Annotated in this window: 49 protein-coding genes and 1 tRNA gene (1 of these 50 running past the window's edge); 27 read left to right on the top strand and 23 right to left on the bottom strand. The window is 69.1% G+C overall.

Annotated elements, in window-relative coordinates:
* The 3 genes from K9D12_RS11485 to K9D12_RS11475 form a co-directional block, all read left to right on the top strand.
* Positions 1-3,477 carry the 3' portion of a multifunctional oxoglutarate decarboxylase/oxoglutarate dehydrogenase thiamine pyrophosphate-binding subunit/dihydrolipoyllysine-residue succinyltransferase subunit gene (locus K9D12_RS11485; protein WP_129662695.1) on the top strand. It extends 405 nt beyond the left edge of the window, so only the last 3,477 of its 3,882 coding nucleotides appear in the window; its start codon lies off the left edge, out of view; it ends in the stop codon at positions 3,475-3,477.
* Positions 3,478-3,595: 118 nt separating this feature from the next.
* Positions 3,596-3,775 carry a DUF6104 family protein gene (locus tag K9D12_RS11480; RefSeq protein WP_223060276.1) on the top strand — a complete coding sequence of 60 codons (180 nt, stop codon included), beginning with the start codon at positions 3,596-3,598 and terminating at the stop codon, positions 3,773-3,775.
* Positions 3,772-4,449 (top strand): GDSL-type esterase/lipase family protein, encoded by a 678-nt coding sequence (locus K9D12_RS11475; protein ID WP_225911206.1) that lies wholly within the window; start codon positions 3,772-3,774, stop codon positions 4,447-4,449. Before K9D12_RS11480 ends, K9D12_RS11475 begins: the two co-directional genes overlap by 4 nt.
* Positions 4,450-4,766: 317 nt before the next feature.
* Here the strand turns inward: K9D12_RS11475 and K9D12_RS11470 are convergent, their stop codons facing one another.
* Positions 4,767-6,230: a sugar transferase gene (locus tag K9D12_RS11470; RefSeq protein WP_223060275.1), complete on the bottom strand. Its 1,464-nt coding sequence runs from the start codon at positions 6,228-6,230 to the stop codon at positions 4,767-4,769.
* A 289-nt stretch (positions 6,231-6,519) separates the two neighbouring features.
* Between K9D12_RS11470 and K9D12_RS11465 the strand changes: the two genes are divergently transcribed.
* From K9D12_RS11465 to K9D12_RS15315, 6 genes are all read left to right on the top strand, one after another.
* Positions 6,520-7,443, top strand: a complete 924-nt coding sequence (locus K9D12_RS11465; RefSeq protein WP_223060274.1) for an ABC transporter substrate-binding protein — start codon at positions 6,520-6,522, stop codon at positions 7,441-7,443.
* Positions 7,444-7,452: 9 nt separating this feature from the next.
* Complete coding sequence (locus K9D12_RS11460) at positions 7,453-8,394, top strand: amino acid ABC transporter permease (RefSeq protein WP_223060273.1); 942 nt, start codon at positions 7,453-7,455, stop codon at positions 8,392-8,394.
* A gap of 22 nt (positions 8,395-8,416) precedes the next feature.
* Complete coding sequence (locus tag K9D12_RS11455; protein ID WP_047311028.1) at positions 8,417-9,226, top strand: amino acid ABC transporter ATP-binding protein; 810 nt, start codon at positions 8,417-8,419, stop codon at positions 9,224-9,226.
* Between the two features lie 50 nt (positions 9,227-9,276).
* Entirely contained in the window at positions 9,277-9,642 is a 366-nt protein-coding gene (locus K9D12_RS11450; protein ID WP_047310273.1) for a S26 family signal peptidase, read from the top strand.
* Positions 9,643-9,698: 56 nt separating this feature from the next.
* Positions 9,699-10,100: a superoxide dismutase, Ni gene (sodN, locus tag K9D12_RS11445; protein WP_047310274.1), complete on the top strand. Its 402-nt coding sequence runs from the start codon at positions 9,699-9,701 to the stop codon at positions 10,098-10,100.
* Positions 10,101-10,279: 179 nt separating this feature from the next.
* Positions 10,280-10,354 (top strand): 50S ribosomal protein bL37, encoded by a 75-nt coding sequence (locus K9D12_RS15315; RefSeq protein ID WP_369798754.1) that lies wholly within the window; start codon positions 10,280-10,282, stop codon positions 10,352-10,354.
* Between the two features lie 74 nt (positions 10,355-10,428).
* Here K9D12_RS15315 and rsrA read toward each other — a convergent pair whose 3' ends face one another.
* The 4 genes from rsrA to K9D12_RS11425 all read right to left on the bottom strand — a co-directional run bounded on the left by rsrA (position 10,429) and on the right by K9D12_RS11425 (position 13,094).
* Positions 10,429-10,683, bottom strand: a complete 255-nt coding sequence (gene rsrA, locus K9D12_RS11440) for a mycothiol system anti-sigma-R factor (RefSeq protein WP_047310275.1) — start codon at positions 10,681-10,683, stop codon at positions 10,429-10,431.
* Positions 10,680-11,333 (bottom strand): sigma-70 family RNA polymerase sigma factor, encoded by a 654-nt coding sequence (locus K9D12_RS11435; RefSeq protein WP_047310276.1) that lies wholly within the window; start codon positions 11,331-11,333, stop codon positions 10,680-10,682. The genes rsrA and K9D12_RS11435 overlap by 4 nt, the downstream gene beginning before the upstream one ends.
* A 256-nt stretch (positions 11,334-11,589) precedes the next feature.
* Positions 11,590-12,252, bottom strand: coding sequence for an alpha/beta family hydrolase (locus tag K9D12_RS11430; RefSeq protein ID WP_225911205.1), 663 nt, complete (start codon positions 12,250-12,252; stop codon positions 11,590-11,592).
* A gap of 2 nt (positions 12,253-12,254) precedes the next feature.
* Positions 12,255-13,094: an SOS response-associated peptidase gene (locus tag K9D12_RS11425; RefSeq protein WP_047310278.1), complete on the bottom strand. Its 840-nt coding sequence runs from the start codon at positions 13,092-13,094 to the stop codon at positions 12,255-12,257.
* A 111-nt stretch (positions 13,095-13,205) separates the two neighbouring features.
* On the opposite strand from K9D12_RS11425, the gene K9D12_RS11420 reads away from it, so the two are divergent.
* The 5 genes from K9D12_RS11420 to hisN are packed head-to-tail and all read left to right on the top strand — an operon-like array spanning position 13,206 to position 17,869.
* Entirely contained in the window at positions 13,206-13,733 is a 528-nt protein-coding gene (locus K9D12_RS11420; protein WP_223060272.1) for a hypothetical protein, read from the top strand.
* Positions 13,730-15,076: a 3-phosphoshikimate 1-carboxyvinyltransferase gene (gene aroA, locus K9D12_RS11415; RefSeq protein ID WP_223060271.1), complete on the top strand. Its 1,347-nt coding sequence runs from the start codon at positions 13,730-13,732 to the stop codon at positions 15,074-15,076. Before K9D12_RS11420 ends, aroA begins: the two co-directional genes overlap by 4 nt.
* Position 15,077: 1 nt before the next feature.
* The gene (gene rsgA / locus K9D12_RS11410; RefSeq protein ID WP_223060270.1) at positions 15,078-16,151 is read left to right on the top strand and encodes a ribosome small subunit-dependent GTPase A; all 1,074 of its coding nucleotides are present in this window, start codon (positions 15,078-15,080) and stop codon (positions 16,149-16,151) included.
* Positions 16,148-16,981: a phosphatase PAP2 family protein gene (locus K9D12_RS11405; protein WP_223060269.1), complete on the top strand. Its 834-nt coding sequence runs from the start codon at positions 16,148-16,150 to the stop codon at positions 16,979-16,981. Before rsgA ends, K9D12_RS11405 begins: the two co-directional genes overlap by 4 nt.
* Positions 16,982-17,041: 60 nt before the next feature.
* Positions 17,042-17,869, top strand: a complete 828-nt coding sequence (gene hisN / locus K9D12_RS11400) for a histidinol-phosphatase (RefSeq protein WP_223060286.1) — start codon at positions 17,042-17,044, stop codon at positions 17,867-17,869.
* 74 nt (positions 17,870-17,943) lie between these two features.
* Here hisN and K9D12_RS11395 read toward each other — a convergent pair whose 3' ends face one another.
* The gene (locus K9D12_RS11395; protein ID WP_223060268.1) at positions 17,944-19,383 is read right to left on the bottom strand and encodes an NAD(P)/FAD-dependent oxidoreductase; all 1,440 of its coding nucleotides are present in this window, start codon (positions 19,381-19,383) and stop codon (positions 17,944-17,946) included.
* A gap of 223 nt (positions 19,384-19,606) precedes the next feature.
* Here K9D12_RS11395 and K9D12_RS11390 point away from each other — a divergent pair, with 223 nt between their 5' ends.
* Both K9D12_RS11390 and K9D12_RS11385 read left to right on the top strand, forming a co-directional pair.
* Complete coding sequence (locus tag K9D12_RS11390) at positions 19,607-20,689, top strand: FHA domain-containing protein (RefSeq protein ID WP_223060267.1); 1,083 nt, start codon at positions 19,607-19,609, stop codon at positions 20,687-20,689.
* A 77-nt stretch (positions 20,690-20,766) separates the two neighbouring features.
* On the top strand, positions 20,767-23,391 hold the full coding sequence (locus K9D12_RS11385) for an ATP-binding cassette domain-containing protein (RefSeq protein WP_370633501.1): 2,625 nt from the start codon (positions 20,767-20,769) through the stop codon (positions 23,389-23,391).
* Between the two features lie 16 nt (positions 23,392-23,407).
* Here the strand turns inward: K9D12_RS11385 and K9D12_RS11380 are convergent, their stop codons facing one another.
* From K9D12_RS11380 to K9D12_RS11360, 5 genes are all read right to left on the bottom strand, one after another.
* Entirely contained in the window at positions 23,408-24,448 is a 1,041-nt protein-coding gene (locus K9D12_RS11380) for an endonuclease/exonuclease/phosphatase family protein (RefSeq protein ID WP_223060266.1), read from the bottom strand.
* Complete coding sequence (locus K9D12_RS11375; RefSeq protein ID WP_187035737.1) at positions 24,445-24,831, bottom strand: RNA-binding S4 domain-containing protein; 387 nt, start codon at positions 24,829-24,831, stop codon at positions 24,445-24,447. Before K9D12_RS11375 ends, K9D12_RS11380 begins: the two co-directional genes overlap by 4 nt.
* 134 nt (positions 24,832-24,965) lie before the next feature.
* Positions 24,966-26,045, bottom strand: a complete 1,080-nt coding sequence (locus tag K9D12_RS11370) for a hypothetical protein (RefSeq protein ID WP_223060265.1) — start codon at positions 26,043-26,045, stop codon at positions 24,966-24,968.
* A gap of 180 nt (positions 26,046-26,225) precedes the next feature.
* Positions 26,226-26,299 (bottom strand) — tRNA-Met (locus K9D12_RS11365).
* 86 nt (positions 26,300-26,385) lie between these two features.
* Entirely contained in the window at positions 26,386-29,382 is a 2,997-nt protein-coding gene (locus K9D12_RS11360) for a UPF0182 family protein (RefSeq protein WP_370633500.1), read from the bottom strand.
* A 139-nt stretch (positions 29,383-29,521) separates the two neighbouring features.
* Between K9D12_RS11360 and K9D12_RS11355 the strand changes: the two genes are divergently transcribed.
* Entirely contained in the window at positions 29,522-30,049 is a 528-nt protein-coding gene (locus K9D12_RS11355; RefSeq protein ID WP_225911204.1) for a PPA1309 family protein, read from the top strand.
* Between the two features lie 15 nt (positions 30,050-30,064).
* Here K9D12_RS11355 and K9D12_RS11350 read toward each other — a convergent pair whose 3' ends face one another.
* Complete coding sequence (locus K9D12_RS11350; RefSeq protein WP_187035743.1) at positions 30,065-31,111, bottom strand: PDZ domain-containing protein; 1,047 nt, start codon at positions 31,109-31,111, stop codon at positions 30,065-30,067.
* A gap of 189 nt (positions 31,112-31,300) precedes the next feature.
* On the opposite strand from K9D12_RS11350, the gene K9D12_RS11345 reads away from it, so the two are divergent.
* Positions 31,301-32,968, top strand: a complete 1,668-nt coding sequence (locus K9D12_RS11345; RefSeq protein ID WP_225911203.1) for a zinc-dependent metalloprotease — start codon at positions 31,301-31,303, stop codon at positions 32,966-32,968.
* Positions 32,969-32,991: 23 nt separating this feature from the next.
* Positions 32,992-33,555 (top strand): NUDIX hydrolase, encoded by a 564-nt coding sequence (locus tag K9D12_RS11340; protein ID WP_223060264.1) that lies wholly within the window; start codon positions 32,992-32,994, stop codon positions 33,553-33,555.
* Positions 33,556-33,619: 64 nt separating this feature from the next.
* Here the strand turns inward: K9D12_RS11340 and K9D12_RS11335 are convergent, their stop codons facing one another.
* The gene (locus tag K9D12_RS11335) at positions 33,620-34,606 is read right to left on the bottom strand and encodes a nitronate monooxygenase family protein (RefSeq protein ID WP_047310290.1); all 987 of its coding nucleotides are present in this window, start codon (positions 34,604-34,606) and stop codon (positions 33,620-33,622) included.
* A 142-nt stretch (positions 34,607-34,748) separates the two neighbouring features.
* A complete protein-coding gene (locus K9D12_RS11330) occupies positions 34,749-35,396 on the bottom strand; it encodes a M48 family metallopeptidase (RefSeq protein WP_197078911.1) in 648 nt (215 codons plus the stop codon).
* A 155-nt stretch (positions 35,397-35,551) separates the two neighbouring features.
* On the opposite strand from K9D12_RS11330, the gene K9D12_RS11325 reads away from it, so the two are divergent.
* Complete coding sequence (locus K9D12_RS11325; RefSeq protein WP_047310291.1) at positions 35,552-36,214, top strand: hypothetical protein; 663 nt, start codon at positions 35,552-35,554, stop codon at positions 36,212-36,214.
* 41 nt (positions 36,215-36,255) lie between these two features.
* Here the strand turns inward: K9D12_RS11325 and K9D12_RS11320 are convergent, their stop codons facing one another.
* From K9D12_RS11320 to nudC, 4 genes are all read right to left on the bottom strand, one after another.
* Positions 36,256-36,531: a WhiB family transcriptional regulator gene (locus K9D12_RS11320; RefSeq protein ID WP_223060263.1), complete on the bottom strand. Its 276-nt coding sequence runs from the start codon at positions 36,529-36,531 to the stop codon at positions 36,256-36,258.
* A gap of 152 nt (positions 36,532-36,683) precedes the next feature.
* Entirely contained in the window at positions 36,684-36,926 is a 243-nt protein-coding gene (locus K9D12_RS11315; RefSeq protein ID WP_223060262.1) for a hypothetical protein, read from the bottom strand.
* A 160-nt stretch (positions 36,927-37,086) separates the two neighbouring features.
* Positions 37,087-39,207, bottom strand: coding sequence for an ATP-dependent DNA helicase UvrD2 (locus K9D12_RS11310; RefSeq protein ID WP_223060282.1), 2,121 nt, complete (start codon positions 39,205-39,207; stop codon positions 37,087-37,089).
* 20 nt (positions 39,208-39,227) lie between these two features.
* Complete coding sequence (gene nudC, locus K9D12_RS11305; RefSeq protein WP_223060261.1) at positions 39,228-40,169, bottom strand: NAD(+) diphosphatase; 942 nt, start codon at positions 40,167-40,169, stop codon at positions 39,228-39,230.
* 41 nt (positions 40,170-40,210) lie between these two features.
* Here nudC and K9D12_RS11300 point away from each other — a divergent pair, with 41 nt between their 5' ends.
* Complete coding sequence (locus K9D12_RS11300) at positions 40,211-41,365, top strand: phosphotransferase (RefSeq protein ID WP_223060260.1); 1,155 nt, start codon at positions 40,211-40,213, stop codon at positions 41,363-41,365.
* 16 nt (positions 41,366-41,381) lie between these two features.
* Here the strand turns inward: K9D12_RS11300 and K9D12_RS11295 are convergent, their stop codons facing one another.
* Genes K9D12_RS11295 through K9D12_RS11280 form a run of 4 tightly spaced genes read right to left on the bottom strand, consistent with a single transcriptional unit; the run spans position 41,382 to position 49,608 of the window.
* On the bottom strand, positions 41,382-44,852 hold the full coding sequence (locus tag K9D12_RS11295) for an ATP-dependent helicase (RefSeq protein WP_370633499.1): 3,471 nt from the start codon (positions 44,850-44,852) through the stop codon (positions 41,382-41,384).
* Positions 44,849-48,046, bottom strand: coding sequence for an ATP-dependent DNA helicase (locus tag K9D12_RS11290; protein ID WP_225911202.1), 3,198 nt, complete (start codon positions 48,044-48,046; stop codon positions 44,849-44,851). The genes K9D12_RS11295 and K9D12_RS11290 overlap by 4 nt, the downstream gene beginning before the upstream one ends.
* A 45-nt stretch (positions 48,047-48,091) precedes the next feature.
* Positions 48,092-48,439 carry an MGMT family protein gene (locus tag K9D12_RS11285; RefSeq protein ID WP_223060258.1) on the bottom strand — a complete coding sequence of 116 codons (348 nt, stop codon included), beginning with the start codon at positions 48,437-48,439 and terminating at the stop codon, positions 48,092-48,094.
* Entirely contained in the window at positions 48,436-49,608 is a 1,173-nt protein-coding gene (locus tag K9D12_RS11280; RefSeq protein WP_223060257.1) for a ThiF family adenylyltransferase, read from the bottom strand. Before K9D12_RS11280 ends, K9D12_RS11285 begins: the two co-directional genes overlap by 4 nt.
* Positions 49,609-49,701: 93 nt before the next feature.
* Here K9D12_RS11280 and K9D12_RS11275 point away from each other — a divergent pair, with 93 nt between their 5' ends.
* The 3 genes from K9D12_RS11275 (at position 49,702) to K9D12_RS11265 (ending at position 51,137) form a co-directional block, all read left to right on the top strand.
* Positions 49,702-50,337 carry a TetR/AcrR family transcriptional regulator gene (locus K9D12_RS11275; RefSeq protein WP_225911201.1) on the top strand — a complete coding sequence of 212 codons (636 nt, stop codon included), beginning with the start codon at positions 49,702-49,704 and terminating at the stop codon, positions 50,335-50,337.
* Positions 50,338-50,444: 107 nt separating this feature from the next.
* Entirely contained in the window at positions 50,445-50,666 is a 222-nt protein-coding gene (locus K9D12_RS11270) for a DUF3107 domain-containing protein (protein WP_047310297.1), read from the top strand.
* A gap of 192 nt (positions 50,667-50,858) precedes the next feature.
* The gene (locus tag K9D12_RS11265; RefSeq protein WP_047310298.1) at positions 50,859-51,137 is read left to right on the top strand and encodes a GlsB/YeaQ/YmgE family stress response membrane protein; all 279 of its coding nucleotides are present in this window, start codon (positions 50,859-50,861) and stop codon (positions 51,135-51,137) included.
* A gap of 67 nt (positions 51,138-51,204) precedes the next feature.
* On the opposite strand, the gene K9D12_RS11260 is transcribed toward K9D12_RS11265, so the two are convergent.
* Positions 51,205-51,918, bottom strand: a complete 714-nt coding sequence (locus tag K9D12_RS11260) for a ferritin-like fold-containing protein (protein ID WP_047310299.1) — start codon at positions 51,916-51,918, stop codon at positions 51,205-51,207.
* Positions 51,919-52,120: 202 nt separating this feature from the next.
* Here K9D12_RS11260 and K9D12_RS11255 point away from each other — a divergent pair, with 202 nt between their 5' ends.
* From K9D12_RS11255 to K9D12_RS11245, 3 genes are all read left to right on the top strand, one after another.
* On the top strand, positions 52,121-53,776 hold the full coding sequence (locus tag K9D12_RS11255; RefSeq protein ID WP_223060280.1) for a DEAD/DEAH box helicase: 1,656 nt from the start codon (positions 52,121-52,123) through the stop codon (positions 53,774-53,776).
* Between the two features lie 136 nt (positions 53,777-53,912).
* Entirely contained in the window at positions 53,913-55,421 is a 1,509-nt protein-coding gene (locus K9D12_RS11250; protein ID WP_225911200.1) for an AI-2E family transporter, read from the top strand.
* Positions 55,422-55,753: 332 nt separating this feature from the next.
* Positions 55,754-57,571 carry a BCCT family transporter gene (locus tag K9D12_RS11245; RefSeq protein WP_223060278.1) on the top strand — a complete coding sequence of 606 codons (1,818 nt, stop codon included), beginning with the start codon at positions 55,754-55,756 and terminating at the stop codon, positions 57,569-57,571.
* Positions 57,572-57,671: the final 100 nt, after the last annotated feature.

Here is a 57,671-nt window from a genome sequence, read left to right as displayed (position 1 = left end):
CCCCAGCCGACGCCGCGTGACCACGGCGACGCCTCGGTGGGCGACCTGCCGGAGGCCGAGGACGTCGACACCCCGCTGCGCGGTGTCGCGGCCAAGATCGTGCAGAACATGGAGGCCTCGATCGAGGTCCCGACGGCAACGTCCGTGCGCGCGGTGCCGGCCAAGGCCCTCATCGACAACCGCATTGTCATCAACTCGAACCTCGCCCGCGGCCGCGGCGGCAAGGTGAGCTTCACCCACATCATCGGATACGCCATCGTCAAGGCGCTGCGCGTCATGCCGGAGATGAACGCCTCCCTCTCGGTCGACGAGAAGGGCAAGCCGCAGCTTCACCAGCCGGGCCACGTCAACTTCGGCCTCGCCATCGACCTGCAGAAGCCGGACGGCTCGCGCACCCTCGTCGTGCCCTCGATCAAGGGCGCCGAGCGCATGAACTTCGCTCAGTTCATGGCCGCCTACGAGGACATGGTCAAGAAGGCCCGCAACAACAAGCTGACGCTCGACGACTACGCCGGCACGACGATCTCGCTGACCAACCCGGGCGGCATCGGCACCGTGCACTCGGTGCCGCGCCTCATGAAGGGTGCGGGCACGATCATCGGTGTCGGCGCGCTCGACTACCCGGCCGAGTGGCAGGGCGCGAGCAACGACACGCTCAACCGCAACGCCGTCAGCAAGATCCTGACGCTCACCTCGACCTACGACCACCGCATCATCCAGGGTGCGACGTCGGGTGAGTTCCTTCGTCAGATCCACCAGCTGCTGCTCGGCGAGCAGGGCTTCTACGACGAGATCTTCGAGTCGCTGCGCATCCCCTACGAGCCGGTGCGTTGGGTTCAGGACATCTCGGCTAACCACGACGACGACATCAACAAGGTCGCCCGCGTCCAGGAGCTCATCCACGCCTACCGCGTGCGCGGCCACCTCATGGCCGACACCGACCCGCTGGAGTACAAGCAGCGTCGTCACCCGGACCTCGACATCACGAGCCACGGCCTGACGCTGTGGGATCTCGACCGCACCTTCCCCACGGGCGGTTTCGGCGGTCAGAACTTCCTCAAGCTGCGCAAGATCCTCGGCATCCTGCGTGACTCGTACTGCCGAACCGTCGGCATCGAGTACATGCACATCCAGAACCCCGAGGAGCGGGCCTGGATGCAGTCCAAGGTCGAGCTCGCCTACGCGAAGCCGACGCAGGACGAGCAGGAGCGCATCCTCAAGAAGCTCAACCAGGCCGAGGCCTTCGAGACGTTCCTGCAGACGAAGTTCGTCGGCCAGAAGCGCTTCAGCCTCGAAGGCGGCGAGTCCGTCATCGCCATCCTCGACCGCATCCTGAGCGAAGCGGCCGAAAACAGGCTGGACGAGGTCGCGATCGGCATGCCGCACCGCGGTCGCCTCAACGTTCTCGCCAACATCGCGGGCAAGTCCTACGGCCAGATCTTCCGTGAGTTCGAGGGCACGCAGGCCCCCAACTCCGTGCAGGGCTCCGGTGACGTGAAGTACCACCTCGGCACCGAGGGCGAGTTCGTGGCCGATACCGGCGCGAAAACCAAGGTCTACCTCGCCGCCAACCCGAGCCACCTCGAGGCCGTCAACCCTGTCCTCGAAGGCATCGCCCGCGCCAAGCAGGACCGCATCAACCTCGCCGGCACGGCGTTCACGGTGCTGCCGGTCCTGCTGCACGGTGACGCGGCGTTCGCCGGCCAGGGTGTCGTCGCGGAGACGCTCAACCTGTCGCAGCTTCGCGGCTACCGCACGGGCGGCACGATCCACGTCGTCATCAACAACCAGGTCGGCTTCACCACGGCGCCCAGCGCGTCACGCAGCTCGACGTACTCCACCGACATCGCCCGCATGGTTCAGGCGCCGATCTTCCACGTCAACGGTGACGACCCCGAGGCCTGCGTCCGCGTGGCCGAGCTGGCCTTCGAGTACCGCCAGACGTTCAACAAGGACGTCGTCATCGACATGGTCTGCTACCGCCGTCGCGGTCACAACGAGGGTGACGACCCCTCGATGACGCAGCCGCTCATGTACAAGCTCATCGAGGCCAAGAAGAGCGTGCGCCGTCTGTACGCCGAGGCCCTCGTGGGCCGTGGTGACATGGACCAGGAACGCGCGGAACTGCTGCTCAAGGACTACCAGCAGCAGCTGGAGCGGGTCTTCGTCGAGACGAAGGAAGCGACGAAGACGCAGAACGCCCCCGCTCCGGACTCGAGCCAGGGCACCGACGCCGAGGGCCATGGTGGTCTCGAGCGCCCGTCCGCCCAGATCGAGGACGACGCGAAGAGCGCCTACTCCTCCGGTCGTTCGTCGGCCATCACCGAGGCCGCCCTCCGGCGGATCGGTGACGTGTGGACTAACCCTCCCGAGGGCTTTACCCTGCACCCCAAGCTCAAGCAGCTGCTCGAGCGCCGCACCAAGATGGTCAGCGACGGCGGCATCGACTGGGCCATGGGCGAGCTCATCGCCTTCGGTTCGCTCCTCATGGACGGCACCCCGGTGCGTCTGTCGGGTCAGGACAGCCGTCGCGGCACGTTCGTGCAGCGCCACGCCGTCCTCATCGACAAGCAGAACGGCAACGAGTGGACGCCGCTTCGCTACCTCACCGACGAGCAGGCGTGGCTGTGGATCTACGACTCGCTCCTGTCGGAGTACGCGGCGATGGGCTTCGAGTACGGCTACTCGGTCGAGCGTCCCGACGCGCTCGTGCTCTGGGAAGCGCAGTTCGGCGACTTCGTCGACGGCGCGCAGACGATCATCGACGAGTTCATCTCGAGCTCGGAGCAGAAGTGGGCGCAGCGCAGCTCCGTCGTCCTGCTCCTGCCGCACGGCTACGAGGGTCAGGGTCCCGACCACAGCTCGGCGCGCATCGAGCGCTTCCTGCAGCTGTTCGCCGAGGACAACATGACGATCGCCTACCCCTCGACGCCGGCGTCGTACTTCCACCTCCTGCGTCGTCAGGCATACGCCCGTCCGCGCAAGCCGCTCATCGTCTTCACGCCGAAGCAGCTGCTGCGCGTCAAGGCCGCCACGAGCTCGCCGGAGGACTTCACGACCGGCCAGTTCGAGCCGGTGCTGAAGGACGCAAAGCAGCTCGACCCGTCCAAGGTCGAGCGCGTGCTGCTCGCCTCGAGCCGCGTGGTCTTCGACCTCGAGGCGGAGCGCGAGAAGCGCGGTGACGAGACGACGGCCATCGTGCGCGTCGAGCAGCTCGCACCGATCCCGGCCAAGGAGATCGCGGAGGCGATCAAGGAGTACCCGAACGCCGAGATCGTGTGGGTGCAGGACGAGCCGAAGAACCAGGGCGCCTGGCCGTTCATGTTCTTCAACCTGCCCGATATGCTCGAGAAGCAGGGCGAGACTCGTCGTCTGCGCGTCGTGTCGCGTCCGGCGTCCGCGTCGCCCGCCACGGGTAACAGCAAGCGTCACGCGGCGCAGCAGGCCGAGCTCGTCGAGCAGGCCTTCACCCGCTGATCGCTCAGCACTGACGAGAGCGGCGTCGCCCTTAGAGGCGGCGCCGCTCTCGTCGTCCGCGGACGTGCCGCCAGCGCGCCGGGCGACAGCGGGAAGGGCGTGACGATAAGCTGCCCACGTGTATTTCACGGATCGAGGCATCGAGGAACTCGCCCATCGGCGCGGCGAAGGAGAGGTGACGTTCGAGTGGCTGGCCGACCAGCTGCGAACGTTCGTCGACCTCAATCCCGAGTTCGAGATCCCGGTCGAGCGCCTGGCCACGTGGCTGGCGCGCCTCGACGATGACGACGACGAATGAGTGAAGGCGAAGACACCGTGGCATACCCGCACGAAGGCAGCGAACCGCAGTTCCGGCCGAGCGCCGACTTCCAGGTCACCGAGGGCGATCGGCGGATCGGCCTGTGCTTCGTCGGGGACAGCTACGTCAACGGCTACGGCGACCCCAAGGCCCTCGGGTGGGTCTCGCGCGTCGTGGCGCGCACCCCGCACGACGGCTCGGCGCTGACGACGTACAACCTCGGTGTGCGCGGCGAGAGCTCCTCCGACGTCCTCGCCCGCTGGCGCAGCGAAACGGCCCTGCGGTGGAAGAACTGCAACGAGCGACGCCTCGTCATCGGCTTCGGCACGAACGACGTCGCGCAGGGCATGACGACGGCCCGCTCGCGCCTCAACCTCGCCAACATCCTCGACGACGCGTCGACGAACGGCATCGCGACGTTCGTCGTCGGCCCGCCGCCCACGAGCGACCCCGAGCTCAACGCGAAGCTCGAACTGCTCGTCGACGCCCACGCCGACGTCTGCGCGCGCCGCGGCGTCACCTACGTCGACTGCTTCCGCCCACTGCTGGGGCACGACCAGTGGCAGTCCGACCTCGCCGCGAGCGACGGATACCACCCCGGCCAGGCGGGCTACGGCCTCATGGCTTGGCTCGTCCTCCACGCGGGGTGGCAGGACTGGCTGAGCCTTCCCTAGTCCTGTCTTCCGGCGCGCCTACCTCGCAAGCTCGGTCGTCGCGAAGGGCGCGTTCGCGTTTCGGGCGCGTCCCCTCCCAGCGTGGTCGCGTTGGCCGTGCGCAGGGCACCGGGTCCGTGGTGCCCTCACGAACCCGCATGCGACACGGAATCCGCATGACCATCCGATGTTGCCTTCAAAACGAGGCACCAGTGCCCACATGCCCGCTCAACATCGGGATGGGCCCGGCGAACTCCAGGGGCGCGAGCGTGCCTGAACGGCTGTCGCACCGAGTCAGGCCCCCTCGGGGCCTGGCCGGAAGACGGCCGGAAGGAGGGTCAGTACGCGCCGTCCCTCGCGAGCACTGCGCCGACGGTCTTGAAGAGAATGACGAGGTCGCCGGAGAGCGACCAGTTCTCGACGTAGTAGAGGTCCTTGCGGACCGATTCTTCCCAGGAGAGGTTGGAGCGTCCGCCGACCTGCCAGGGGCCGGTGATACCCGGTTTCACGTTGAGGCGGCGGTGGACGTGCGTCTCGTACCCGTCGACCTCTTGCGGCAGTGGCGGGCGCGGCCCGACGAGGGACATGGAACCGGCGACGACGTCGAACAGCTGGGGCAGTTCGTCGAGGCTGTAGCGGCGCAGGACGTTGCCGACGCGGGTGATGCGTGGGTCGTCCTTCATCTTGAACAGCAGGCCGGAGCCCTCGTTCTGGGCTTGCAGTGCGGCGAGGCGCGCTTCGGCGTCCACCACCATGGAACGGAACTTCGTCATCTTGAACGGGGAGCCGTTGACGCCGACGCGTGTCTGACGGAAGAAGATGGGCCCCGGGCTGTCGAGGCGCACGGCCAGAGCGATGAGCAGGAGCAGCGGCGAGAGCAGGAGCAGCATGCCAATGGCGACGACGACGTCGAAGAGTCGCTTGAGCGAGTACTTGAGGCCGCTGTAGCGCGGCATCTCGACGCTCATGAGCGGCAGGCCCTCGATCGGACGCCAGTGGATGCGCGGGCCCGCGACATCCGTCATACGGCTCGCGAGCGCCAGACGAATGTCGGTGTCCTCGAGTTGCCACCCGAGTTCGCGAAGCTGCTTGCGGTTGACGCGGTTGTGACCCGCGACGATGACCATCGACGCGTGGTGGCTGTGCACGGCCGGCACAACGTCGGCCAGCCCACCGATCTGCGGCACCACCAGTCCGTTGGCCAACTCGAAGGTCGGAACATCGTGAGTCTCGGTGGCCACCCCGCGCACGACGAGGCCGGCTTCGGGGTTACGGGTGATGCCCTCGGCGACGTAGCGAACCTCTTGCGGCGAGCCGACGACGATGACGCCGTCGACGAGCCGGAAACGACGGCGCCGTTGCACGATCCAGCGCCGGACGAGCGCACGCTCGATGAGGAGCAGTACGAGCCCGAGTGGGAGTGCGATGGCGAGGAAGCCTCGCGCCACCTGGAGACGAAGTAACTCACTGACGATGGCGAGCGCGCCGAACGTACCGAACGTCGCTCGGACGATGCCCCGGTACTCGTCGGAGCCGATGGCCAGGGCGTCGACGTGGTAGGCCTGGTTCCACTGGAGCGCCGCGACCCATCCCACGACGAGGCTGACAACGACGGCGACATACAGCTTGAACTGACCGTCGACCGCGTCGAGGGACGTCTCGGCCGTCCAGAATCGTGCGAAGAAGGCTGCCACCACACTGAACGTCACGACGGCGAGGTCGAGAACGAACAGGACGAGCACGATCTTGCGTCGCCAGTCGCTTCGCGCGGAAGCTCCCTGCTTCGCGGTCGGTGTCGTCATGGTGGTGTCAGGATTCCTCGGTCGGCCTGGGAGAGTTGTGGGGCACGAAGCATCTTAGCGCTCACTATGCGACTCGACCTATTCCTGAATTCGAGCCACGGCGAACGCCTTGACGGGGTCGCAAACACGACCTGAACCGGCGTCCAACGCAGGCTGGGGCGGCGTCCAGCCCAAAAAGGTCACGATCGGGAACACAAATGCGCGTAGTTCTTCCACGGCGCCAAACCGGGTGGCACTCTTAACCCACAACTGGGACGAGCGACTCGTCCCGTCCGCGGAAGGATCCTCCATGCGTACCACCACTTCGGCCGTCGCCGCTTTCGGCGCCGCCGCACTCCTGCTCTCCGGCTGTGGCTCGGACTCGCTCGATGACTCGAAGGACTCCGGTTCGGGGGGTTCGTCCTCGTCCTCGAGTGCGGCCCCGGCCGTCAAGAAGGACGATGCGCTCGCCAAGCTGGTTCCCGCCGACATCGCGAAGATGGGAACGCTCACGGTCGGCACCGACGCCTCCTACGCCCCCAACGAGTTCACGGCCGCGGACGGCAAGACGATCCAGGGCATGGACATCGACCTGCTCAAGGCCGTCGCCGCGAAGCTCGGCCTGAAGCTCACGTTCCAGAACGGTGGCTTCGACTCGCTCATCGGCGGTGTCACGTCGAACAAGTACCCGCTCGCCATCAGCTCGTTCACCATCAACGAGAAGCGCATGCAGCAGGTCTCGATGGTGCAGTACTTCAACGCCGGCACGTCGTGGGCCACCGCCAAGGGCAACCCGAAGAAGGTCGACGTCGACAAGGCCTGCGGTCTCACGATCGGCGTCCAGAAGGGCACGGTCCAGGCCGACGACGACCTGCCGGCCCGTAACAAGAACTGCGTTGCCGAGGGCAAGAAGGCCAACAAGCTCGTCGTCGAGGCCGAGCAGTCGAAGGTCACCGCCGACCTCATCGCGGGCAAGGTCGATGCGTTCGCCGCCGACTCCCCCATCACGGCGTGGGCTGTCGCGAAGAACGAGGACAAGCTCGAAAAGGTCGGCTCCGTCTACGAGGCCGCCCCGTACGGCATCGTCGTCGCGAAGGACCAGACGAAGTTCGCCGAGGCCCTTTCGAAGGCTCTCGAGTCTCTCGAGAAGGACGGCACCTACAAGAAGATCCTCGAGCAGTGGAACAACGGTGACGGCGCCGTCAACGAGTTCCCGGTGAACCCGAAGGCCTGATCACACCCCATGTCTGGTTCCACCCCGCCCCCCGCCCCGGACGAGCAGCGGCCCGGCGTCATCGACGCCAAGCCGGTGCGACACCCGGGGCGCTGGGTTGCCGTCGCCGTCATCGCGATCGTCATCGCGATGATGATCAGTTCGTTCGTCACCAACCCCAAGTGGGACTGGCCGTTCGTCTTCAAGGTGATGAACTACTCGCCGGTGCTCGAAGGCCTGGCCAAGGGCACCATCATCGTCACTGTCGCGTCGATGATCATCGGCGTCACCCTGGGCATCCTCCTCGCGATCATGCGCCTTTCGGACAACCCCGTCCTGCGCGGCGTCTCGTTCGTCTACACCTGGTTCTTCCGCGCGGTGCCGCGTTACGTCCTCATGGTCATCCTCGGCCTCGGCGTGCTGTACCTGTACCCGACGCTCGACATCGGTGTGCCGTTCATGAAGGACTTCGGCCTGACGTTCTACTCGCTCGACGTCAAGACGATCAGCTCGGGCATCACCGTCGGCATCATCGGTCTCGGCCTGTCCGAGGCCGCGTACATGGCGGAGATCGCCCGCGCGGGCATCCTGTCGGTCGACAGGGGTCAGCGTGAGGCAGCCGAAGCGCTCGGCATGGACAGCTCGAAGACGATGCGCCGCATCGTCCTGCCGCAGGCCATGCGCGTCATCGTGCCGCCCACCGGCAACGAGGCCATCTCCATGGTCAAGGACACCTCGCTGCTCGTCGCCGTCCCCGTGTCGGCCGAGCTCTTCTACCAGGCGCAGGTCGTCGCGAACAACACGTACAAGATCATGCCGAGCTACTTCGCCGCGCTGCTGTGGTATCTCATCATCTGCTCGGTGCTCATGCTCGTGCAGGCCCGCCTCGAGCGGAAGTACGGACGCGGCTTCGGCGGCTCGGCGACGGACGGCGGTCTCATGACCAAGGTCAAGTCACTGAGCTTCGGGTGACGGGGTGAACATGGAAGGCAACATGAACAAGCCACTGGTCCACGCCGTCAACCTCGGCAAGTCGTTCGGCAAGAACGAGGTGCTCAAGGGCATCGACCTCGACGTGCACCCCGGTGAGGTCGTCGTCCTGCTCGGCCCCTCCGGCTCGGGCAAGACGACGTTCCTGCGCTGCATCAACCAGCTCGAGACGATCGACGCCGGCCGCATCTGGGTCGACGACGACCTCATGGGATACCGCGACAAGGACGGGCAGCTGTACCGCCTCAAGGATTCCGAGATCGCGGCCCAGCGTCGCGAGATCGGCATGGTGTTCCAGCGCTTCAACCTCTTCCCGCACATGACGGCGCTCGAGAACGTCATGGAGGCGCCTGTGCAGGTCAAGGGGGTTTCCAAGGCGGAAGCGAAGTCGCAGGCCGTCGACCTGCTCGAGCGGGTCGGTCTCGGTGAGAAGACCGGGCACTACCCGAGCCAGCTCTCCGGCGGTCAGCAGCAGCGTGTCGCCATTGCGCGCGCTCTTGCGATGAAGCCGAAGCTCATGCTGTTCGACGAGCCGACGTCGGCCCTGGACCCCGAGCTCGTCGGCGAAGTCCTGTCGGTCATGAAGGAACTCGCTCGCGAGGGCATGACGATGGTGGTCGTCACTCACGAGATGGGTTTCGCCCGTGACGTGGCCGACCGGGTCGTCTTCATGGACGCCGGGGTCGTCGTGGAGACGGGCCCGCCGCTAGAGGTCATCAACAACCCCCAGCACGAGCGGACGAAGTCGTTCCTCGCCCGCATGCGCTCCGAGCACGAAGCCGTCGCGGCGCTCGTGGCCGACGAGGCCGTCTGACCCGAGCCGGCGCTCAGCGCGAAGCCCGGCTGCTCCCCTACCCTGGGGTCATGCAGTTGGGCTTCGTCGTCGTCAGGGGTCGATCGATGGAACCCACGTACGTCGACGGCGACGTGCTGCTCGCCGCCTACGGCGCGCCCCCGCGGGTCGGCGATCCTCACATCGTGCGGCTGCCGGACGGGCCGGACGGGCCGCGCCCCATCGCCGTCAAGCGCGTCACCTCACGCGGCTCCGACGGCTGGTGGGTCGAACGCGACAGCACCCGTGAGGGTGTGGATTCCTGGCTGGTCGGTGCGCTCGCCGACGACGCGGTGCTGGCACGGGTGCTGTGGCCGCGAAAACCGCGCCATGTCGCGGCAATGCGACGCTGTCGCACCTTGGTTGCCACCTTTCGGAAGAGGCGAGAAAAGCGATAGGTTGGAACCAGAGTTGCTGTTCGGCAACTGTCCACCACCAGCAGAAGGAGTTCCCCATGCTGAAGCGTTTCTTCGCGCCCACCACCGAGGTCTCGGCCCACTGCGACCTGCCCTGCGGCGTCTACGACCCCGCCCAGGCCCGTATCGAGGCCGAGTCGGTCAAGGCCATCATCGCCAAGGTCGCCGACAACGACGACCCCGATTTCCGCACGCGCGCCGTCGTCATCAAGGAGCAGCGCAGCCAGCTCGTCAAGGAGCACCTGTGGGTGCTGTGGACGGACTACTTCAAGCCGCCGCACTTCGAGAAGTTCCCCGAGCTCCACACCCTCATCAACGAGGCCACGAAGCTCGCCGGTGCCACGGGCACCAAGGGTGAGTTCGACGCCGGCAAGGCCGACGAGCTCCTCGCCAAGATCGACCGCATCGCGGAGATCTTCGCCGAGACGAAGAAGGGCTGACCCTTCGCCGCTCGCGTACTGCGCAACGAACGGCCCCGACACTGCCTGCGTGGCAGGTCGGGGCCGTTCGGCGTCTCGGCAGGAATCCGGCGATGTGGTCGCCGGCCTCGCATGTGACAGAATGGACAGGTTGGCCCCCGACTTTCGGGGGGAATTAACCCCGACACAGGGAGTTCACGATGAGCAAGCGCGCACGCAAGCGTCGCTCGCGCAAGGGCAAGGGCGCGAACCACGGTAAGAAGCCCAACGCCTGAGCGTTGATGCAGTGAGTCACGAAGGCCCGCTCCCCCATTCGGGGTGAGCGGGCCTTCGTCATGGCTTCGGGGCGTCAGTTCTCGTAGCGCACCTGGGTGTAGCTGTAGCTGATCTGCGTCATGATCACGGACCGGAGCTGCTCCGGCGCCTGCTCACGGCCACACGCTCGCTTGACGAGCTTCTTGAGCAGCATGTCGCGCTCGTACTCCGTCAGGCACGGCGGGCAGTCGAGCAGGTGCTGACGCAGCTCCTCGTACTCCTCCGCGGAGAGTTCACCGTCGATGTAGGAGTAGAGGTTGGCGACGTAGTCGGGGCATTTGTCGCTCATTTCTTCGTCTCCCCCTTCGACTCCTTGAGGAAGCCGCGCTCACGCGCGTAGTCCTCGAGCTGCTCACGCAGGAGCTTGCGTCCGCGGTGCAGGCGCGACATCACGGTGCCGATGGGCGTGTCCATGATCTCGGCGATCTCCTTGTACGGGAACCCCTCGACGTCGGCGTAGTACACCGCCAGGCGGAAGTCCTCCGGAAGGTTCTGCAGAGCGCGCTTGATGTCGTTGTCGGGCAGGTGGTCGAGAGCTTCGTTCTCGGCCGACTTCAACCCTGTGCTCGAGTGCGCCTCGGCGCGGGCCAGCTGGTAGTCCTCCACCTCGGCAGCATCCGACTCGAGCGGCTGACGCTGCTTCTTGCGGTAGCTGTTGATGTAGGTGTTGGTCTGGATGCGGTACAGCCACGCCTTGAGGTTCGTGCCCGGCTTGTACTGGTGGAAGGCCGCGAAGGCCTTCGCGAACGTCTCCTGGACGAGGTCCTCGGCGTCGCTGGGATTGCGCGTGGTGCGCAGGGCGGCGCTGTAGAGCTGGTCGAGGTACGGCATGGCATCGCGCTCGAACCGCGCGGCACGCTCCACCGGGGTCTCCGTGCTCGGGTCGGTGGCGGCGGAGTCCGTGGAGCTCTCGGCGTCGACCGTGGTGTTCTCACTCATCGCCTTCAACCCTAGCGCGGGTCGCGACGCGGCACGAGCGCGTTGCGGGGGCGTGGCCGCGAAGCCGGCCCCAAGGCTCAGGCCGGACGGCTCCACCGGCACCACAGGTGTGACAAGCATCCTGATTCACTTTCGGTTCCTCGAAAGCCCGCGGGCGGGCTTGCTGTTCGCTCACGTCAACAGGAGGTGGATGAACGTCATTCCCGAAAGGGAATTCGGCCGAGTACAGGCTCGTGTCAATCAGTCGGACGCACCCTCACTCAGAGAGGTTCGTCAGCCAGCCGCGTACCGCGTCGATGACGTCGGTCGGGTTCTTGCTGAAACCGTGCGGCCCCTTGACGCCGACGACCTGCGCACCGGGAACGGCGTCGCGCACCGCGTCGGGTCCGCCGAACGTGTCCGTCGCGCCCTGCACGACGAGGAGTGGGATCTCGGCCTCGACGACGCTCTGCGCTTCACTCGTGCGCCACTTCTCGGGTACGTCGAGCTTGCCCGGCGGCATGAGGGGGAACGCGAGTGCCACAGCGGCGTCTGCGCTGCACTGCGCCGCCGTGCGACAGGCGACACGGGCCCCGGCCGAGCGTCCGCCCTGCACGAACCGGCCCTCGATCTCCCCCGCCGCGCGTAGGTGCTCGATCACGGCGAGCCACGCTTCGTCGAGGGTCTTGGGTGGGGTGGCGAGGCGCCGTCCGGCAACGACCCACGGCTGGTCGACGAGGACGACGCGCCAGCCGTCATCGGCCAGCGCCGTGAGTCCGTCGAGGTCGGGGGTGTTCGTGCCCTTGCCGGCTCCATGGCCCAGGACGAGCGTGCCGTCAGCGGCGCCGTTGGGGTCGACGACGTAGACGCGGGCGGTGCCGCGGAGTGTCTCGACGTCGAGCCTGCGGTGGGCGCGGGTCGGCGGAACGGACGTCGCCATCATCAGCCTCCGATGATCTCGCCGGTGACGGGATCGAGGACCCCGACGAGCTGGTCGCTCGGCAGCGGGGTGAGCAGACCCGGGCCGTTGTTGCGCGTCGCGCTCACCGCGCTGGAGATGGGATACGCCTCGAAGGGTGAACTGTCCCCCGGGCGCAGGAAGGCCGCCACGTCGGCCTCGTCGGTGAGCGACGGGTCGAGCCAGTCGTCCCACTGCTCCCGCTCGAGGCTGAGCGGCTGACGGTCGTGGATGCGGTCCAGCCCCTCGCCCGCGCTCGTCGTGATGATCGAGAAGGAGACGACCCACGCGTCCGGGTCACCCTCGGGCAGCGTCCGGTCACGCCAGAACTCGTAGATGCCGGCGAAGGCGGTGTCGTGACCGTCGGTGCGGTGCATGTAGAACGGCTGCCTGCGCGGCTTGCCCTTGGCGTCGTGCGCCACCGGCGAGACCTGCCACTCGTACCAGCCGGCAGCCGGCACGAGGCAGCGGCGCGCCTTCGCGGCCTTCGCGAACGAGGCCTTTTCGAGCAAGGTCTCGGCGCGCGCGTTGATCATCCGCAACCCGACCTTCGTGTCCTTCGACCACGACGGCACGAGGCCCCACGTGAGGTGGCGCAGCTGCCGGGTGGGCTCGCCGCGGCTGCCGTCGTCGAGCTTGCTCGCACGCGTGAGCACGACGGGCGCCTGCTTCGTCGGCGCCATGTTGTAGTCGGGCGCCCCCACCGGCGGTTCCTGCGCCGAGACGAGGAGCGAACGCGTCGCTTCCCCACTCGCGTCGACGTCCACCTCGAACTCCTCGACGAGCTCACCCGCCCCGGCGCTGGCCGCATACCTGCCACACATGAGCCCCAGCGTAGGGGCATCCGTCCGGAAAACGTTCCGGCCCGGGAGGTCGCGACGTCGCACGACGCCGACTAAGTTGGAGGTAGAGATCATTCGACCAAGGAGGACACGATGCCCATTCGTCGTATCGCCCGCGCGGCTCTCGCCAGCTACTTCCTCAACGAGGCTGCCAAGGCGTTCAAGAACACCCAATCGCAGGCTGAGGAGGCCGCGCCGTTCGTCGAGTTCGTCAGCCGCGAGAGCGGCAAGAAGGTGCCGAACGACCCCGAGCTCGTCGTCAAGGCCCAGGGCGCCCTCATGGGTGGCGCCGGTGCCGCGCTCGCGCTCGGCAAGTTCCCGCGCCTTTCGGCGGCGCTGCTGACGCCGACCGTCGGTGCGAACGCCTACATGCACGACGCCTTCTGGGCCGAGAAGGACCCGGCCGCTCGCGCCCGCAAGCAGTCGAACTTCTTCCGCACCGTCGCGATCGTGGGCGGAGTGCTGCTCGCGGCCGCTGACACCGCGGGCAAGCCGGGCCTCGCCTGGCGCGCCTCGCACGGCGTGAAGACCTCGCGCCGTGAGGCCGCTCGTGCGGCCAAGACTGCCCGTCGCGAGGCGAAGCTCCTCGCCGCCCATGCAGGAAACGCGCTTCCCTCATGACCCCTGGTAGTCCCGTGACGACCGACTGGCCCGCCCCCGTGGCGCGCCGGTCGGTCGTCGGCACGTTCAGCGTCCCCGGTTCCAAATCCCTCACCAACCGCTATCTCGTCCTCGCAGCGCTCGCCGACGACGAATCACTCCTGCGAGCGCCGCTGCGCTCCCGCGACACGCTGCTCATGGCCGAGGCCCTGCGCAGCCTCGGCGTCCGCGTCGACGACGTCGAGGGCGACTCCCCCGAAGGCGCCGACTGGCACGTCGTGCCCGGCGACCTGCGGGGGCCTGCGAACGTCGACTGCGGCCTCGCCGGCACCGTGATGCGGTTCCTGCCGCCGGTCGCCGCGCTCGCCGACGGCCCGGTCACCTTCGACGGCGACCCGCACGCCCGCAAGCGCCCCATGGGCCCCGTGCTCAAGGCCCTGATCGACCTGGGCGTACCTGTCGAGGACGCCGACGGTGGCCCCGCGAGCGCCCTGCCGTTCACAGTGCGCGGCCAGGTCCGCGTGGACGGTGGCCGCGTCGAGGTCGACGCCTCCACGAGTTCCCAGTTCGTCTCCGCCCTCCTGCTCGCGGGCGCGCGCTTCAGCGAGGGCGTCACGGTCGTTCACACCGGCGAGGCGCTGCCGAGCATCCCGCACATCGACATGACCGTCGAGGTGCTGCGCGACGCGGGCGTCGTCATCGAGGTCGACGAGAACGACGGCGCCTGGAGCTGGACCGTCGAGCCGAGCGACATCCGTTCCCTCGACGTCATGGTCGAGCCCGACCTGTCGAACGCCGCGCCCTTCCTCGCGGCTGCTGCCGTCACCGGCGGTGAGGTGTTCATGGCGGACTGGCCCACGTACACCACGCAACCGGGCGACCAGATCCGTGACGTCCTCGAGCGCATGGGCGCCACGTGCACCCTTGACCGTGAGGGCCTGCGGGTCACCGGCCCGCAGCAGCTGCGCGGCATCGACGTCGATCTCGCGGAGGCCTCGGAACTGACGCCCGTCGTCGTCGCGCTGTGCGCGTTGGCCGACGGTGAGTCGCGCATCCGCGGCGTCGCCCACATCCGCGGCCACGAGACCGACCGCCTCGCCGCGCTCGCGGCCGAGTTCGGCGCCCTCGGAGTCAACGTGTCCGAGACCGAGGACGGCCTCGTCATCCGCCCGCGCCCTGCCGACCAGTTGCGTGGAGGCTTGTTCCGCACCTACGACGACCACCGGATGGCCATGGCCGCCGCCGTGGTCGGCCTGCGGGTTCCGGGCGTCGTCATCGAGAACATCGCGACGACCGGCAAGACCCTGCCGGAGTTCGACCGACGCTGGAGCGCACTCGTCTCCGCGAGCGCCGAAGCCCACTGACGTGGCAGGTCGCAACTGGAGCGAGGCCGACGTTCGGGTACGCCCGGGCCGCAGGAATTCGCGCCCGCGCACGAAGGATCGTCCGAAGCACGAGGACGCCGTCGTCGGCATGGTCATCGGTGTCGACCGTGGCCGCTGGTCGGTGCTGCTCGACGGTCGGCGCATCACGGCGATGCGGGCACGCGAGCTGTCCCGCACGCCCGTCGTCGTCGGTGACCGCGTCGCCCTCGTCGGAGACACGAGCGGCGACGCCGGCACGCTCGCGCGCATCGTGCGCGTCGAAGAACGCACGAGTGTCCTGCGGCGAACGGCCGACGACACCGACCCGTACGAGCGCGTCATCGTCGCCAACGCCGATCAGCTCGTCATGGTGACGGCGCTCGCCAACCCGGAACCGCGCACCGGCCTCATCGATCGGTGCCTCGTCGCCGCGTACGACGCGGGGCTCGACCCGCTGCTCGCGCTGACGAAGGCCGACCTCGTCGACCCGGCCGCCTTCCTCGCGAACTACGCCGCGCTCGACGTGCCGTACACGGTGACGTCGGCGCAGGAACTGAGCGACGACCAGCGCGAGGAGCTCATCGCCTCCAGTGGCCGAGTGCCCCGTCGTCTCGACGGGCTGGACGAACTGCGCGAACGGCTCGCCGGTCGCGTCAGCGTGCTCGTCGGCCACTCCGGCGTCGGCAAGTCGACACTCGTCAACGCGCTCGTGCCCGACGCGGCGCGCACGACCGGGCACGTCAACGACGTCACCGGTCGCGGTCGCCACACGTCGACGTCCGCTGTTGCCCTCGAGTTGCCCAGCGGCGGCTGGGTCATCGACACCCCGGGCATCCGCTCGTTCGGCCTCGCGCACGTCGACCCGACGATGATCGTCGAACACTTCCCCGATCTCGCGCCGGGCACCGCGAACTGTCCACGCGGTTGCACGCACGATGAGCCGGACTGTGCCCTCGATGTCTTCGTGGCCGAAGGTGGGGCCGGTGAGAGCGGACAACAGCGGTTGGAGTCGTTGCGGCGTCTCCTGCGCTCCAGGGACGTCCCCGACAAGGACGAGCACATGGAACGGCGATGACGCCGCCGACGGAGCAACGACGCACCCGAGTTGCCGAGGAGGCAAGTCGCGTCGCCGGCGGCGTGCGCACGCTCGGCGAGGCTCTCGCCCGACTACTCCAGCCGGCGGCCCACCGCCTCGGACTCGTCGGCGCGGACATCGTCCCGCTGCTCGTGCTCCTCGTGTGCGCCGTCGTGCTCTTCGTCGGCCTCGCCGGTGGCGCCGAGGTCTACGAGGGCGTGCGTGAACGCGGCGATCTCGCCCGCTTCGACCAGCCCGTCCTCGACTGGGCCGTGAGCCACCGCAGCGGCGGGCTCGACTCGGCCGTCACCGCCTTCACGCATCTCGGCGGGCCGGTCTATTTCCCGATCATCCTCGTGGTTCTCCTCGCGGTGTTCACATGGCTGCGGCGCACCGCGTCCCCCTTCCTCGTCCTGGCGCTCGGGCTCGGCTCGGCTCTGGCCTTCACTGCGGCGGGCAAGGACATCACGGCGCGCTCTCGACCGCCTCGTGCCCTCGCGGTGCCGCCCTACGAGTCCTCGCCATCGTTCCCGAGCGGCCACACCGTCACCGCCACCGTGACGGCGGTGCTCTTCGCCTATCTCGTGTTCCTCACCGCCCGCTCACGACGGGTGCGCACGGTCGCCGTCGTGCTGTGCTCGCTGTGGGCCCTGCTCATGGGACTCTCGCGCGTCTTCCTCGGCCACCACTGGCTCACCGACGTCATGGCCGGCTGGTGCCTCGGTGTCGCGTGGGGCGCACTCGTGATCGTCGTCAACACGGCACGGCTCCTGCTGCGCACCCGCCACCGCCGCCTCGACGACGCCGGCGACACACCTGTCGCCGGCTGACGGAGCACGCGGCGAGAGGGGGCACCCGCGCCGACCGGGTAGCGTGACGGGGTGACCCCCATTCTTCGAGAAGCCAGCCCGTACCACGACGATCTGCGGCTCGCCCACGTGCTCGCCGACTCCGTCGAGGAGATCACGATGGGACGCTTCGGCGCGCCCGACCTGAGCATCGAGACGAAGCCGGACCTCACCCCCGTCACGGAGGCCGACCGTGAGGCCGAGCGCGTCATTCGGGAGAACCTCAAGCGCGCGCGGCCGCGGGACGCCGTCAAGGGCGAGGAGTTCGGCGAAACGGGCAAGGGCCCGCGTCGATGGATCATCGACCCGATCGACGGCACGAAGAACTACGTCCGCGGCGTCCCGGTCTGGGCCACCCTCATCGCGCTCGTCGACGGCGACGAACCCGTGGTGGGCCTCGTCGCGGCGCCCGCGCTGCACCGACGGTGGTGGGCGGCCAAGGACGCCGGCGCCTGGACCGGCCGTAACCTCACGAGCGCGACGCAGATCCATGTCTCCAAGGTCGACTCGCTGGCCGACGCGTCCCTCAGCTACTCCTCCTTCAACGGCTGGGCCGAGCGGGGCAAGGACATGGACCTGTTCCGCCTGAGCAAGGAGGTATGGCGCTCACGGGCGTACGGCGACTTCTTCTCCCACATGCTCGTCGCGCAGGGAAGCGTCGACATCGCGCCCGAGCCGGAGCTCGAGGACTACGACATGGCGGCACTCGTGCCCATCGTCACCGAAGCCGGCGGGCGCTTCAGCGGTCTCGACGGACGCGACGGCTGCTGGAGCGGCAACGGCGTCTCGACGAACGGCCTGCTCCACGCCGAGGTTCTCGCGCGCCTCGGGGACAATTCCCCGGCGCCCTCCCTCATCCCGAGCGAGTGACACAGCATCCTCCGACACGACGAAGGCCCCAGCCGTTTCCGGCGGGGGCCTTCGTCGTGTCGCTGGGACGCAGATCAGTTCTTCGGCGTCTCGATCTGCGCCGGCTCGTCCTTGGCCTCGATGGCGTGGTTGGTCTTGGACTCGGCCAACAGGCCCGGCACCTCGACGCTCGGGCGGTACTTGTCGCCCAGTTCGTCGATTGCGAGGCGCGCGTGAACCTGCTGCTCGGTGGCCGTGCGCTCGTCACGGTTGTCGCCGAGGAAGGCCAAGGCCCAACTGATCATCGTCGTCAGACGCGACTTGAAACCGATGATGTAGAACAGGTGCACGCCGAGCCACATGAGCCAGGCGATGAAGCCCTCGGTCTCGAGACGACCGACCTTCGTCACGGCAGAGAAGCGCGAGATGGTGGCCATCGAACCCTTGTCGAAGTACTTGAACGGGCCCGGGGACGGCTGGCCCTTGACACGCGCGAGGATCGACGTCGCGGCGTAACGGCCGCCCTGGATGGCTACCTGCGCCACGCCGGGCAGCTTGTTGAGGCTCATCATGTCGCCGACGACGTAGATCTCCGGGTGGCCCGGCAGCGACAGGTCAGGCTGCACTGCGATACGACCCGAGCGGTCGACCTCGGCACCCGTCTTCTCGCCGAGCAACTTGCCCAGCGGGCTGGCCGCGACGCCGGCGGCCCACACCTTGCACACCGAGTCGATGCGCGTGACGGTGCCGTCCTCGGTCTTCATCTCGATGCCCGTGGCATCGACGTTCGTCACCATCTGGCCGAGGAGCACCTCGACGCCCATGCTCTCGAGCTGCCCCTGGGCCTTCTTGCCGAGGTTCGCCCCGAACGGCGGCAGCACCTGCGGTGCGGCATCGACGAGGACGACGCGGGCGTCCTTGGGGTTGATGTGACGGAAATCGTCGGCGAGCGTGCGGTTGGCGAGTTCGCTGATCTGACCTGCCATCTCGACGCCCGTCGGACCGGCACCGACGACGACGAACGTCAGCAACGAGCGCACGTCGTCCCACTGGCCGGAGGCCGCTGCGAGCTCGGCCGTCTCGAAGGCGCCGAAGATGCGTCCGCGAAGCTCGAGTGCGTCGTCGATGCTCTTCATGCCCGGCGCGAACTCGGCGAAGTGGTCGTTGCCGAAGTACGACTGGCCGGCGCCCGCGGCGACGATGAGCGAGTCGTAGTCGTAGACCTGAGTGGAGTCGAGCAGTTCGGCCGTGACGCGCTTGGCATCGACGTCGATGTCCGTGACTGTGCCGATGAAGATCTCGACGTCCTTCTGCTTCTTGAGCACCTCACGCGTGCTCGGGGCGATGACACCCTCGCTGAGGATGCCGGTGGCGACCTGGTAGAGCAACGGCTGGAAGAGGTGGTGCGTCGTCGACGAGACGAGCACGACGTCGACGTCCTCGTCCTTGAACTTCGTCGCGGCGAAGAGGCCGCCGAAGCCGGAGCCGACGATGACGACGCGGTGGCGTCCCGTGGACTTCTTCTCAATCTCCATGAATTCCTCGCACATCTCTCGCGGCGCGTCTCGCCTGGCCCGAGCACGCACTCACGCACTGCCGCCAAGCTTACTCACCCGCGCGGGCGGGTCGTGGGGCGCACCGGCCGGTAGGGTAGGCCTGAAACAGGTGTGCCGGGACGAGATTCGACCCGTGCGCACGAGGCCAGGACGAGTCAGACGATTCGGTCGCGCCACGCGACACGAGACGACGGAGTGTGCGATGAACGGCGAGCACAACCAGAGGCAGCCCCACGCCATCCAGTGGAGCGCCCCGCAGCCCGGCGGCGCCGAACCGGCGTGGCAGGGCCCGAGCCCCGACGCCCCCGCAGCGAAGGCCCCCGAACCGACGCCCCCGCAGAGCGAGGCGGCGCCCGGCCTCGGCGCCCAGGGCAACTGGGGTTATTCGTCCGAGGCGTCTCACCCGAACCAGCAGGGTGGGCAGGAGGGCGCACGCGTGCCCCGCCGCGACGAGGCCGGGCACGGCGAAGAAGCATCGGCGCCCCTCGGTAACCCGTGGGGCTTCGAGCCGAATGCGGGTTCGGACGCCGGAGCCTCGCGCTCCTTCCCGTCCGATGCCCAGTCCGCATCCGCTCCCGGCTGGGCCGGTGCGGCGGGCAGCGGCTCCACCGCCGAGGAGATCTCGAGCTCCCACCCCGACAACGCCGGATACGGCTGGTCCGGTGCATCAGGCGCATCGCGCTTCGACGCCCCGGATCGCAGCGACCACGCGCCACGCGCGAGCGACCCCTCGTCGGATTCCGCCTCACACGGTGCGTACGGGAACGAGTCGCGCTACGAGAGCGCACCGCCCCAGGCCGAATCTGCTCGCTCCTACGAGAGCGCACCGCACCAGCAGCCGCGTGACGGTGGCGACACCGGCGGCTCCCGGCCCGAGCGGAACGAGGGACCCTCGTCCGCGAGCGCGGCGCCCGCCAGCTACGCCTCGGCGCCGAACCTCGGCCAGACCGGCGCCGACAGCTCGGCCAGCTCGGCCGCCACGCCGCAGGAGTACGAGTCGAACCCGCCGCAGGTCATCGGTCAGAACGACGACCTGCCGGACGACTCCCTGACGATCGGACGCAGCCGCAGTAACAGCATCGTCCTCGACGACATGCTCGTCTCGCGTCGTCACGTCGTCATCACCGCCGACGAGGAAGGCCTCCTCCTGCGCGACCTCGGCTCGCGCAACGGCACCTTCGTCAACGGCCGCCGCGTCGAACAGACGCACCTGCACGAGGGCGACCGCATCGGCATCGGCGCCTCGACGTTCGAGGTGCGCGACGGCTGGCTCGTCTCGGTCTGATCGCCACGCGACCGCCGGCGGGCGTGCACGCCGGCGGTCAGCTTCGTTCGAGCACGTACCAAAGGGGAAGGACGAGCGTGAACGACGCTCAGCAGGAGCTGCACATCGAGGTGGAGGGGCGCCGCATCCGGCTGTCCCCAGGTCAGAGGTTGACGTTGGGGCGTGATCGGGCCGCGGACGTGCCCCTCGCGAACGCCGACGTCTCCCGCCGTCACGCAGAGATCCGTCATGAGAACGGCTCGTGGCAGCTTCGTGACCTCGACAGCTCGAACGGCACGTGGGTCGGCGGACACCGGGTGCGCGGATATGTCGCACTCCGTGGCGGCGAGAGTGTTCGCCTCGGCGGTGAACGCGGCGTCCCGTTCCGGGTCGGAATCTCGGCGGCCCCCGCAGAACGCACGGGCTCGAACACGAGCGCCACCGGACACGCCGGCACCGGTCCCGTTTCCGCACCCATGCCGCGCGCCAAGACCTCCTCCGGTGACACTCAGGCCACGCACACGGGTGGCCCCACGGCGGCGAGCGGCCCGCTCCCCAGGGCCGCTGCTCCGGCCAACCAGGACGGTTCCGGCGTCACGACGACCGGGCCCATCCGTCTCCCCCGCCCGCCACGGGCCCCCGAACAGCGCCGCGCGACGGGCGACGTCTTCCAGGGCTGGAGTGGGCAGGTCGAACCGCAGCCGACCGGCCGCATGACCGTCCAGGGTGCGGCTCCACAGGCCATGAACGCGCCGACCGGCACCATCACCATCGGCCGCGGTCTCGAGAACGAGATCGTCATCAAGGATCTGCTCGCCAGCCGCCAGCACGTACGTCTCGTCCCCCAGGGCGACTCGTTCGCCGTCGAGGATCTCGGCAGCCGCAACGGCACCTACATCAACGGTGCTCGCATTCACCGCGGAACCCTGCGCGAGGACGACCTGCTCGCCGTCGGCCGCACACGCTTCACGCTCAAGCAGGGCCGACTCGTCGCGAGTGAGGACGAAGGTGACGTCAGCTTCGTCGCCAACCACCTCTCGTTCGTCCTACCCGACGGCAAGAAGCTGCTCGACGATGTCAGCTTCGGCCTCGAAGGTTCGAGTCTCGTCGCCGTCATCGGCCCTTCCGGCGCCGGAAAGTCGACTCTGCTCAAGGCCCTCATCGGTGCGCAGAAGGCCACCGAGGGCGAGGTCTACTATGACGGCCGTGACCTCTACGACAACTACGAGGATCTGCGCCACCGCATCGGTGTCGTGCCCCAGGACGACGTCGTCCACCCGGAGCTGACGGTCCGCCAGGCCCTGCGCTACGCCGCCGAGCTCCGGTTCCCGGACGACCTCGACAAGGAGCCGCGAGAGGAGCGCGTCGAGGAGGTCATCGACGAACTCGGCCTCACGGCGCACGCCGACACCCAGGTGGCGCGCCTGTCCGGTGGTCAGCGCAAGCGCACCTCGGTTGCTCTGGAGCTGCTCACCCGCCCGTCGCTGCTCTTCCTCGACGAGCCGACCTCGGGCCTCGACCCGGGCCTCGACAAGCGTGTCATGCTCACCCTGCGCGGCCTCGCCGACGGCGGCCGCACCGTCGTCGTCATCACCCACAACGTGGCGAGCCTCGGCGTGTGTGACCGCGTGCTCATGCTCGCTCCGGGCGGCAAGGTGGCCTTCTTCGGCCCGCCCGAGGAGATGCTGCCGTTCTTCTCCGCGTCCGACCACGCCGACGTGTTCAACACCGTCACCGACGACCCGGAGCGCTCGCAGGACACGTTCCGCCGCTCTGCGCTCATGGACAGCCACGTCTCGGCTCCGCTCAGTGCACCTCGCTCACCGGCATCGACGACCGAGGACAAGGCTCCGCGCCAGCAGACGATCGGACGCCAGCTGTCGACGCTCATCCGCCGTCAGTTCCGCGTCATTGCGGCCGACCGGGGCTTTGTCGGATTCATGCTCCTGCTGCCCATCGCGCTGGCGGGCCTCGCCATGCTCGTGCCGGGCAGCCACGGGCTGCACACCGTCTTCTTCGAGAAGGAAGTCGCGGCCGCAGGGGGTGATCCGAGCAAGGTCACGCTGACCCCCGAATCGAGTCAGATCATGACGCTCATCGTCATGGGTTCGGTGTTCATGGGCCTCGCCGCGACGATCCGAGAACTCGTCGCCGAGCGACCGATCTTCCTTCGGGAGAAGGCTGTCGGCCTCTCCCCGTTCGCCTACATCGGGAGCAAGGCCGTCACGTACGGTCTGCTCATCGCCGTGCAGTGCGGCGTCATGGTGGCCCTCGTCATCCTCGGCAAGGGTGCGCCGGACGCAGCAGTCACCCTCGGCAGCCCGATTCTCGAGACCTACCTCATCGCGTTCCTCACCGGTCTCGCGGCTGTCGGTATCGGCCTCGCGCTCTCGAGCTTCGCGAAGACGAACGAGCAGGTCATGCCGATGCTCGTCATCGTCATCATGGGCGCCCTGGTGTTCTCCGGCGGACTGTTCGACCTCAACTCGGCGGCCATGCGCGCCATGGGCAGTATCTTCCCGAGCCGCTGGGGTCTCGCGCTCGGCGCACAGACCGCCGACGTGCACCAGAGCCTCACCATCCCCGGGCGCGAGCGTGAGTGGGATCCGTTCTGGCTGCGCGAGAGCAGCAAGTGGGCTCTCGGCGCTGCCATCCTCATCGTGCAGTTCGTCGTGGCCTTCCTCGTGGCCCTCGTGAGCACGCGCCGCCGCAAGAGCATGTGACGGCTGCGCGGGCGCCTCAGTAGCGCAGGTCGCTCCAGACGCCCGCGTGGTCCGTGCCCTCCACGGTGACGATACCCGCCTGCTCCGGCACGAAGCCGCGGGTCAGGATGTGGTCGATCTGGCTGAAGGCCGGGATCGAGCCGCCCATCGGCCACGTGGGGCGCCAAGCACCGTGGACGTGCGGATAGGCGTCCACCATCCCGCGGGACAACTGCCGGAACGCGGGGTGGGCTCTCGAGGCGTTGAAGTCCCCCGCCATGACGACGTGCTCGGCTGTCCGCTCACGCTGCCACTCCCCCTCCGCCCGTAGCTGGGGACGCCACTGCGCGACACCGTCGCGAAGCGGCGGGTAGGTGTGAACGCCCTTGACGACGATCTGTGCGCCCGGTGCGTGCACGCGTACGACAGGCGACTGGAGATCCCACGGGCCGAGCTCGGTGTCGGCGTCCAGCGTCTCGGTCGGGAACCTCGACAGGATCACGGTCCCGCGTGAGCCGTCGTCGATCATGCCGCGTGAGCGGTGCGGAAAGCGCTGGGCGAGGCCTGCGTCGTCGAGGGAGCGCAGACGCGCCGTCGTCATCTCGACGAAGACGACGACGTCCGGATTCGTCTCGCGAACCGCCTCCATGACGGAGGCCGTTTCCGCTTCTCCCAGTTCGCTGTTGAGGGAGAGCACACGAAGATGGTGATCGCCGGCCCTGGTTGCGACCTCGCGTGGCACCTCCGGGTGACTGCTCAGGGCGACGGCGGCAGCGAGTGTGCTCACCACGAGCGGCACCAGCGCGACGAAGCTCGCTCGTGTTCGCACAACGAGCGTGAGGGCGAGGCAACCGAACGCGGCGATGATCCACACCGGCGTGAGGGCCTGAAGGACCGGCACGACGTTCCCGGCGAGCACATCAACCCACATGAGGGAAGCGAGGAACGCCACCCCGAGCGACGCGGCCGCCACGAACCGGCCTGCGGTACGCCGCAACGGCGGAACTCCACGACCGCTCGGACCGACGCCGTGCCGCTGAGCCGACGCCGTGAAATCAGCGGGGCCGGGCTCGCTCATCCGCGCAAGACCTGTCGTAGTCGGTCCATCTCCCGACGGTCCTTCTTCGTCGGACGCCCTGCACCGCGGTCGCGTACGGGCACCTGCGGGATGACCTCGCGGGGGCGCTCCGGGGTGCGGTCGTCGTAGCAGCGTGCCGCGACGGGGGCGCCGACGCGCTTGCTGATGAGGTCCACGACCCCGAGGATCCGATCGAAGCCGTGCAGACGAACGCGCACCTCGTCACCGACGGAGACGTTCGTGGCGGGTTTCGCGCTCACACCGTTGATTCTCACGTGACCGGCCTTGCAGCCGCTCGTCGCGGCCGAGCGTGTCTTGTAGACGCGCACGGACCACAGCCACACGTCGACGCGGACGCTGCCGCGCTTTACAGGAGTGCTCACCCGCTCAGCCTAGGCAGGCAGGCTGCGGCCCGACTGCATGTTCGCTCCGAGAACGCGCCTGGAGCCTCGAGGAGACGAAAAGACGACGTCCGCTCCTCGCCGGAGCGAGGAACGGACGTCGAAGGGCTGAGCGATCAGTGCATGAACCGCCGGCGTAGGAGAACCGCACCGGCGGCGAGCACCCCCGCAACGGCCAGGCCCGTCAGGCTCACGCGAGAACTCGCCGCCGTGTGCGCCGGCGCCTCGTAGTCGGTCTGCACAGTCGGTCCGACGGCCGCAGGGGCCTGAGCGTGCGGCGCTGCTGCCGGCACGGCAGCAGGACGGGCCACCACAGGCGACGCGGGGCGCGGGGCGACTGCACGCGGCGTCGCGACCGGGGCCTTCGGCGCCATCGGCTTCGAGACGGGCTTGGTGGCGGGCTTCGGGGCCACGACGCCGCAGCGCAGCGACGTCGAGGTGCGGGCGCCGACGGCACCCGTGGCCGGGTTGACGAAGGCGACCGCGTGGCGGCCGTTCGGCACACCGATGGCTCCGTAGTCGTGGCTCTGCGGCAGCACCCGGGCGCCGGCGTACCCGCGACCGTCGAGGGTGACGTTCCAACGCGCTTCGGTCGCCGCAAGGTTGATCGCCCAGACGCCGATGTAGCCCCGGCCCTTGTCGCACACAGAGCCGAGAATCTCGACCGCCGCGGGATAGCGGATACCCATTTCCTCCGCGATCTGGTGACGCTCGGCCACCGAGGCGTTCTTGATCGTCCAGGCGAGGATCTCGTCGTCGTTCGTCGCGTCCTCGGGGTTCTTCGGCGCCTTCATACCGAAGACCTTCTCCGGCACGGCGCCGGAGGGCTTAGACGTGGGCTCTCCCGCTGGCGTCTTGACCGGCATCGTGGCTGCGGGCTTCGGCGCAGGTGTCACCGACGCCGGCCCTTCGAGCGTTGTGGTCGTGGCCGGGCCCGCGGACGGGACGGTCGCTGCAGGCACAGTCTGGGGGGTTCGCGTCGGCTTCGCCGCGTCGGTCTCCTCCGCAGCCTCCTGCTGGCCCGTCGTTGCCGGAGCCACCTTCGCCGCGTCGTCGGTCGTCAGCACGACCGGGGGCGTGACATCGGCGGCCGCTGCACTGGGGGCGATGGCGAGCCCGCCGAGAACGAGTGCGGGGAAGAACGCCGACGTGACGGCGGTGCGACGCAGACGCGTACGCAGGAGGGAAGAGGGCACGAAGACTCCGGGGAAAGCGCAGAAGAAGGCGCGACGACGTCGCAAGACGAATCGTCCCACGCGCTCGGCCCGGAGAGGACACCCGGCTGACCTTGTGACCAACTTGTTGCGTGAGCACGCAAAAGGCCCGGAACCTCGTACGAGATTCCGGGCCTTCCGTGGTCCGACGTGGGACCGCAGTAGCGGGGACAGGATTTGAACCTGCGACCTCCGGGTTATGAGCCCGGCGAGCTACCGAGCTGCTCCACCCCGCGTCGGTATGCCTCAACCTTAAGAGCAGGTGAACGGAATACGCAAATCGGTGGCGGCGTGAGGTGCCTCACGCCACCACCGACGCGCCTCACTTCGCCGTGACCGAGCCCGACGGCGCGGCCGACGTGGCCGAGTCGAGAGCCTTCTGCAGACGCTGCTGCGCCTCGCCGTAGGCCTTCCAGTCACCCTTCTTCATGGCGGCCTGCCCGTCGTCGTACGCCTTCTGCAGATCCTTCAGGGCCTTGTCGAGCGTTGCGTTGGACGAGGTCGACGGCTTCGTCGTCGAATCCTTCCCGGAGTCCTTCTCCGAGTCCTTGCCCGAATTCGCGTCGTCCTGGGACGGCTGCGGCGCCCCGTCCGCTCCGGAGTCTCCTGCGAACAGATCGTCGAGCGCCGCCTCGAGGGTCGGCGCCCATGCGAGCTTGTTGCCGAACCCGACGACGACCGCGCGCTGCAGCGGGTAGGACGTTGCACCCCGGGCCTGGACGTAGATGGGCTCGACGTAGAGGAAGCCTCCCCCGACGGGCAGCGTGAGCAGGTTGCCGCGCGCCACCGTCGAACCGGACTGTCGCGCCTGGCTGAGGAACTGCGTGAGGGGCACGCTGCCGTCGGCCGAGGTGCGCGTCGTCGAGTCGAGATCGTTCTGGAACTGCGCCGGGCCCGTGACCGAGGTCGAACCGGGCATCTCGAGCAGACGCACCCGCCCGTAGGTCGAGGCCTTCTTGCCCGCCTCGGAGCCCGCGTCGGAGTCGACCGACAGGTAGCCGGTGAGGTTCTGTCGCGAACCGACCGGAATGTACGTGGACGTGAGCGAGTAACTCGGCGCCTTCTGCCCCGGCATCGCGAGCGTGAGGTAGTACGGCGGCTGGGGCTGGCCCTTGGCGTTCTCACCGGCCGTCGGGTCGTCCGGCACCTGCCACTGGTCACTCGCGTTGAAGAACTCACCCGCATCGTTCTGGTGGTAGGTCTCGAGCACCGTTCGCTGCACCTTGAACAGGTCCGATGGGTAACGAACGTGGGAGACGAGATCGGCGCTCATCTGCGACATCGGCTTCACCGAACCGCCGAACGCCTTCGTCCAGGCCTTGAGCATCGGGTCGTTCGGCTCCCACGCGTAGAGCTTCACCTCGCCGCTGTAGGCGTCGACCGTGGCCTTGACCGAGTTGCGGATGTAGTTGACCTGGCCGTCACGCAGGGCACGGACGTTGCGCGAGGTCGCCGTCGTCGAGTCGGACGTGGCACCGGAGAGGTTCGACTTCGCCGCGCCCGGGTAGTTGTCACTCGTCGTGTAGCCGTCGACGATCCACTGCACCCGCCCGTCGACGACGCTCGGGTAGACGTCGCCGTCCGTGGTGAGCCACGGCGCCACGGCCTTGACGCGCTCGGAGGGGTCGCGGTTGTCGATGATGCGGCTGCCGTCACCCACCGCGTCGGACAGCAGGATGTTCTTGTCGCCGTAGGTCACGGCGTACGCGAGGCGGCTCATCGGGTTCGACAGGGCGACACCACCCTTGCCGGCGTAGCGCGTGCGCTTCTGTTCACCCGAGGCGTCGGGGTGGTCGAGTTCGCGAGCGCCCTGGCCACCGACGATGGAGAAGCCGGGCATGTCCTCGCCGAAGTAGATGCGCGGTTCGTACTTGCCGAGTACCCCGTTCGTCGGCATGTCCTTCTCGACGAAGACGGGCGCGCCCTCGGAGGTGAGCTTGCCGCCGTCGGCCGCGACGACGCCGTAGCCGTGCGTGTACACGGTGTAGTCGTTGACCCAGTTGCGCTGCGAGGCGGGCACACCCGCGAGGTTGAGGCCGCGCACCGCAACGACGGTGTCGCGCTTCTCGCCGTTCGTCGTGTAGCGGTCGACGTCGAGGCTGGCCGGGAAGCGGTAGTAGTTCACGCGCCCCTGCAGCTGCTGGAACGTGGCGCCGACGACGGTGGGGTCGAGCAGGCGGATACCGCGCATCGTCGCGGTGTCACCACGCAGCTGCCCACCGGATGCGTCGGTCGTCGCGCTGTAGCTGCGCCGATCGATGTCGCCGAGCCCGTAGGCCTTCATCGTGGCCGCCATCGCGTCCTTGATGTACGGGGTCTCCTTGCTCGCCTCCGAGGGCTTGACCTGGAAGCGCTGGACGAACGCCGGATACACCTGACCGACGAGCACCGCCACCGCCGTCATCATGGCGACGCCGACGAGCGGTACGCGCCAGGTGCCCGTCACGATCGTCGCGATGAACATGGCCGCGCAGCACAGCGCCGCGAGGGCGAGGACGCCGCGCGTCGGAATGATCGCGTGATCGACCGTGTACGTGACGCCGGTGATGCGCGACCCCGCGGCCGTCGTGCTCTCGTAGCGAGACAGCCAGAAGGAACCGGCGCGCACGAGCAGGAGCGCAGCCGCGAGGACGCACAGGTGCACGCGAGCCGCGGCCGACGTACGGGGGCTGCGGGAATGAGCGCCTCCCCCGGCACCGCGGAAGTTGAGGCCGCCGTAGAGGTAGTGCGCGAGCAGCGCCGCCAGGAGGGCGAGCATGAGCACCATCGTGAGGAAGCCGACGAGAAAGCTCAGCCACGGCACGGTGAAGACGAAGAAGCCGATGTCCTTGTTGAAGTGGGCGTCCTTCGTGCCGAACGGAACACGGTTCAACCACAGCAGGGCGAGCTTCCACTGGGAGGCCGCTGTCGCCCCGCCGAAGAAGCCGACGAGCGCCGGGACGGCCATCCACACTCGGCGACGGATCGGCTCGAAGGCGCCGCGGTAGCGCTCCATGACGAGCTCATCGTCGGATTCCGGCACGATGACGGGCCGTGCCCGGTGCGCCACGGCGAGGGACGTCCAGACCGCGCCGCCGGTGAGGAGCGCCCCGATGACGAACAGCACGCCCTGGGTGATCCACTGGGTTCGCAGCACGCCGACGAAGCCGACGGAGTCGAACCAGGCCCACTGCGTCCACGCGCCGGCGACGAGCCGAACGAGGAAGATCGCTACGATGAGCCCACCGACGACGAGCCCGAGGCGCCTCGCACGCTTGACCGAACGGGGGTCGAGAGCAACCTGCTGCTCGCCGCCTTCGGGCACCCGATCTGCAGGCACCGGCCCCACCCCTTCACCCGCGCAGCGCGCGTTCGTTCGCGCTCAGCGCGCAGACTCGTTCCAGCGTTCTGCCCCAACCTAACCCGTGGCCCACCTCACGCGTGCGCGCGGGGTCCCCGGGCCGCCTACGATGGGATCCATGAGTGCCGTCAAGCCCGTCCTGTCACCCCTGACCCGCTGTGCGCTCGAGACCGAGGCGCATGTCGCCTCCGAAGGGTGGGGCCAGGCGCCCCGGCTCTTCGCACTCGCCCGCAACGGCGAACTGTTGCGCGCCCAGCCCGCGCTCGCAGCCGTGCTCGGGGACATTGATCCCGACGAGTACTCCGCCATCGAGCAGGAGGACGCCATCGTCGGCGACGACCTCGAGAAGGCCCTCGGCCACACGGCGTGGCCCGATGACGTCGAAGGCGTGGCACTCGCGGTGGAGCGCATCATCGTGCCGCCGAGCGCGCAGACCGACACCTTCGGCACACGAGGCTCCACGACGGAGCGTCTGGCCTCTCACGCGGAGCGCGAGGACGTCCGCCTCCTCGTCGCTGCCCTGCGTGGCGGCGAGATCATCACCCTCGTACGACGCAAGGCCGAGGACAGCGACGACAAGGTTGCCATCGGAACGAACATCGCCCCCGGTCTCGTCGATGCGCTGAAGGCCACTCTCGCAGGCTGACGACCTCTCGGTGCCTCAACCGCAGCGGGCGAGGCCCTTAGTGTCGTTCTTCGCGATGCCTTCGACGGCCTTGACGGCCTCGTCGATCGTCGCCACGCGGTAGACGCTCAGCCCGTCCGGCACATTGCCCTTGAGTTCGGCGCAGTTGTCGGCCGGTGCGAGGAACGCCGTAGCACCCTCTTCACGAGCGCCGACGACCTTCTCCTTGACCCCGCCGATCGGCCCGACCTCGCCGACGGAATTCATCGTGCCCGTGCCGGCGATGTGCTTGCCGCCGGTGAGCGGGCCCGGCGTCACCGTGTCGTAGATCGCGAGCGTGAACATGAGGCCCGCGCTGGGGCCGCCCACGTCGCCGACGGTGAGCTTCACCGTGAAGGGCAGGGAGGCCTTCGGGTTGAGGGCCACTCCCATGACGGCACGCCCGTCGACCTCCTGTGTTGGCACCTCGAGCGTCATCGGCTTGCCGGCGCGAGTGATGCCGAGCTTCACCTTCTCCCCCGGCTTCACCTTCTTCATCTCCCGCTGCAGGGTCGGCGAATCCTTCACCGCAACACCGTTGACGCTCGTGATGACGTCCTTGGTACGCAGGAGCTTCTTCGCGGCGGCCTTCTCGGAGACGGCGGCGATCTCGATCGTCTCCGGCACGGTGAATCCGGCCTTGCGGGCCGCGACCACCTCGGCGGCACTCTGCGAACCCGTCATCTCCGCGGCGTTCTGCTGCTCGACCTGCTCCCTCGTCGTCTCCGGAGCGAAGAGATCGGACTCCTTGTAGATCTCCGCGTGCGAGTCGGTGAGCGCAAAGGCGTACTCGAGTGCGCTCGGACGGTTGCCCGGCCCTCCGTACATCGAGACCGTCGTGAAGCGCAGCGAACCCGTCGTCGGATAGGTCTTCGTGCCGCTGACCTGGAGGATGCGCTTGCCGTCGAGCGAACCGAGCGTGTCCGGAGCCGGCCCGGGACGCAGGATGACGTACGGCACCTTGATCGCGACGGAGGCGATGAGGGCAGCCAGGAGCAGCAGGAAGACGCCGAGGACGATCTTCGTTCGACGCTGCAGGGCCATCACGAGTGGGCCCGGCTGATCGTGACGAAGGAGGCGCGGGAACTCATAGCGACCTTTCGATGTTGTACGGGGCGAGGTGCCGACCGCCGCTCATCCTCTCACCCGCGGCTGCAAGAACGCCGAGGAGTTCGAGTTGGTGCGAGCGGTAGTGTCGGTCGCAAAGCGACGACGCCCAGTGCGGAGGTTTCCATGCCCGACGTTCCCAACCCGATGAACCCCTACGGGGGCCGCGACGACGACCGCGACGAGAACCGGAACAACGGTGACGGTCTCGAGGACATGCTGCGCAATCTCATGGGCGGCACCCCCGACGCTGGCATGGTCGACGCCCTGCGCCAGATGGGTCTGGGCAACATCGACCCTGCTCAGCTCGGCATGATGCAGGCCCAGTTCCAGGCCATGATGAGCGGCGACACCGGTTCTGCTTTCAACGAGCGCATGGCCGGTGACGTGGCCCGCCGCGTCGTCGCCGCTGAAGGTGACCCGAGCGTCCCCGCCTCGACGCAGAGCGATGTCGCCCAGGTGGCGCAGGTCGCCAACCTGTGGCTCGACGCCGTCACAGACTTCGCCGCGCCGAGCGCCCGCCCCCGCGCTCTGTCACGAAGCGAGTGGATCGAAGCGACGATGCCCACGTGGCGCAAGGTCGTCGAGCCGGTGGCCACCGGCGTCGGCAACGCCGTCTCCGACGCGATGATGAAACAGCTCGGTCAGATGGACGCCGGCGACCTCTCCCAGCTCGGCATCCCCGAGGGCATGCTGCCCGCGGGCTTCGACATCTCGAGCCTGTCGTCGCAGATGACGCCGATGCTCAAGCAGATGAGCAGTTCGATGTTCGGCATGCAGGTCGGCCAGGCCATCGGCGCTCTGGCCGGAGAAACAGTCACCGGCACCGAGGTTGGCCTGCCGCTCGTCACGCCGAACGCCGTGACGATCCTGCCCGGCAACGTCGCGTCGTTCGCCGACGGCCTCGGGGTCGACGCCGGAGAGGTGCACCTCTACCTCGCCGTGCGCGAAGCAGCCCGCGTCCGCCTCTACGAGCGTGTGCCGTGGTTGGGCGCCGCCCTCATCGCAGCCGTGCAGAGCTACGCCGGCGACATCCGCATCGACACCGAGGCCATCGAGGAGAAAGTGCGCGACATCGACCCCTCCGACGCCGAGGCGATGCAGGAGGCCCTCGCCGGCAACCTGTTCTCCCCCGAGCCGTCGCCGGAGCAGAAGCGCGCCCTCGCCCACCTCGAGACGCTGCTCGCGCTCGTCGAGGGCTGGGTCGACGTCGTCACCGACGAGGCCGTGCGCGGCCACCTGCCCAACGCCGCGGCCCTCTCCGAGGCCGTGCGCCGCCGTCGCGCGTCGGCCGGCCCGGCCGAGAAGACGTTCAGCTCACTCGTCGGGCTCGAACTGCGTCCGCGCCAGATGCGCGAGGCCGCCGACCTGTGGCGCAAGCTCGCCGAGGCGTCCGACGCGGCCACGCGTGACGAGGCGTGGGGTCACCCCGACTTCATCCCGACCGCGGACGACATCGCCGACCCGGAGAACTACATCGCCAAGCGCACCGGCGCCGAGGTGGCCGAGCCCGAGCGTGACGCCATGGACGACGAACTCGAAGCGCTGCTCACGCAGGGGCGCGCCGAGTGGGACGCCGACCGCGCCGATGACGCTCCTGGCGCGTCCACCGCCGGCGCGACCTCCGAAACGCCGGACTCCAGCGACACGAAGGCCGGCGGCCCCGACGCGCGGCCGAGCGGCGACGCCTCGGACCCGCGTCACGGTGCGGCAGAGAACCGCTCCGAGGGTGACGAAGACAAGGACGACGACGGAGACGACGCGCCTTCGGGTCCGTCCGACTCCGAGAAGTGAGCCCCGCCCACCAGGCAGGGCCCATGCCGGAGGGGTTCGTGCTCCTGCGCGACGACGCCCGCGCTGCGCTCACGGCGTGGCAGGCGCCGACTGACGCCTTGGAGGCGACGCGAGCGCGGATGCTCGACGTCCTCGAGGCCGAGCCGCAGTGCATGTGGCGCCACGGCGTGCGAACGCACTTCACGGCGTCACTCGTCGTACTCGACGCGTCGCTCGAACACGTGGCGTTGACGCTGCACGGCAAGGCGAAGCGGTGGTTCCAGTTCGGCGGGCACCTCGAAGCAGGCGACGCGAGCGTCCGCGACGCGGCGGCCCGCGAGGGGCGTGAGGAGTCAGGTCTCGGGGATCTCCTCGTGAGTAGCGACCTCGTCCAGGTCGACGCGCACGCGTTGCCGCCCGTCTTCGACTGGTGCCGTGAACACCTCGACCTGCGCTACGCCGCGATCGCCCGGAGCGGCGACCTCGTCATGAGTGACGAGTCGGACGACGTGCGGTGGTGGCCGGTCGACGCGTTGCCCGAGGGTACGGAAGAATCCCTCGTCGAAGCCATCCACCTGGCACGCGAGAACCTCTCCGCCCGAACCTGATTCGCCGACACGAAGCTCAGCCCGCCACCTCACGCGGAGGTGGCGGGCTGATGCGTTCGGGGCGTCAGCTGTGCGCCTCGGCATCGAGAGAGAAGGTCGCCGTGAGCCGGCGCAGGATGTTCTCCGCCTCGGCGACCGTACGCGTCACGATCTCGCCGGCGGGGACGATGTCGTGGATGAGGCCCTGCACCATGCCCGCCGTCCAGATACCGGCCTCGAGGTCGCCGTCCTCGTAGACCCTCTTGCCGCGCGACCCGGCAACGAGATCGCGAACGTCGGCGAATTCGCCTCCGTCCTCAAGGATCTGGACGACCTCGCGACTGATGCTGTTGCTCGCCACACGGGCCGTGTTGCGCAGCGGGCGGAAGATGAGTTCGGTGTCGCGCTCCGTGGCGTCGACGATCGCCTTCTTCACGCCGTCGGCGATGGGCGACTCGGTCGTGCACATGAACCGGGTGCCCATGTTGACGCCGTGCGCGCCGAGGGAGAGCGCCGCCGCGAGCCCGCGTCCGTCGGCGAAACCGCCCGAGGCGATGAACGGAATGCTGAGCGCGTCGGCGGTGGCGGGTACGAGCACGAGCCCCGTCACGTCGTCCTCGCCGGGGTGGCCCGCACACTCGAAGCCGTCGATGCTCACCGCGTCGACACCGATGCGCTCCGCCTTGAGCGCGTGCCGCACGCTCGTGCACTTGTGCACGACGCGGATGCCGGCGTCCTTCAGCTTGGGCATGAACGGCTCGGGGTTGGCGCCGGCCGTCTCGAGGATCGTCACGCCGGATTCGATGATCGCGTCGAGGTACTCCTCGTACGGCGGCGGGTTGATGCTCGGCAGGATCGTGAGGTTGACGCCGAACGGCCTGTCCGTGAGTTCACGCGCGGCCTCGATCTCCCGGACGAGCTCGGCCGGCGTCGGCTGGGTGAGGGCGGTGATGATGCCGAGGCCACCGGCCTCGGAGACCGCAGCTGCGAGGGGCGCCCGTCCGACGAACATCATGCCGCCCTGAACCACCGGGTGCTCGATGCCCAGAAGCTCGGTGAACCGTGTACGCATGCCTAGCAATTCCTCTCGTCGGGTACGTGCCCCCCAGCGTGCCCGAAAGCCGCGACCCACGAGGGTGAAGCCGGACGGTTTGGTCGACGCTGCCCACGACCCGAGATGCCCCGGGCGAGCTCTGAGCCCCGGGAGGAAGTGGTCAGCGCACGACCGAGGGCGCGTCGTCACCGGGCGACGACGTCGCGTGGGCATCGGTCGCGGCTCGCTCACTGTTGTCGTCGTCAAGGCCGTGCTGAGGCAGCGCATCGGCGGTGCGGCGTGCTCCGAACGACGCCCCCGCGAGATACGCCTGCGCCACATCGTGTTTCGGGTCGGCGCGAACGATGGTCTGGAACGCCACGCCGTGACCGCGTTCCACGAGGTGCGCCACCTCGTGCAGGAGCACGGCGTCGACGACGTAGGCGGGCATACCCACGATGGCGTCGGACAGGCGAATCGAACCGTCGGCGGGTGAGCAGGAGGCCCAGCGGCTCGTCATGTTCGAGACCCACCGCACCGACGAGGGGACCGGCGCGCCGGGAACGTACGTGCGGCTGAGCTGTGTCGCACGCTCCATGAGGGCGTCGTCGTTGCGCGCCGAGCGGCTCTTGCGCGTCACTCGCCGGACGAGATCCTCGACGGCGCGCCGCTCCTCCCGCGCCGACATCGAAGCAGGCGCCAACACGACGACGACACCGTCCTCGAAGCGCGCCTGAATGGTGCGCTTACGGCGGCTGCTACGGCGAATCTCCACGGGCTGGTCGTCGATCGTGAGGTGGGTGGGGCGCCGATCGCTCGAGCTGGTCATGACGTGAACGCTAGTGGAGAGTGCTGACAACGCTCCGGCTCCTGTCCACAACCGCGACGGCTGTGGACAACGGCGGACTCGCTTCCCGACACGCGAGGCACGCTGAGTCGACCAAGCCACGCCCAGGAGACGGTGGCCAGGCACGAGGAGCGAGCATGTCCCAGCCCAGCGGCACGACCCCCACCCCGCACGTCGCCGAACGGCGAGCTCTGCGCCACCTCGTGCCCGAGGACCCCGAGCGCTCGAGGCGCGCACCGGACGCGGCCGTCCGCGCGTGGCACGAGTTTGCCGAATCACTCGCCGCTCCCGTCCGGCGACCGTGCCGCGTTCTCGTCACCGGCCCCGATGCTCTCGTGCGCCCCGTCGTCTCCGTCGTAGCCGGCCTCGTCGACGCCGTCGGCGAGTGGGACGGACGGCGTCCCGTGCCCGCCCCCGACCTGCTCATCGGCGCTCTGCCGTGGCGCTACGAAGCGATCGGGGACGTGCCCGATCTGCCGGGGCCGTTGATCGGGCCTCGACCGGCCGTCCTTCCTCTGGCCTTCACCTCACGCACCGTCACGGTCGGCCCCGTCGCGGGCGCCGGTGGGCCGTGTCCCGACTGCGTCCACCCCGCCTTCGCCGCGGCAACGGTCAGACCGGAGACTCCGGTCGCTCCGGCGCTGCACGCCTTCGCTGCCGGGGCCGCCGGCCTGTTCGTCCGCTCGTTCACGGCGTCGAACGTCAACGCCCTTTCGATGAGCCTGACCTTCGACATCGCGGCGCCCCAGGTGGAGCACCGCCTCTGGTCGTGCACCGCCTCGTGCCGCCGGGCGGCCTGAGCCCGCTCGGACACAGACCGCCGCGGTCACCGGTGACGGCATCACGCCGCGTTCTTGCGGGGGCGGCCGCGCGGACGCTTGCGCGGCACGACGACGCCGCGCTCGAACAGCTCACCGCCCCAGACGCCCCACGGTTCCTCGCGCTCCTTGGCACCGGCCAGGCACGCCCGCACGACGGGGCAGGTGCTGCACAGAGCCTTGGCGAACTCGACGTCGGCAGGCTGCTGCGCGAACCACAGTTCCGGGTCGGCGGTGGCGCAGGGAGTCTCTACCTGGGTCACCGCCACGGGTATGAGGTCTTCGAACAATGCGGTCATGGTGTTCCTCGCTTCACGGATGACGCCCGCTCATCGGGCGATGTGTCTCGGGCGGGTCCACCGGCTCGACGTGTCGACATCTCATCGACACGAAAGAAGCCGCGGACCCGGGTTTCGGATCTCGCGGCTTCGCTTCGAAGGCTGATGTGTGACTACACCAGACCCCCGAGCGGATGCGGGGAGAACCGAGAAAGGTGGGGACGACGCTTGCCGAAGCCGCGCGCACCGGCGGAAGCGATGTTCGGCTTCTGTGCGGCGACGACGCCGGTGCGCTCAGCGCCGGCGTGGCCCAGGGCAGACGGGTACCCCGAAAGATCGAAGGTGAAACCCGTACCGCAGGCCTCGCGGGCAGCGCGCAGGGAGGCGGACGACGTCATCGTGGTGATGATGTCCATGAGGCACCTCCCTGGTCGGTCCGCTCGGCGAGCGGAGCTTTCTCGGTTCTACTCACGCGAATGCGAGGCATCCGCCGTGATGTGAGAACACAGTAGTCGGGCCGTCGAGAAGCGGGCAACCGAATTAACGGGGAGATTTCTCGCGGCCCCGAAATCCGCGTCAGGCCGGGTCGAACTCCCCGAACGCGCTCGGCGATTCGACCTCTGCCTCCGGGTCGGCGCCGGCGAGGACTGCGAGCACGGACGCGCCGTATTTCGTCACCTTCGAGGTGCCCACACCGGAGATGGCACGCAGCCCCGCCGGCGTCGTCGGACGCGTCTCGGCGATGGCGACGAGCGTCGCATCGGTGAAGATGACGAAGGCTGGCACCTTGTCGCGCTGCGCGGCGCCACGTCGCCACGTCTTGAGCGCCTCGAACTGCCCCTCGTCGTAGGTGGCCGGGCATTCGGAGCAGCGCCCGATCTTGCGCTCGGCGGCCGTGTCGAGATCGCGGCCACAGGTGCGGCACTTCGCCGCCTTGAGCGGCTTGCTCGTCCGGGTGCTGCGAGCGCCCGGACGGCGCGCAGCGGCCGCTCCTTCCAGTACCGAACCGGTGCCGTCGAGGAAACGGGACGGCGAACGGGTGGCCCGTCCGCCCTCGTGACGGGCCAGCGCGAAGCTCAGGGAGAGGTTCTTGCGCGCTCGCGTGATGCCGACGTACATGAGGCGTCGTTCCTCCTCGATCGCCTCGGGCGTCGTGGCCATCATGATCGGCAGCAGCCCGTCGCTCGCACCGGCTAAGAAGACCGAATCCCACTCCAGCCCCTTGGCCGAGTGCAGGGAGGCGAGCGTGATGCCCTCGACCTTCGGCGCGTGTTGTTCCGCGGCCCGACGGTCGAGTTCGGCGACGAACTGACGCACCTGGGCCCCGGGCACGGTGCGTGCGACGTCCTTGCTCAGTTCCACGAGCGACTGCAGCGATTCCCACCGCTCGCGGGTGGCCCCGGCAGCCGGCGGATGTGGCGACCACCCGGCGCCCATGAGGACGTCGGCGACGGTGTCGGGCAGGGGCTTGGAGCCGTCGTCGCTACGCGCTGCACCGCGCAGCAGGAGGATGCCCCGACGGACCTCCTCACGGTTGAAGTACCGCTCGCCCCCGCGGATCTGGTACGGCACGCCGGCATCCGCGAGTGCCGTCTCGAAGGCCTCGGACTGGGCGTTGGTGCGGAAGAGGATGGCGATGGTGCTCGGCTTCTCCCCTGCCTTGAGGAGGGCGCGGATGTCCTCCACGACGCCGCGCGCCTCGGCCGCATCGTCGGGGTAGGTGACGAGGTGCGGCGTCGTGCCGGACCCGCGCTGGGCCTGGAGCGTCACGCTGCCGAACGCGCGGTCGGCCTTCTTCATCACCTCGTTGGCGAGCGTGACGATCTGCGGCGTCGAGCGATAGTTGCGCACGAGTTCGACGCGCTTCGCGCCCTCGAACTTCGACGCGAACGTGCGCAGATGACTGGGCGATGCGCCGGTGAACGAGTAGATCGTCTGGGCCGGGTCGCCCACGACGCACAGGTCCTTGCGCTCGCCGAGCCACAGCGACAGCAGGTGCTGTTGGACGGCGTTGACGTCCTGGTACTCGTCGACGATGAAGTGGCGATACTGATCGCGCACGGTGCGGGCGATGTCCTCGCGCTCGGCGAGGATGCCGGTCATGAGCAGCAGCACGTCCTCGAAGTCGATGACGTTGCGCGCGGACTTCACGTCCTCGTACGCGTCGAGCAGCCGCGCCATGGCCGTCAGGTCGAGGTCGGCCGGCTGACGTCCGGCTCGTCGAGCGGCGACGGGGTAGGTCTCCGGAGTGAGCATCGAGACCTTGGCCCACTCGATCTCGGAGGCCACGTCACGCAGGGCAGTGCGGTCCATCTGCAGGCGCAGGCGCCCGGCGGCCTCGCCGACGATGCTGCCCTTCGTCTTGATCACCTCGGGGGCGCCTCCACCGATGGCCTGGGGCCAGAAGTACTGCAACTGCTTGAGGGCCGCCGAGTGAAAGGTGCGGGCCACGACCTGTGGGACGCCGAGGTCGCGCAGTCGCGTGCGCATCTCACCGGCCGCCCGGGCCGTGAACGTGACCGCCAGGGTGCGCTGGCCGACGAGCGCACCGGAGTGGACGCCGTAGGCGATGCGGTGCGTGATGGCGCGGGTCTTGCCGGTGCCGGCACCCGCGAGCACGACCATGGGGCCGAGCGGGTTCGCGGCCACCTCGCGCTGCCCCGGGTCGAGCCCTTCGAGTACCGCGTCGGCATTCATCGCCCCTGGGGAGACGGAGCTCACGCGGCGCCCCCTTCGACGCCGTCGGGCAACTCGGCGCCGTACCAGTGCTCGATGAGGGAGCGAGCGATCGAGATGCGCCCCGGCAACCGCAGCGTGCCCTCGGCGAGGCCGCGCTCGATGTCGGCGCGCGAGTACCAGCCGATCTCCTCGATCTCGCCGTCCTCCGGTGTCAGCGCTGTCGTGCGAGCCGTGGCGACGAAACCGATCATGAGTGAGGCCGGGAACGGCCACGGCTGGTTACCGAGGTAGCGCACGTCGTCGACGACGACCCCGGATTCCTCGAAGGTCTCCCGTGCGACGGCGGCCTCGAACGATTCGCCGGGTTCGACGAAGCCCGCGAGCACCGATCGGTGCGGGCCCTTCCAGCGCGGCCCCCGGGCGAGCAGGATGCGCTCGTCGTCCCGGCCCTCACCGGGGTGGACGACGGCCATGATGACGGCGGGGTCCGTGCGCGGGAAGTGCAACGACTCGTCGTTCGGGCAATAACGCACCCATCCCGCCTGACGCGGCAACGTGGCGCCACCGCAACGCGGGCAGTGCCCGTGCGTGGCGTGCCAGTGCGAGAGCGCAACGGCCGTCGTCAGGGCCGCCAGGTCGTCGTGGTCGAGGTCGAGGGCCACATGACGGAGCGTGAGCAGATCCTCGCGGGAGTCGTCGGCCGGGCGCAGAAGCGCGAGGCGAGCAGACTCATCCGCGCGCCCCAGGTAGAGCACGACACCCTCGTTCTCGTACCAGTCGAGGTCGGCTGCGGAGGGCGCCCGCCACCCGAGCGCACGCCCGTCCAGCGCCGTGCGGTCACCGAAGACCTCGAGCACCTTCGTCGAGGCGTCCTGCAGCAGCCCCCGGACGAAACCGTGCCCGGCGCGGGCCGCTGCGTCACGGTCGATCTCCGACGACGCAAGCAGGAGATTCGGCAAAGAAGGCGTGGCGTCGGGCATGCCTCCCAGCGTAGGCCGCGGGTCCGACATACGGTGAAGGGGTGTTGCGCTCCCCCGTCCTTCTCGCTGCCCTCGCCGACGCTGCCGTGCCCGGCATCCGCCCCGTCAAGGTCGAAGGTCTCGCCGTGCCTGCCGGCGCGGTCTACCAGAGCGCCCACGTCACCGGCCAGGACGGCCGTGTCTGGGTGGTGCGCTCGGCCCTGACGGGTGCCGCGGGTGCCGAACTCGCTGCCTCGGACGCGCTCGTCCAGCTCCTCGACCGCCGCCTTGCGTTCGACCTTCCGCGGGTCGAGGGCTCGGCCCGCCCCAAGGAAGGGCCCGCGGTCGCCGTCTACGCCCAGCCACGCGGTAACGCCCTGGAGTGGAACGACCTGCAGGGACGCACCGCGGCGGCGCGCGCCGTGGGTGTCGCCCTCGCGAAGCTTCACGACGTCGATCCGCGTGTTGTCGAGGAAGCCGGGCTTCCGAGCTACGACGCCGAGACCTACCGCCAGCGTCTGCTGGCCGATCTCGATCGCGCGGCTGACACCAAGCGCGTACCGTCTGCGCTGCTTTCCCGCTGGGAAGAGGCTCTCGAGGCGCCCGAGCTCTGGCGTTTCTCCACGTGCGTGACGCACGGCCCGCTGCGCGGTGAGGACGTTCTCGTCGACGAGGGTGAGGTCAGCGCGATCACCGGGTGGGAGCACGCCGGCGTGGCGGACCCGGCCCGAGACTTCTCCCTCCTGTGGACACACGCCCCGCAACAGGCGTTCGACACCGCCTTCGAGGCGTACGCCGCCGAGCGCTCCGACCGCCCCGACAGCTACCTCGAACGACGCATCCGCCTCATGGGCGAGATGGAGCTCGCCTACGCACTGCTCGCGAGCCGCACGATGGGCGAAGAGGAACTGGTCGAGTACCACGCGGAAGCTCTCGAAGAGCTCGCTTTCGACGTGGAGGACGACACGAGCCTCGTTCCGCCGCCGCGCCGTGCAGGCATCGAGCCGATCGACCTCGAAGCTCCTCTCGACCCCGCCGACATCGAGTCGGTCGGCGAGGGCGACCTCGCCCCGGATGACGATCTCACCGTGGAGATTCCGGTGCGGGTGGCCCGCGCCGAGGGCCACGCCCCGGCCGAGGACGGAGCCACCTCCACGGGTGCCACCCGCGTGGACGCCGACACCCCGAAGACCCGCCTGCCACAACGCGAAAGCTGAGCTCGCTCGGCTTCCGTCACCCCTCGGTGGCGGTGACGAGCAACTCCTCGATCTCACGCTGGGTCTGCATCGGCGGGCGGTACGTCTCTCCGCTCGCGGCGTAGAAGAACGCCCCGTCGACCATGGCCGGGTCGAGCCCCTTGAGGCGCGCGTACGCGAGGGCGTACGTGGCGAGCTGAAGGCTGCGATGGCGCAACGTCGCGGCGTCCGGGCGGGCGCCTGTCTTCCAGTCGACGACGGTGACGCCACCGTCGGCGCGCGCGAAGACGGCGTCGATGCGACCGCGAATGGCGTAGCCCGCCACGACCGTTTCGACGGAGACCTCGAGATCGAGCGGGGTGCGCGCGGCCCACTCGCTCGCGAGGAAGTTCTCCTTCAGGCGCGGCAGGGCGTCATCGGTGGCCGGTTCCTCGTCGAAGAATCCGGGCAGCTCGTCGACATCGACGAGCGCAGCCGAGCCGTAGTGCTGCTCGACCCAGGCGTGGAACGCCGTACCGCGGCGCGCGGCGACCGCCGGCTCGCTCGGCATGGGCCGACGCAGGCGCCGCGCGAACGTGGCCGGATCGCTCGCGAGCGCGACGACGGCCGAGGCCGACAGGTGGGAGGGAAGCACGACCGAACGATCCTCACGCCGACGCTCACGAGCGCGCTCTGCGAGAAGGAGTTCGACCTCGAGGTCGCGGTCCTCCGGGGTGCCTTCGAGCGGCAGGCCGGCCTGACCCGGTGCTTCGAGGTCCTCGCCCTCGGAGAGACGTTCGCGCGCCTGCTCGACGAGGCGGGCACCAGGCGTCATGGCTGCGCGGTGCTCGGCCATCGCGTCGACGGGCCAGATGACCTCGTGCGCGTTCTCCTCGAGGGGGTTCGTCGGAGGTTTTCCGTCGACGAGCGTGGGCGGCATCGGCGACCACTGCAGCACCTCGGCGAGGTCGGCGGCGATCACCTCCTCGAGGAAGCTCGACGCCAACCGCGGCGACTTGCTCCCGCTCGTCCACGGCGCAGTGGTGAGGAGCATCTCCGAGCGAGCGCGGGTGAACGCGACGTACGCCAGGCGCCGTTCCTCGACACGCTCGTGAGCCTGGCCCGCCTCCCGGTAGACGCCGTAACGGTCGTTGAGGTCGTCCGAGTCAGCGGCGGCTCGCCAGTCGAACGCGGGAAGGCCCACTCGGTCGCCGCGCAGGTCGTACGGGATGCTCGCGAGGCCCGAGAGCCAACCCTTGACCTTGTGCTGCGAGAAGGCCCACTCGTCGCCGGCCGCCTGCGTTCGCCCGTCGAGCCCGGGGAAGGACCCCTCGACGAGGCCGGGCACGGCGACGACATCCCACTCGAGGCCCTTGGCGGCGTGCACGGTGAGCACCTGAACGGCCCGGGGGTTCACCTCGATGGCCGGCATTTCTAGGCCACGTTCCTCCTCACGTGCAGCATCGAGCCAGTCGAGGAACCCTCCGAGCGTGGGACGCTCCGCCTGCGCCGAGAAGGTACCGGCGACGTCGGCGAACGCGTCGAGGTGAGCACGCGCCGTCGACGGATCGTGCCCCGGCCGCGCGAGCACCTCGATGTCGAGTCCGAGCACTCGCTCGGCCTCTCCCACGAAGTCGGCCAGCGGCAAACCGGTGAGCAGACGAAGTCGGTTCAAGGAGGTATGAAAGCCCGCCAGCCGAGCCAACGCCTCCGGCGAGAAGCGCTCGTCGTCCCGCCCACGCCACGATTCGTCTGGCAGTTCACCGATGGCTTCGACGAGGCTGATGTCGTCGCGGGTGCCTTCGGCGAGATCTGCCTCCCGGCGCGCCACCGGCGCGATCAGACCCGGTGACGCCTCGCCCTCCGAACGGCCCGGGGACTGGCCCTCCCCTGCGCTGCCGGCGGATTCGGCGGCACGCGCGAGCGCTGCAGCGGCCTCCTCGCGCTGACGCTCGTGCAGTTCACGGGCCCACGTGCCGAGGGCGTCGAGGTCGGCCGGGCCCAGGCGCATGGCCGGACCGGTGAGCAGCCGCATGAGGTGATCACCTCGACCCGGATCGTCGACGACCCAGAGCATCGAGACGAGATCGACGACCTCGGGGGTCTGCAACAAGCCACCCAGGCCGACGGCTTCGGCCGGGATGCCCTCGGCGTCGAGGGCTTCGAGAACCGGGACGAACTGAGAGCGCTTGCGGCACAGGACGGCTGCTGTTCGCTCGTGCCCGTCGGCACTGACGACGGCACGTCGTTCCGCGATCCACCGCGCGACGTAGCGCGCCTCCTCGACATCCGTCTCGAGGCGGGCCGCCTGCACGGTGCCCGGCCCGGCGTCAGGACGCGCACGCAGCGGCTCGACCGGAACACGGGAAGCCTGGGTGAGGGGCGCCGCCACGACGTTGGCCACATCGAGGACGGCCTGGTCGTTGCGCCACGACGTCGACAGCGACGCCACCGGCGTCACGTCCTCACCCGGCAGAGCGAACTCCTGACGGAACGAGGCGAGCGTCGTGGCACTCGCGCCACGCCAACCGAAGATCGACTGGTGCGGGTCACCGACGGCGATGACGCCGGGACGCTGCTCACCGCGCGCGAAGACCGAGGCGAGGAAACTGATCTGCGCGGCACTCGTGTCTTGGAACTCGTCGAGCAGCACCGCGCGGTAACGCAGACGCTCCCCCTCCCCGATCTGCTCGAAGCGCTCCGCCAATCGCGCCGCGAAGGCGATCTGGTCGGAGAAGTCGAGGGCCGAGCGTTCGGCCTTCAGCCGCGTATAACCCTCGACGAGCGGAAGCAGTTGAAGATGCCCCTTGGCCTTGATCCGCAGCGCCTTTCCAGCGTCTCCCAGGCTGCGCTTGCGGGGTGCGTACGGGATCGTTTCGAGGCCTGCGAGCAGGCCCTCGTAGTAGGCGCGCAGATCGTCGACGTCGCGCTGGTGTTCCTTGAGTTCGCCGCTCGTGGCGAGAACCCCCGCGCTGACGCTCGCTTCACCCACCGTGATGTCGGACATGTCGCCGTCCCACGAGGCCACGACCTCGTGGGCGAACTGCCAGGATGCCGACTCGGAGAGCATCCGGGAGTCGGGTTCGATGCCGAGGCGCAGCCCGTGTTCGCTCACGATGCGCCCGGCGTAGGCGTTGTAGGTGGAAACGGTGGGCGCCTCGCCGAGGCCTTCGGTGCCGTCCTCGTCGGCCTGTGGCTTCCACAGCCCGCTCGCCTCGAGCAGGCGCAGGCGCTGCCCGATGCGCTCGGCGAGCTCACCCGCTGCCTTACGCGTGAAGGTGAGCCCGAGAATCTGCGCAGGACGCACGATGTCGTTCGCCACGAGCCACACGACGCGTGAGGCCATCGTGTCGGTCTTGCCCGAGCCCGCACCTGCCACGACGAGCAGGGGCTCGAGCGGAGCCTCGATGACGGCCTTCTGCTCGGGCGTGTGCCGGTAGCGCCCCAAGGCGTCCGCGATCTCGTCCGCGCTGACGTACCGCCGACCGTTCGACGTAGCCGTGGCGGGCTCGGTGGGGATGTCGCTCACAGCGTGCGTCCTTCCGGCTGGAGAGGGCAGGAACTCTTGACCGGGCAGATCGTGCATCCCGGGTTGATGGCGGCGCGGAACGTAGCCGCGCCCATCCCGTCGGCGGTGCGTTCCATGAGGTCGCGCGCCCAGGCGCTCGTTCCGACGGAGGCTTCGGTCGAAGCCTCGTCCCCGGCCGGATCCTGGCGGGATTCGTCGGCCACGAGGGGCGGTTGCACCTGGAGCTTGGCGGGACTTCGGCTGCTGTCGCCCGCGGCTTTGCCGAGCTGAACGAGTGCGGCGCCGCCGCTCGTCACGCCCGGACCGAAGGCTCCCGCTTCGAGCGCGGCCTGGTAGGCGGCCAGCTGCGGGTGCGCCGCCACCTCGGCATCGTTGGGCTTGGACCCGCCCGTCTTGTAGTCGATGATGCGCAGGCCGCGGCCGTCGTGGCTCTCCAGCCGGTCGACCATGCCGGAGATCTTGGCCCGGCCGATGACGGCACTGAAGGGCCGCTCGACTCCGGCGCCGGACCAACCGTCTGCCTTCGCGTCGGCGAGATAGCCCTCGAGCCGGCCGATCATGCCACTCGTTCGTTCCTTGGCGACCCTCGCCAGCCAGGTTTGGCCGAGCCCGAGACGTGGCCAGCGTTCGTCGAGCGCGGCCTGCATCGCGGTGGGATCGGTGTCGGCGAACTCCTGCGCGATCTCGTGGACGAGGGTGCCGATGGTGCTTGCTCCGATCGAAGGGCCGAAGGCACCGTTCGTCGTGAGCAGCCAGTTGAGCGAACAGCGGTGGAAGCTCTCCACCTTGGACGGGCTCACCCGCACGACGCTCTCAGGGGCGCGCACCGGTCGGTCGTCGGACTGGGCGACGAGGGCCCACCAACTGCTCGGGTCAGCGCCCGGAACACCGGCTGCGGCGAGGCGGGCGAGGCGCCGGGAGGCTTCGTCTCGTTCGATCTCGTCGGTGGAGGCGAGCATCCGGCGCGCCTCCGCCACGACACCCGCCAACGTCATGGGGCGTGCCACCGAGGTGAACTCGCGCAAGGCGTCCGCTCCGGCCGACGTGGTGAGCGGGTCGACGATGTCGAGGTAGACGCTCGGCTGTTCGTCGTCGTCACGAACCGCTGTGACGAGGAGGTTCTCGCGCGCGCGGCTGACCGCCATGGCGAACTGCCGTGTCTCGTCGTACCGCACAGCGGCCTGACGCGCGGCCAGCGAACGGCCACGGCCCGCGAGGATGTCGACGAGTTCCTCCGAGCCGAGGACCGAACCACGCAGCCGAAGGTCCGGCCAGACGCCCTCCTGAACCCCGGCGACGACGACGGTGTGCCACTCGCGTCCGGCCGCGCCGGCCGGCGTGAGCAGCGCGACGGCGTCGTCGTCCGGCGCCGCCGCGACGAGGCGGTCACCGGGAACGTCCTGGCCGCGCACGTGGTCGAGGAAGTCGCGTACCGCGGCGCCGGGCAACCGGTCGGCGTACGTGGCCGCTGCCCCGAAGAGCGCGACGACGGCGTCGAGGTCACGGTCGGCCCGGGTACCTGCGACGCCACCGCTGAGGGCGTTCGCCTCCCACGGCTCGGCGAGGCCACTGGCCTGCCACATGGCCCACAGCACGTGCTCCGCGTCGCCGGACTCACCGGATTGGGCGAACGCGGCTCGTCCAGCGTCGAGGACACGCGCCACCCGACGAGCCGGCGTGCCCTCCGGGCCGAGCGACGCGAGCAGGACGGGCTCGAACAGCGCAGCCCCGAGAAGTTCGTCGGACGTACGAGCACCGCCGAGTGCCAGTTCCTCGCGCCGCAGCGCACGCCGCAGCCGCCGCAGGACGACCGGATCCGCCCCGCCGAGCGGGGAGGTGAGCAGATCGAGCGCGAGGTCACCGGGCACCGTCTCTTCCCCCGCAGTGACGAGGTCGAGGGCGGCCAGGAAAGGACGTACCGCCGGTTCGTCCCGCAGCGCGAGTGAGGCGGGCGGGATGGCGACGGGAACCTTGGCGGCATTGAGCGCCCGACGCAGCGCCGTGGTCATGCCGGAGCCGCGCACGATGACCGCCATGTCGCGCCAGGCCACCCCGTCGACGAGGTGGGAGCGGCGCAACGTACCGGCGATGTGCGCTGCCTCCTGCGAGGCACTACGCAGCAATGCGACGTCGACCTGACCGCCCGGTCGCGTGGTGACGCTGCGGTGCGCCGCACCGTCGACCGCACCGATACGGGCGCTGACGCGTTCGCGGACGGCCGCCAGGGCACGCGGCGCGCGATGCCCCACGCCGAGCGTGAGACGCCGCGTGGCGCCGTGATCCTCGGCGACCTCGGCCATGTAGCGCGGGTCGGCTCCCCGGAAGCCCTGCACCGTGACGTCCGGGTCTCCGATGAGCACGAGTCGTTGCGTTGGCCCGACGAGCGTTCGGAGGAAGACGACGCCTGCGCGGGTGAGCTCCTGCGCATCGTCGACGACGACGAGGGAGAACTGCGAGCGGTACTGGGCGAGCAGGTCGTCGTTCGAGCGGAGCGCCTCGGCGGCCGCGCCGAGGATCCACGCCGGGTCGAACGCCCCGGGGCGCGACAGCGCCGTGACGTCGTCGTACTCGTCGAGGACGCTCGCCGCGGCACACCACTCGGGTCGGCCGTGCTCGTGGCCCAGTGCCACCAGCTCGTCCGACGAAAGGCCCCACTCCACGGCACGCATGAGCAGGTCACGCAGTTCGTTGCGCAGGCCGCGGGTGGGCAGTGCCTCGCTCAGATCGGCGGGCCAGTTCGGCACACGGCCCAGCCCGGCGCGGTGTCCCGCGAGCAACTCCTTGATCACCACGTCCTGCTCCGGCCCGGCGAGCAGCCGCGGCGCGGGAAGCCCCTCAAGAGCGGCGCGGGCGCGCAGGATGCCGAAGGCGAGCGCCTGCGGCGTTCGGGCGATCGGTTCGCTCGATGTGCCTCCGACGCGCGTGGTCACCCTGGCCCGCAGCTCACCGGCGAGCGTGCGCGTGGGCGAGAGCAGAACGCAGGCGTCCGGGGCCAGGCCGTCGCGGACCGCCTGAGCCACGAGTTCCACCGCGAGCGTCGACTTGCCCGTACCCGGCGCACCCACGACGTGCAGCACTCGGTCGTCCGCGTCGAGCACCGCCTGCTGTGTCGCATCGAACAGCATCGCGGCCGCGGGGTCGCCGCCGGGTGTGGCGCGCAGCATCGAGCGGAGCTGGAGCGGTGGCGTCGGCATGTGCGTCATCCCATCACCTGCCACCGACAACCGCGCAACGATGCGTCATTCGTCGAACCCGGGGCGCCATCGCGCGCGCCGCAGATCGGCGTGATCATCGCGGATCGGTGTTCCTTCCTCGCGATAGGCCGCGAGCGCCTCCGCCTGCAGGTGCTCCGGAAGGCGACCCGCGGCGTTCGTGACGCGCCACCACGGCCAGGCCGCATCGCCCTCGCTCATGATGCGGCCGACCTGCCGGGCTCCGGTTCCGACGACCGCGGCGATGTCGCCGTAGGTCGTCACGGCGCCTTCGGGCACGTCGTGGACGACCTCGACGACGCGCTCGCGCAGTTCCTCACGGGCCGCCTCGTGCAGACGAGGTTCTGATCGAGATGTCCCGCCTGCTGCGCTCAATCGAGCTCACGAGCCCTCGGCTCCGCCTGTTCCTTCCATGCGGCCAGGCCACCGGCGAGCGACATGATCCGCGGTCCCGTCTGCTCGCGACTCTCATCGAGCAGCACCCGCGCGGCCCGGGCCGAACGCGATCCTGCCGCGCAGACCGTGACGACCGCACGACCCTGTGCCGCCGTGAGCAGTTCCGGAGCCGTCGACGGCTCCCACGTACTCAACGGCCGCACGACCACCTCACCCCACCCCGCAGGAACGGGCCGTGCAGCCACCTCCGTGTGCTCCCGAACGTCGACGACGAGCGGGTCATCGAGCTCAGCCAGCTGCGCGGCGTCGACCTGCGGCACCTCACCCGCCTCGGTGACGTCACTTCCCCGGCCGGTCCCGTCGAGACCGTCGAACAGACGCTGGTCACCGTCACCGCAGACGACACACTCCACATCACGAGCGAGCGGCAACCGCGTCAGGGTCGTCGAGAGCGCGTCGTAGAGCCAGACCCCGTCGCGGGCCACCTCCCCGACGCCGGTGACGAGCTTGATCACCTCGACCGCTTCCATCGTGCCGACGACACCCGGCAACACGCCGAGCACGCCGCCGACGGCGCAGTCCGGCACCTCGCCGTCCGCGAGCGGGCGCGGGAACAAACAGCGATAACACGGGCCGAGGCCCGGAACGACCACCCCGAACTGGCCCGAGAACTGCGAGATCGACGCCCACACCAAGGGAAGGCGCAACGCGACACACGCGTCGTTGAGGACGTAACGCGTCGAGAAGTTGTCGCTCCCGTCGACGACGACGTCGTACTCGGGAAGAATCTCGAGCGCAGTCCGGGCGTCGAGGCGGACCCGGTGCTCCACGATCGTCACTCCGCTGTTGAGCTGCGACGCGAACCGCGCCGCGGAGGAAACCTTGGCCTCGCCCACCCCGGCTTCGGTGTGGATGACCTGCCGCTGCAGGTTCGAACACTCCACCACGTCGTCGTCGACGACACCGATGACCCCGACCCCGGCCGCGCTGAGGTACGAGACGACGGGCGCCCCCAGACCTCCGGCGCCGACGACGAGGACCCGTGCGTCACGCAGCGCGCGCTGACCCGCCTCGCCCACACCGGGCAGCGTCAGGTGGCGCGCGTAACGCAGGCGCTCGCCCGGGTCAAGTGGTCGCGACGATGCCACAGATGTTCCTTCCCGGTAGCTGCCGCCCGCTCTGGCGGGGCGGGGCGCTAAAGTCACACCCAGCCTATGACCGCCGACGAAGGAGTTCACCCGATGACCGGCACGGACGACCCCACCAAGCGCGGACGTCTGCCCCGCTCGGCCCGGCGAGCCCAGTTGATGGAGGCCGCGCAGTCGGTGTTCGTCGAGTCGGGGTTCCACAGCGCCGCGATGGACGAGATCGCGGAGCGGGCGCACGTCAGCAAGCCCGTGCTCTACCAGCACTTTCCCGGCAAGCTCGACCTCTACCTCGCGCTGCTCGACCAGCACACCCGCGAGTTCCCCGAACTGGTGCGCAAGGCCGTCGGGTCGACCACCGACAACAACGAACGTGTCGCCGCCGCCGTCGGGGCCTTCTTCGAGTTCGTCGAGCGTGAGGACGCAGGCTTCCGCCTCGTCTTCGAGTCCGACCTGACGAACGAGCCCGCTGTCGCCGAGCGCGTCGAGCGCAGCCTCGACGACACCGCCGACATCGTGTCGCAGGTCGTGCGTGAGGACACCGGCCTGCCCGAGGAGCAGGCCCGGCTCGTCGCCGTCGCACTGGTCGGCATGTCGCAGGTCGTCGCGCGCTACTGGGTGGCCCAGGGTGCGCCGATTCCCCGCGAGGAGGCCGCACGCATCGTCGGCGTCCTCGGTTGGAGGGGACTGACCGGATTCCCGAAGACCGGCGGGGATGAAATCGCAGGCTGAGGCGTTGACCTCAACAGGCCCACGGTGACCGGTGCCCGTAGATGTGGGCAGAGGCAACCGCACCCGTCACCATTGACCAAGACTTCACCGAGACAAGAGGAGGGGCCATGGAGGTCCGTATCGGCGTTCAGAACGTCGCCCGAGAGATCGTCATCGAATCGAACGAGTCGCCCGAGGCCGTGCGCGCGGCCGTCGGCGAGGCCCTGAGCAGCGGCACGCCGCTCACGCTCATGGACGAGAAGGGCCAGTCGGTCACCGTTCCGACGTCGGCGCTCGCCTATGTCGACATCGCGGCCGAGCAGAAGGGTCGCGTCGGCTTCGGCGGCTGAGCGCCCCGGTCTTTACAAGCTCTCTCCCATCAGCGCGAAGGCCCCGTTCACCCCGGAGATTCGGCCTCGACCCGAAGGCGCCAATAACACACCCACATGGGTGGATAGTTGAAAGTGACCTGAAAATTCGCTTAGGTGAGAGCAGAAGCGTTGGGGCACACCCGCCCCGCCCATCACTGTTAGGAGTTCATCATGATCGGTACGATCATCGGCGCCATTATCGCCGGCCTCATCATCGGCGCGCTCGCGCGTCTCGTCATGCCGGGCAAGCAGAACATCTCGATCCTCATGACGATCGTGCTCGGCATCATCGGTTCGGTCGCGGGTTCCTCGATCTACACCGCGATCTCCGGCAAGAGCGACACGAAGGGCATCGACTGGATCGCCCTCATCCTCGGCGTCATCATCGCCGCGATCCTCATCACGGTCTACCTGTCGATCACGGGTCGCAAGAACACCACGCGCGTCTGATCCTCGCGCACGAAAAATCCCCCGCAACCGATTCGTTGCGGGGGATTTTGCGTCTCGGGCGGAGGCGTCAGGCCGTGAGGCCGAGCGCCTGCATCCGCTCGGAGTGGTTCGTCGTGAGCCGCTCGAACATGCGCGTCAGTTCGGCGAGGTCGGCGCCGACGCCCGAGCCGTCGTCGACGAGCAGGGCCGTGAGGGCGTCGTGGGACGCCGCCACACGCTGGGCCTGGCTGAGCGCCTCGCCGACGAGTCGGCGCCCCCAGAGCGCAAGACGCGAGCCGAGGCGCGGATCCTGGGCGATCGCCTCGGCGAGCACCTGCTTGACGAAGGCATCCTGCTCGTCAGCGCCGACCGCGCGCTCGACGAGTGCGCGGGTCTCGGGGTCGACGTAGCGAGCGATCTCCGCGTAGAAGTCGTTCGCGATAGCGCTGCCTGCATAGGCCTTCATGAGGCCCTCGTACCAGTCGGCCGGCGGAGTGCGGCGGTGCCACTCGTCGATGGCGGCCGTGAAAGGCTCCATCGAGGATTCGGGCTCGGCGCCGATCTCGCGCAGCCGAGCAGCGAGCTCCTCGTAGTGGTCGAAGTCCATCCGGGCCATGCGGGCGAGAGCCAGCTTGTGGTCGAGGCGCGGCGCACGCGAGGCGTCGTCGACGGTGGCGAAGGCTCCGGAGAGTTCGCCGTAGGCGATGACGCTCAGAAGATCCACGACCCCGGCCCGGTAGTCCGGGTCGTCGAGGGTGCGCAGGACGGCAGTGGCGGGCGCGGGCGTCACGGAGTCGCTCATGAAGGCGATGCTATCGCCCGCAGCCACTGCTTCGTCGCGCGGCGAGTACACTGAAACGGACAGCAGGTGCCCGGTCGGCCACGATGCCGCGACCGAGGTCGGCCCTCCGCCGCCCCCAAGGTCCACCCAAGGTCGTTCCCCGCGTGAGCGCAGTGAACGAGAAGACCTCCGATCGGCCCTCCTTCGCTCCGGCGTGGCAACCATGCCCCGGGGCCCGACAGGAAGCACGATCGTGACCCAGACCCAGCCGAGCGCGGCCGAACTCGATTCGGCCGGCATCACCTCCATCGAGGCCGAGGCCCCCGCCGAGCCCATCGCCACCCAGACGTTCGACGACTTCGGGGTCCACCCCGACATCGTGGCGGCCCTGGCCGACAAGGGCATCGTCCACCCCTTCCCCATCCAGGCGATGACGCTGCCCGTGGCCCTTTCGGGCCACGACATCATCGGCCAGGCCCGTACCGGCACCGGAAAGACGCTCGGTTTCGGCGTCCCGCTCCTCGCCCGCGTCACCGTGAAGGGCGAAACGTCGAACTCCCCCGTCCCGGCACCCGAGGGCAAGCCACAGGCCATGGTCGTCGTGCCGACGCGTGAGCTCGCCGTCCAGGTCGCCTCCGACCTCGAGGCAGCCGCCAAGCGCCGCGGTATCCGCATCGTCCAGATCTACGGTGGCCGCGCCTTCGAGCCGCAGATCGAGGCACTCGAGCGTGGCGTCGAGGTCGTCGTCGGTACGCCCGGTCGTCTTATCGACCTCGCCTCCCGCGGACACCTCGACCTGTCGTACGTCGGCGGGCTCGTACTCGACGAGGCCGACGAGATGCTCGACCTCGGCTTCCTGCCGGACGTCGAGAAGATCCTCGCGATGACGCCGGCCGCCCGCCAGACCATGCTGTTCTCCGCGACGATGCCCGGCGCCGTGGTCGCGCTGGCGCGCCGCTACATGACGCAGCCCACGCACATCCGCGCCATGCAGGACGACGCGAGCGAGGCCGAGACGGTGGCCGCCATCGAGCAGATCGTTTACCGCGCACACGCCATGGACAAGGTCGAACTCCTCGCCCGCGTCCTGCAGGCCAAGGACCGTGGCCTCACTATCATCTTCAGCCGCACGAAGCGCACCGCCGCCAAGGTCTCCGACGAGCTGAACGCGCGCGGCTTCGCGGCAGCACCGCTGCACGGTGACCTCGGCCAGGGCGCTCGCGAGCAGGCCCTGCGCGCCTTCCGGGCGGGCAAGGTCGACGTCCTCGTCGCCACCGACGTCGCCGCGCGCGGCATCGACGTCGAAAACGTCACGCACGTCGTCAACTACCAGTGCCCCGAGGACGAGAAGACCTACGTCCACCGCATCGGCCGCACGGGCCGCGCGGGCAACACCGGTATCGCCATCACGCTCGTCGACTGGGATGACCTGCACCGGTGGACGCTCATCAACAAGGCGCTCGACCTCGGCATCCCGGACCCGCAGGAGACGTACTCGAGCTCCGAGCACCTCTTCACGGATCTCGACATCCCGACGAACGCCACGGGAAAGCTCCCGAAGTCGGCTCGCACCCGCGAAGGACTCGGCGCAGAGCGCGTCGAGGACCTCGGCGAGACGGGCCGCTCCGGCGGTGAGCGCTCGAGCGAGCGTTCCGGTGGTCGTGGCGGTCGCGACAACCGTTCCGGTGGCCGCGGCCAAGGTGGCCGAGGCGGCCCCCGCTCGAACGGCGATCGCCCACGTGGCGGTGACCGTCAGAGCCGTGAGAGCAACGGAGCCGACTCCTCCAAGGGTTCCGGCGACGGCCAGCCGCGCCGACGTCGTCGCCGCACGCGCGGTGGTTCGGGCGGCGCGAACACGCCGCCGGCCGACCAGAACTGATCGGTCGAAACAGGGTGCATCCTTTGGGGTGCACCCTGTTTTGCATCGTGCGACACCCCGCTCCGCCACCTCGCGGGCGGCACCGCACGCCCATTACTGTGGGCCCGAAGACACTGCCACGAAAGGTCGCCCACCCATGACGCCAGCCAAGCGCCAGGACGACGAGATGCCGGCGACAAACCCGGACGATTCCAGGCCACTCGACGCCGACGCCGACGTTCCGCCCCAGCAGGACGACCGCCGCAACACCGGCGACCAGAACTTCGACGAGCGCAACCTCGATGCGCGCCGTGAGAGTCAGGACGAGAACGAGCCGGAGAACGGCCCCATGGCCGATCGCTCGCAGATCCTCGCGTCGGGCTTTGCCTCGATGTCGCGTTGGGCACTACGTATCAGCGTCGTCATCATCACGCTCTACCTGCTCGGACGCGCGCTCGCGCCGTTCTGGGTCATCATCCTGCCGCTCATCCTCGGCCTCATCATCGCCACGGTCCTGTGGCCGCCGACGGCGTGGCTTCGTCGACGCGGCTGCGCTCCGGCGTTGGCGGCTGTCATCTCGATCCTTGGCGCCCTCGGCATCCTCGGCGGTGTCATCTCCGCCATCGTGCCCTCGGTCGCGAACCAGGCTCCGGAACTCGCGACCCGCTCGACCCAGGGTGTCTCACAGGTTCAGGAGTGGGTCCAGGGCCCGCCGTTCAACGTTCCGCAACAGCAGATCGACAACGCAGTCGGCACGATCAACGACAAGATCACCAAGTCCGGTGACGTCATCGCGTCCGGAGTGTTCTCCGGTGTGACGACGGTCGGCAGTGTCCTTGTGACGCTCGTGCTGAGCCTCATCCTGTCCTTCTTCTTCATCAAGGACGGTGACCGATTCCTGCCGTGGGTGCGTCTGGTCACGGGTGAGCGCACCGGCGCGCACCTCACCGAGGTCTTCACCCGCGCGTGGCACACGCTCTCGGGCTTCATCCGCACCCAGGCGATCGTGTCCCTCATCGACTCGATCTTCATCGGAATCGGTCTCGTCATCCTCGACGTGCCCCTGGCCCTGCCCCTGTGTGTCATCACCTTCCTCGGTGGCTTCATCCCGATCGTGGGTGCGTTCGTCGCGGGTGCTCTCGCGGTGCTCGTCGCCCTCGTGACGCAGGGTCCGACGACGGCGCTCATCGTGCTCGGCATCATCGTGGCCGTGCAGCAGATCGAGGGCCACGTGCTCCAGCCGATGCTGCAGAGCCGCTCGATGTCGCTGCACCCCGTGCTCGTCCTGCTCGGTATCGCGGCGGGCTCCGAGGGCCACGGCGTCGTCGGTGGCTTCCTCGCCGTTCCGGTCGTCGCCACGATCGCCGTGCTCTTCCGCTATGTGGGCGAGCAGATCGACCTGCGGGCGGGCACGATCAGCGCCGACGATCTCGAGTACCGCACCGACCGGGGGCGCACCGCGGCCCTGCGCACGGAGCGTCTTCGGCGCCTCGCCGACCGGAAGGCGCGGGGTGAGGAGACCAGCATCGGCGCCGAATCACGTGCCGCGATAGCTGCGGACGACGGGGAGAAGAGCACGCTGTCGCAGGTCATTGCGCACGGCTCCGCACCCGCCGACCGCGCCCGGTCCGTCGTCGGCGGACTGCGCCGCCGCTTCCGGCGCTGAACGCATGTCAGTCACGCCCCCGTCCTCGGTCTCGCTTCCGACGGCGGGGGCGTTTCGTGCTCGGACGTGACCCGTCTGACGGGGCGGCTTAACTGATTTCATTCGCTATGCGTCACGGGCCCCGGTAGGCTCACATGGTTACCGGTCTCCCTCCCTTCGGGGGAAAGCGGTTGTCCGAGTACGCAAAGTAGGCACCCGCAAGGGGCCGATACGGGAGGTTCCGCGTGTCCGACACGACACCACCAGCGGAACCTGACAGCGTTTCGCAGCAGCACACAGCCTCGGACGAGGGCACGTCGTCGGATTCGTCGACCGCGCACTCGTCCCACGAAATGCTCGTCGGCGTCGACGAGCCCATTCCCCAGCACGAGGCCGTCCACAAGGGCACTCTCGACAAGATCATCTTCGGCGTGACGGCTACCTTCGCCATCGCGTTCGTCGCGTGGGGTCTTCTCTCGCCCAAGACGATGTCGTCGGGCTCCTCGACCGCCCTCGGGTGGGTCATGGACTCGATGGGCTGGGCGTTCATCCTGTTCGCCACGTGCTTCGTCATCTTCGCCATCTGGCTGGCGGCGAGCCGTTACGGCAACATTCCGCTCGGTCACGACAACGAGAAGCCCGAGTTCAAGACGACCTCGTGGATCGCGATGATGTTCAGCGCCGGCATGGGCATCGGCCTCATGTTCTACGGCGTCGCCGAGCCGCTCACGCACTTCGTCACCCCGCCGCCGCGTAGCGGTGCCGGCGCGGAGAGCCCCGAGGCACTCCAGGTCGCCATGGCGACGACGATGTTCCACTGGGCGCTTCACCCGTGGGCGATCTACGCCGTCGTCGGTGTCGCCATCGCGTACGGAACGTTCCGCAAGGGGCGCAGCCAGCTCATCAGCTCGACGTTCGTTCCGCTCATCGGACGACGCCGCGCCGAAGGACCCGTCGGCAAGGTCATCGACGGTCTCGCGATCTTCGCGACCTTGTTCGGTTCGGCCGCATCGCTGGGCCTCGGTGCCCTGCAGATCGCCGCCGGCCTCGAGAAGAACGGCTGGGTCAACAAGGTCGGCGGCACGGCACTCGTGTCGATCATCGTCATCCTGACGATCTGCTTCATCTTCTCGGCCGTCTCCGGCGTCGAGAAGGGAATCCAGTACCTGTCGAACTTCAACATGGTGCTCGCCCTCGTGCTCGCCGTGTTCCTGTTCGTCGTCGGCCCGACGGCCTTCATCCTCAACCTGCTGCCGACCGGCCTCGGCGACTACATGGACCAGCTGCCCTTCATGGCGTCGCGCAGCCAGGCCACCGGCCTGCAGCCGATGCACGACTGGCTCGCGAGCTGGACAGTCTTCTACTGGGCCTGGTGGATCAGCTGGACCCCGTTCGTCGGCATGTTCATCGCGCGCATCTCGCGTGGCCGTACGATCCGCCAGTTCATCACCGGCGTTCTCCTCGTGCCGTCGCTCGTCTCGCTCGTGTGGTTCGCCATCTTCGGTGGCACGGCCATCGACGTGCAGCGTGAGACCCACGACATCGCGAAGAAGGTCGAGGGTGTCTTCACCGTCGACTCGAACGCGGCCCTGTTCGACGTCCTCGACCACTTCCCGCTCGCGGGTGTGACCACGGTCGTCGTCATGGTGCTCGTCGCCGTGTTCTTCGTCTCGGGCGCCGACGCGGCCTCGATCGTCATGGGCACGCTGAGCGAGCGTGGCCGCATCGAGCCGAGCCGCTGGGTCGTCATCTTCTGGGGTGCCGCCACCGGCGCCGTGGCCGCCGTCATGCTTCTCGCCGGCCTGGCCGAAGGAGATTCGTCGGCCGCTCTCACGAGCCTGCAGAACATCACGATCGTCAGCTCGCTGCCGTTCGTCATCGTCATGGTGCTCATGTGCGTCGCGCTCGTGCGGGAGCTGCACTCCGACCCGATGATGCTGCGCGCCCAGAAGGGACGCGACCTCATCGAGAAGGCCGTCATCAGCGGCGTCAAGACGCACGGCGGTGACGACATCAGCCTCGTCGCCGTGCCGTCCGAGCACGCCGAGAGGGTTTCGACGCTCGCCACCGAGGTCGCCACGGGTGACAGCGATGCCACGCGTGTGCCCGGTGAGACGCCCCGACGTCCGCGTGTTCGCCCGAAGGGGCAGCCGCCGCGTCACGACGTCTGATCGGCCTCGAGACTCGAGCAACGCCGTGGGGGGGGGGGGGGGGGGGGGGGGGGGGGGGGGGGGGGGGGGGGGGGGGGGGGGGGGGCCGGGGCGGGCGCGG

This window comes from Dermacoccus sp. Tok2021, from assembly GCF_019895135.1.
In the GTDB taxonomy this organism is placed as follows: Bacteria; Actinomycetota; Actinomycetes; order Actinomycetales; family Dermatophilaceae; genus Dermacoccus; species Dermacoccus abyssi.
The sequence above is the reverse complement of the archived record's forward strand: the minus strand, read 5'-3'. Positions and strand labels throughout refer to the sequence as shown.

Excerpts from the sequence above, each read along its gene's own strand:
- K9D12_RS11475 (WP_225911206.1), top strand. The coding sequence starts at position 3,772 with ATGAGTGAAGGCGAAGACACCGTGGCATACCCGCACGAAGGCAGCGAA.
- K9D12_RS11470 (WP_223060275.1), bottom strand. The coding sequence starts at position 6,230 with ATGACGACACCGACCGCGAAGCAGGGAGCTTCCGCGCGAAGCGACTGG.
- K9D12_RS11465 (WP_223060274.1), top strand. The coding sequence starts at position 6,520 with ATGCGTACCACCACTTCGGCCGTCGCCGCTTTCGGCGCCGCCGCACTC.
- K9D12_RS11460 (WP_223060273.1), top strand. The coding sequence starts at position 7,453 with ATGTCTGGTTCCACCCCGCCCCCCGCCCCGGACGAGCAGCGGCCCGGC.
- K9D12_RS11455 (WP_047311028.1), top strand. The coding sequence starts at position 8,417 with ATGAACAAGCCACTGGTCCACGCCGTCAACCTCGGCAAGTCGTTCGGC.
- K9D12_RS11450 (WP_047310273.1), top strand. The coding sequence starts at position 9,277 with ATGCAGTTGGGCTTCGTCGTCGTCAGGGGTCGATCGATGGAACCCACG.
- sodN (WP_047310274.1), top strand. The coding sequence starts at position 9,699 with ATGCTGAAGCGTTTCTTCGCGCCCACCACCGAGGTCTCGGCCCACTGC.
- rsrA (WP_047310275.1), bottom strand. The coding sequence starts at position 10,683 with ATGAGCGACAAATGCCCCGACTACGTCGCCAACCTCTACTCCTACATC.
- K9D12_RS11435 (WP_047310276.1), bottom strand. The coding sequence starts at position 11,333 with ATGAGTGAGAACACCACGGTCGACGCCGAGAGCTCCACGGACTCCGCC.
- K9D12_RS11430 (WP_225911205.1), bottom strand. The coding sequence starts at position 12,252 with ATGGCGACGTCCGTTCCGCCGACCCGCGCCCACCGCAGGCTCGACGTC.
- K9D12_RS11425 (WP_047310278.1), bottom strand. The coding sequence starts at position 13,094 with ATGTGTGGCAGGTATGCGGCCAGCGCCGGGGCGGGTGAGCTCGTCGAG.
- K9D12_RS11420 (WP_223060272.1), top strand. The coding sequence starts at position 13,206 with ATGCCCATTCGTCGTATCGCCCGCGCGGCTCTCGCCAGCTACTTCCTC.
- aroA (WP_223060271.1), top strand. The coding sequence starts at position 13,730 with ATGACCCCTGGTAGTCCCGTGACGACCGACTGGCCCGCCCCCGTGGCG.
- K9D12_RS11405 (WP_223060269.1), top strand. The coding sequence starts at position 16,148 with ATGACGCCGCCGACGGAGCAACGACGCACCCGAGTTGCCGAGGAGGCA.
- K9D12_RS11395 (WP_223060268.1), bottom strand. The coding sequence starts at position 19,383 with ATGGAGATTGAGAAGAAGTCCACGGGACGCCACCGCGTCGTCATCGTC.
- K9D12_RS11390 (WP_223060267.1), top strand. The coding sequence starts at position 19,607 with ATGAACGGCGAGCACAACCAGAGGCAGCCCCACGCCATCCAGTGGAGC.
- K9D12_RS11380 (WP_223060266.1), bottom strand. The coding sequence starts at position 24,448 with ATGAGCGAGCCCGGCCCCGCTGATTTCACGGCGTCGGCTCAGCGGCAC.
- K9D12_RS11355 (WP_225911204.1), top strand. The coding sequence starts at position 29,522 with ATGAGTGCCGTCAAGCCCGTCCTGTCACCCCTGACCCGCTGTGCGCTC.
- K9D12_RS11350 (WP_187035743.1), bottom strand. The coding sequence starts at position 31,111 with ATGGCCCTGCAGCGTCGAACGAAGATCGTCCTCGGCGTCTTCCTGCTG.
- K9D12_RS11345 (WP_225911203.1), top strand. The coding sequence starts at position 31,301 with ATGCCCGACGTTCCCAACCCGATGAACCCCTACGGGGGCCGCGACGAC.
- K9D12_RS11340 (WP_223060264.1), top strand. The coding sequence starts at position 32,992 with ATGCCGGAGGGGTTCGTGCTCCTGCGCGACGACGCCCGCGCTGCGCTC.
- K9D12_RS11335 (WP_047310290.1), bottom strand. The coding sequence starts at position 34,606 with ATGCGTACACGGTTCACCGAGCTTCTGGGCATCGAGCACCCGGTGGTT.
- K9D12_RS11330 (WP_197078911.1), bottom strand. The coding sequence starts at position 35,396 with ATGACCAGCTCGAGCGATCGGCGCCCCACCCACCTCACGATCGACGAC.
- K9D12_RS11325 (WP_047310291.1), top strand. The coding sequence starts at position 35,552 with ATGTCCCAGCCCAGCGGCACGACCCCCACCCCGCACGTCGCCGAACGG.
- K9D12_RS11320 (WP_223060263.1), bottom strand. The coding sequence starts at position 36,531 with ATGACCGCATTGTTCGAAGACCTCATACCCGTGGCGGTGACCCAGGTA.
- K9D12_RS11315 (WP_223060262.1), bottom strand. The coding sequence starts at position 36,926 with ATGGACATCATCACCACGATGACGTCGTCCGCCTCCCTGCGCGCTGCC.
- K9D12_RS11310 (WP_223060282.1), bottom strand. The coding sequence starts at position 39,207 with ATGAATGCCGACGCGGTACTCGAAGGGCTCGACCCGGGGCAGCGCGAG.
- nudC (WP_223060261.1), bottom strand. The coding sequence starts at position 40,169 with ATGCCCGACGCCACGCCTTCTTTGCCGAATCTCCTGCTTGCGTCGTCG.
- K9D12_RS11290 (WP_225911202.1), bottom strand. The coding sequence starts at position 48,046 with ATGCCGACGCCACCGCTCCAGCTCCGCTCGATGCTGCGCGCCACACCC.
- K9D12_RS11275 (WP_225911201.1), top strand. The coding sequence starts at position 49,702 with ATGACCGGCACGGACGACCCCACCAAGCGCGGACGTCTGCCCCGCTCG.
- K9D12_RS11270 (WP_047310297.1), top strand. The coding sequence starts at position 50,445 with ATGGAGGTCCGTATCGGCGTTCAGAACGTCGCCCGAGAGATCGTCATC.
- K9D12_RS11265 (WP_047310298.1), top strand. The coding sequence starts at position 50,859 with ATGATCGGTACGATCATCGGCGCCATTATCGCCGGCCTCATCATCGGC.
- K9D12_RS11260 (WP_047310299.1), bottom strand. The coding sequence starts at position 51,918 with ATGAGCGACTCCGTGACGCCCGCGCCCGCCACTGCCGTCCTGCGCACC.
- K9D12_RS11255 (WP_223060280.1), top strand. The coding sequence starts at position 52,121 with ATGCCCCGGGGCCCGACAGGAAGCACGATCGTGACCCAGACCCAGCCG.
- K9D12_RS11250 (WP_225911200.1), top strand. The coding sequence starts at position 53,913 with ATGACGCCAGCCAAGCGCCAGGACGACGAGATGCCGGCGACAAACCCG.
- K9D12_RS11245 (WP_223060278.1), top strand. The coding sequence starts at position 55,754 with ATGCTCGTCGGCGTCGACGAGCCCATTCCCCAGCACGAGGCCGTCCAC.